Origin of the sequence: Streptomyces sp. NPDC101227 (genome assembly GCF_044767545.1) — a bacterium.
In the GTDB taxonomy this organism is placed as follows: domain Bacteria; phylum Actinomycetota; class Actinomycetes; order Streptomycetales; family Streptomycetaceae; genus Streptomyces.
Window position 1 is genome coordinate 1 of sequence record NZ_JBIWOD010000024.1, and the last position, 56,739, is coordinate 56,739.

At 72.8% G+C, this 56,739-nt stretch carries 48 protein-coding genes and 1 pseudogene (1 of these 49 only partly in view); 20 read left to right on the plus strand and 29 right to left on the minus strand.

The window, feature by feature from the left end; genetic code table 11:
- From ACIRPT_RS36260 to ACIRPT_RS36280, 5 genes are all read right to left on the minus strand, one after another.
- Positions 1-5,600 (minus strand): amino acid adenylation domain-containing protein (locus tag ACIRPT_RS36260; protein ID WP_403835281.1); only part of this gene is annotated, 5,600 nt, incomplete at its 3' end.
- A 58-nt stretch (positions 5,601-5,658) separates the two neighbouring features.
- Complete coding sequence (locus ACIRPT_RS36265; RefSeq protein ID WP_403835284.1) at positions 5,659-6,999, minus strand: serine hydrolase domain-containing protein; 1,341 nt, start codon at positions 6,997-6,999, stop codon at positions 5,659-5,661.
- Between the two features lie 213 nt (positions 7,000-7,212).
- The gene (locus tag ACIRPT_RS36270) at positions 7,213-7,626 is read right to left on the minus strand and encodes a hypothetical protein (protein ID WP_403835286.1); all 414 of its coding nucleotides are present in this window, start codon (positions 7,624-7,626) and stop codon (positions 7,213-7,215) included.
- A gap of 38 nt (positions 7,627-7,664) precedes the next feature.
- Entirely contained in the window at positions 7,665-10,412 is a 2,748-nt protein-coding gene (locus ACIRPT_RS36275; RefSeq protein ID WP_403835510.1) for an FtsX-like permease family protein, read from the minus strand.
- A 5-nt stretch (positions 10,413-10,417) separates the two neighbouring features.
- Positions 10,418-11,227, minus strand: a complete 810-nt coding sequence (locus ACIRPT_RS36280; RefSeq protein ID WP_403835289.1) for an ABC transporter ATP-binding protein — start codon at positions 11,225-11,227, stop codon at positions 10,418-10,420.
- Between the two features lie 273 nt (positions 11,228-11,500).
- Here ACIRPT_RS36280 and ACIRPT_RS36285 point away from each other — a divergent pair, with 273 nt between their 5' ends.
- Both ACIRPT_RS36285 and ACIRPT_RS36290 read left to right on the plus strand, forming a co-directional pair.
- Positions 11,501-12,712: a sensor histidine kinase gene (locus ACIRPT_RS36285; protein ID WP_403835292.1), complete on the plus strand. Its 1,212-nt coding sequence runs from the start codon at positions 11,501-11,503 to the stop codon at positions 12,710-12,712.
- Positions 12,700-13,371 carry a response regulator transcription factor gene (locus ACIRPT_RS36290; protein ID WP_403497338.1) on the plus strand — a complete coding sequence of 224 codons (672 nt, stop codon included), beginning with the start codon at positions 12,700-12,702 and terminating at the stop codon, positions 13,369-13,371. Before ACIRPT_RS36285 ends, ACIRPT_RS36290 begins: the two co-directional genes overlap by 13 nt.
- 302 nt (positions 13,372-13,673) lie before the next feature.
- Here ACIRPT_RS36290 and ACIRPT_RS36295 read toward each other — a convergent pair whose 3' ends face one another.
- Together ACIRPT_RS36295 and ACIRPT_RS36300 are read right to left on the minus strand one after the other, a co-directional pair.
- Complete coding sequence (locus ACIRPT_RS36295; protein WP_403497336.1) at positions 13,674-14,105, minus strand: hypothetical protein; 432 nt, start codon at positions 14,103-14,105, stop codon at positions 13,674-13,676.
- 84 nt (positions 14,106-14,189) lie between these two features.
- A complete protein-coding gene (locus tag ACIRPT_RS36300; RefSeq protein ID WP_403497334.1) occupies positions 14,190-14,393 on the minus strand; it encodes a hypothetical protein in 204 nt (67 codons plus the stop codon).
- A 238-nt stretch (positions 14,394-14,631) separates the two neighbouring features.
- Between ACIRPT_RS36300 and ACIRPT_RS36305 the strand changes: the two genes are divergently transcribed.
- Together ACIRPT_RS36305 and ACIRPT_RS36310 are read left to right on the plus strand one after the other, a co-directional pair.
- Positions 14,632-15,927 (plus strand): MFS transporter, encoded by a 1,296-nt coding sequence (locus ACIRPT_RS36305; protein ID WP_403835295.1) that lies wholly within the window; start codon positions 14,632-14,634, stop codon positions 15,925-15,927.
- A 3-nt stretch (positions 15,928-15,930) separates the two neighbouring features.
- Entirely contained in the window at positions 15,931-16,692 is a 762-nt protein-coding gene (locus ACIRPT_RS36310; protein WP_403835298.1) for a thioesterase II family protein, read from the plus strand.
- 45 nt (positions 16,693-16,737) lie between these two features.
- Here ACIRPT_RS36310 and ACIRPT_RS36315 read toward each other — a convergent pair whose 3' ends face one another.
- On the minus strand, positions 16,738-17,292 hold the full coding sequence (locus ACIRPT_RS36315; RefSeq protein ID WP_403835300.1) for an ATP-binding cassette domain-containing protein: 555 nt from the start codon (positions 17,290-17,292) through the stop codon (positions 16,738-16,740).
- 862 nt (positions 17,293-18,154) lie between these two features.
- Between ACIRPT_RS36315 and ACIRPT_RS36320 the strand changes: the two genes are divergently transcribed.
- Positions 18,155-18,775 carry an L-threonylcarbamoyladenylate synthase gene (locus tag ACIRPT_RS36320; protein ID WP_403497327.1) on the plus strand — a complete coding sequence of 207 codons (621 nt, stop codon included), beginning with the start codon at positions 18,155-18,157 and terminating at the stop codon, positions 18,773-18,775.
- 100 nt (positions 18,776-18,875) lie between these two features.
- On the opposite strand, the gene ACIRPT_RS36325 is transcribed toward ACIRPT_RS36320, so the two are convergent.
- Positions 18,876-19,295 (minus strand): DUF5997 family protein, encoded by a 420-nt coding sequence (locus ACIRPT_RS36325; RefSeq protein ID WP_403497325.1) that lies wholly within the window; start codon positions 19,293-19,295, stop codon positions 18,876-18,878.
- A 58-nt stretch (positions 19,296-19,353) separates the two neighbouring features.
- On the opposite strand from ACIRPT_RS36325, the gene ACIRPT_RS36330 reads away from it, so the two are divergent.
- Entirely contained in the window at positions 19,354-20,121 is a 768-nt protein-coding gene (locus ACIRPT_RS36330) for a LysR family transcriptional regulator substrate-binding protein (RefSeq protein WP_403835304.1), read from the plus strand.
- Positions 20,122-20,175: 54 nt separating this feature from the next.
- Here ACIRPT_RS36330 and ACIRPT_RS36335 read toward each other — a convergent pair whose 3' ends face one another.
- The 8 genes from ACIRPT_RS36335 to ACIRPT_RS36370 all read right to left on the minus strand — a co-directional run bounded on the left by ACIRPT_RS36335 (position 20,176) and on the right by ACIRPT_RS36370 (position 28,790).
- Positions 20,176-20,814 carry a hypothetical protein gene (locus tag ACIRPT_RS36335; protein ID WP_403835307.1) on the minus strand — a complete coding sequence of 213 codons (639 nt, stop codon included), beginning with the start codon at positions 20,812-20,814 and terminating at the stop codon, positions 20,176-20,178.
- A gap of 14 nt (positions 20,815-20,828) precedes the next feature.
- Entirely contained in the window at positions 20,829-22,904 is a 2,076-nt protein-coding gene (locus ACIRPT_RS36340) for a caspase family protein (protein WP_403835309.1), read from the minus strand.
- Positions 22,904-23,359, minus strand: a complete 456-nt coding sequence (locus tag ACIRPT_RS36345) for a hypothetical protein (RefSeq protein WP_403835312.1) — start codon at positions 23,357-23,359, stop codon at positions 22,904-22,906. The genes ACIRPT_RS36340 and ACIRPT_RS36345 overlap by 1 nt, the downstream gene beginning before the upstream one ends.
- Before the next feature lie 169 nt (positions 23,360-23,528).
- Positions 23,529-23,699 (minus strand): hypothetical protein, encoded by a 171-nt coding sequence (locus ACIRPT_RS36350; protein ID WP_403497315.1) that lies wholly within the window; start codon positions 23,697-23,699, stop codon positions 23,529-23,531.
- 172 nt (positions 23,700-23,871) lie between these two features.
- Positions 23,872-24,390 carry an O-acetyl-ADP-ribose deacetylase gene (locus ACIRPT_RS36355; protein ID WP_403835314.1) on the minus strand — a complete coding sequence of 173 codons (519 nt, stop codon included), beginning with the start codon at positions 24,388-24,390 and terminating at the stop codon, positions 23,872-23,874.
- A gap of 47 nt (positions 24,391-24,437) precedes the next feature.
- Positions 24,438-25,859, minus strand: coding sequence for a phytoene desaturase family protein (locus tag ACIRPT_RS36360; RefSeq protein WP_403835317.1), 1,422 nt, complete (start codon positions 25,857-25,859; stop codon positions 24,438-24,440).
- 40 nt (positions 25,860-25,899) lie between these two features.
- A complete protein-coding gene (locus tag ACIRPT_RS36365) occupies positions 25,900-26,835 on the minus strand; it encodes an inositol monophosphatase family protein (protein WP_403835320.1) in 936 nt (311 codons plus the stop codon).
- Between the two features lie 80 nt (positions 26,836-26,915).
- Complete coding sequence (locus ACIRPT_RS36370; protein ID WP_403835322.1) at positions 26,916-28,790, minus strand: gamma-glutamyltransferase family protein; 1,875 nt, start codon at positions 28,788-28,790, stop codon at positions 26,916-26,918.
- Between the two features lie 56 nt (positions 28,791-28,846).
- On the opposite strand from ACIRPT_RS36370, the gene ACIRPT_RS36375 reads away from it, so the two are divergent.
- Both ACIRPT_RS36375 and ACIRPT_RS36380 read left to right on the plus strand, forming a co-directional pair.
- Positions 28,847-29,806 (plus strand): hypothetical protein, encoded by a 960-nt coding sequence (locus tag ACIRPT_RS36375; protein WP_403835325.1) that lies wholly within the window; start codon positions 28,847-28,849, stop codon positions 29,804-29,806.
- A 37-nt stretch (positions 29,807-29,843) separates the two neighbouring features.
- Positions 29,844-30,605, plus strand: coding sequence for an SIR2 family NAD-dependent protein deacylase (locus tag ACIRPT_RS36380; protein ID WP_403835327.1), 762 nt, complete (start codon positions 29,844-29,846; stop codon positions 30,603-30,605).
- 89 nt (positions 30,606-30,694) lie between these two features.
- On the opposite strand, the gene ACIRPT_RS36385 is transcribed toward ACIRPT_RS36380, so the two are convergent.
- Positions 30,695-30,931, minus strand: a complete 237-nt coding sequence (locus tag ACIRPT_RS36385) for a chaplin (RefSeq protein ID WP_403835329.1) — start codon at positions 30,929-30,931, stop codon at positions 30,695-30,697.
- 404 nt (positions 30,932-31,335) lie between these two features.
- Here ACIRPT_RS36385 and ACIRPT_RS36390 point away from each other — a divergent pair, with 404 nt between their 5' ends.
- Positions 31,336-32,400 (plus strand): biotin/lipoate A/B protein ligase family protein, encoded by a 1,065-nt coding sequence (locus tag ACIRPT_RS36390; protein WP_403835332.1) that lies wholly within the window; start codon positions 31,336-31,338, stop codon positions 32,398-32,400.
- A 368-nt stretch (positions 32,401-32,768) separates the two neighbouring features.
- Here the strand turns inward: ACIRPT_RS36390 and ACIRPT_RS36395 are convergent, their stop codons facing one another.
- Together ACIRPT_RS36395 and hydA are read right to left on the minus strand one after the other, a co-directional pair.
- On the minus strand, positions 32,769-33,770 hold the full coding sequence (locus ACIRPT_RS36395) for a TIGR03842 family LLM class F420-dependent oxidoreductase (RefSeq protein ID WP_403835335.1): 1,002 nt from the start codon (positions 33,768-33,770) through the stop codon (positions 32,769-32,771).
- Between the two features lie 11 nt (positions 33,771-33,781).
- A complete protein-coding gene (gene hydA / locus ACIRPT_RS36400; RefSeq protein ID WP_403835338.1) occupies positions 33,782-35,188 on the minus strand; it encodes a dihydropyrimidinase in 1,407 nt (468 codons plus the stop codon).
- Between the two features lie 490 nt (positions 35,189-35,678).
- Between hydA and ACIRPT_RS36405 the strand changes: the two genes are divergently transcribed.
- Positions 35,679-36,563 carry an ABC transporter substrate-binding protein gene (locus ACIRPT_RS36405; RefSeq protein ID WP_403835341.1) on the plus strand — a complete coding sequence of 295 codons (885 nt, stop codon included), beginning with the start codon at positions 35,679-35,681 and terminating at the stop codon, positions 36,561-36,563.
- Positions 36,564-36,631: 68 nt separating this feature from the next.
- Here the strand turns inward: ACIRPT_RS36405 and ACIRPT_RS36410 are convergent, their stop codons facing one another.
- Positions 36,632-37,192, minus strand: a complete 561-nt coding sequence (locus ACIRPT_RS36410) for a TetR/AcrR family transcriptional regulator (RefSeq protein ID WP_403835343.1) — start codon at positions 37,190-37,192, stop codon at positions 36,632-36,634.
- Positions 37,193-37,287: 95 nt separating this feature from the next.
- On the opposite strand from ACIRPT_RS36410, the gene ACIRPT_RS36415 reads away from it, so the two are divergent.
- Positions 37,288-37,890, plus strand: a complete 603-nt coding sequence (locus ACIRPT_RS36415; protein ID WP_403835345.1) for a DUF2867 domain-containing protein — start codon at positions 37,288-37,290, stop codon at positions 37,888-37,890.
- A gap of 55 nt (positions 37,891-37,945) precedes the next feature.
- Here ACIRPT_RS36415 and ACIRPT_RS36420 read toward each other — a convergent pair whose 3' ends face one another.
- The 3 genes from ACIRPT_RS36420 to ACIRPT_RS36430 all read right to left on the minus strand — a co-directional run bounded on the left by ACIRPT_RS36420 (position 37,946) and on the right by ACIRPT_RS36430 (position 41,601).
- A complete protein-coding gene (locus ACIRPT_RS36420; protein ID WP_403835348.1) occupies positions 37,946-39,259 on the minus strand; it encodes an aspartate aminotransferase family protein in 1,314 nt (437 codons plus the stop codon).
- Positions 39,256-40,098, minus strand: coding sequence for a nitrilase-related carbon-nitrogen hydrolase (locus tag ACIRPT_RS36425; RefSeq protein ID WP_403835350.1), 843 nt, complete (start codon positions 40,096-40,098; stop codon positions 39,256-39,258). The genes ACIRPT_RS36420 and ACIRPT_RS36425 overlap by 4 nt, the downstream gene beginning before the upstream one ends.
- Before the next feature lie 162 nt (positions 40,099-40,260).
- Positions 40,261-41,601, minus strand: coding sequence for a hypothetical protein (locus ACIRPT_RS36430; RefSeq protein ID WP_403835352.1), 1,341 nt, complete (start codon positions 41,599-41,601; stop codon positions 40,261-40,263).
- Between the two features lie 205 nt (positions 41,602-41,806).
- Between ACIRPT_RS36430 and ACIRPT_RS36435 the strand changes: the two genes are divergently transcribed.
- The 3 genes from ACIRPT_RS36435 to ACIRPT_RS36445 all read left to right on the plus strand — a co-directional run bounded on the left by ACIRPT_RS36435 (position 41,807) and on the right by ACIRPT_RS36445 (position 44,319).
- Positions 41,807-42,238 (plus strand): MarR family winged helix-turn-helix transcriptional regulator, encoded by a 432-nt coding sequence (locus ACIRPT_RS36435; RefSeq protein WP_403835354.1) that lies wholly within the window; start codon positions 41,807-41,809, stop codon positions 42,236-42,238.
- A gap of 107 nt (positions 42,239-42,345) precedes the next feature.
- Positions 42,346-43,683, plus strand: coding sequence for an MFS transporter (locus ACIRPT_RS36440; RefSeq protein ID WP_403835356.1), 1,338 nt, complete (start codon positions 42,346-42,348; stop codon positions 43,681-43,683).
- A gap of 81 nt (positions 43,684-43,764) precedes the next feature.
- Positions 43,765-44,319: an isochorismatase family protein gene (locus tag ACIRPT_RS36445; RefSeq protein ID WP_403835358.1), complete on the plus strand. Its 555-nt coding sequence runs from the start codon at positions 43,765-43,767 to the stop codon at positions 44,317-44,319.
- Between the two features lie 104 nt (positions 44,320-44,423).
- Here the strand turns inward: ACIRPT_RS36445 and ACIRPT_RS36450 are convergent, their stop codons facing one another.
- Both ACIRPT_RS36450 and ACIRPT_RS36455 read right to left on the minus strand, forming a co-directional pair.
- On the minus strand, positions 44,424-45,905 hold the full coding sequence (locus tag ACIRPT_RS36450) for an amidase (RefSeq protein ID WP_403835360.1): 1,482 nt from the start codon (positions 45,903-45,905) through the stop codon (positions 44,424-44,426).
- A gap of 210 nt (positions 45,906-46,115) precedes the next feature.
- Positions 46,116-46,338 (minus strand): annotated as a pseudogene (locus tag ACIRPT_RS36455) (gamma-glutamyltransferase); the annotation flags it as partial.
- A 173-nt stretch (positions 46,339-46,511) separates the two neighbouring features.
- Between ACIRPT_RS36455 and ACIRPT_RS36460 the strand changes: the two are divergent.
- The 4 genes from ACIRPT_RS36460 (at position 46,512) to ACIRPT_RS36475 (ending at position 51,402) form a co-directional block, all read left to right on the plus strand.
- Positions 46,512-47,255, plus strand: a complete 744-nt coding sequence (locus tag ACIRPT_RS36460; RefSeq protein WP_403497221.1) for a hypothetical protein — start codon at positions 46,512-46,514, stop codon at positions 47,253-47,255.
- A gap of 100 nt (positions 47,256-47,355) precedes the next feature.
- Positions 47,356-48,456: a calcium:proton antiporter gene (locus tag ACIRPT_RS36465; protein WP_403835363.1), complete on the plus strand. Its 1,101-nt coding sequence runs from the start codon at positions 47,356-47,358 to the stop codon at positions 48,454-48,456.
- Between the two features lie 1,051 nt (positions 48,457-49,507).
- Positions 49,508-50,665 (plus strand): bifunctional glutamate N-acetyltransferase/amino-acid acetyltransferase ArgJ, encoded by a 1,158-nt coding sequence (argJ, locus tag ACIRPT_RS36470; protein ID WP_403835365.1) that lies wholly within the window; start codon positions 49,508-49,510, stop codon positions 50,663-50,665.
- Positions 50,662-51,402, plus strand: a complete 741-nt coding sequence (locus tag ACIRPT_RS36475; RefSeq protein ID WP_403835367.1) for an arginase family protein — start codon at positions 50,662-50,664, stop codon at positions 51,400-51,402. Before argJ ends, ACIRPT_RS36475 begins: the two co-directional genes overlap by 4 nt.
- A 271-nt stretch (positions 51,403-51,673) precedes the next feature.
- Here ACIRPT_RS36475 and ACIRPT_RS36480 read toward each other — a convergent pair whose 3' ends face one another.
- Both ACIRPT_RS36480 and ACIRPT_RS36485 read right to left on the minus strand, forming a co-directional pair.
- On the minus strand, positions 51,674-52,411 hold the full coding sequence (locus tag ACIRPT_RS36480; protein ID WP_403835369.1) for an SDR family NAD(P)-dependent oxidoreductase: 738 nt from the start codon (positions 52,409-52,411) through the stop codon (positions 51,674-51,676).
- A gap of 109 nt (positions 52,412-52,520) precedes the next feature.
- Positions 52,521-52,865 (minus strand): ArsR/SmtB family transcription factor, encoded by a 345-nt coding sequence (locus ACIRPT_RS36485; RefSeq protein ID WP_403835372.1) that lies wholly within the window; start codon positions 52,863-52,865, stop codon positions 52,521-52,523.
- Between the two features lie 112 nt (positions 52,866-52,977).
- Between ACIRPT_RS36485 and ACIRPT_RS36490 the strand changes: the two genes are divergently transcribed.
- Positions 52,978-53,307, plus strand: coding sequence for a putative quinol monooxygenase (locus ACIRPT_RS36490; protein ID WP_403835375.1), 330 nt, complete (start codon positions 52,978-52,980; stop codon positions 53,305-53,307).
- A 24-nt stretch (positions 53,308-53,331) separates the two neighbouring features.
- The gene (locus ACIRPT_RS36495; protein WP_403835377.1) at positions 53,332-53,982 is read left to right on the plus strand and encodes an alpha-ketoglutarate-dependent dioxygenase AlkB; all 651 of its coding nucleotides are present in this window, start codon (positions 53,332-53,334) and stop codon (positions 53,980-53,982) included.
- A 44-nt stretch (positions 53,983-54,026) separates the two neighbouring features.
- On the opposite strand, the gene ACIRPT_RS36500 is transcribed toward ACIRPT_RS36495, so the two are convergent.
- Positions 54,027-56,739 carry the 3' portion of a hypothetical protein gene (locus tag ACIRPT_RS36500; protein ID WP_403835379.1) on the minus strand. Its footprint extends 320 nt past the window's final position, so 2,713 of the gene's 3,033 nt are visible here — the last part of the coding sequence; its start codon lies off the right edge, out of view; its stop codon occupies positions 54,027-54,029.

A 56,739-nucleotide genomic window follows, 5' to 3' on the forward strand; every position in this document is an offset into this window, starting at 1 on the left:
AGCGCGGTCGGGACGTCCTCGCCCACCGCCGACCAGTACGCCAGCTCCTCGTCGAAGCCACCCTCCTCGACATGCGACCGCAGCCGCGACGCCCACTCCTGGAACGACGTCGTCTTGGGACCCAGATCCACCGCCGCACCCGACGCCAGCTGCCCGTACGCCACCGCCAGGTCCTCCAGCAGCACCCGCCACGACACCCCGTCCATCACCAAGTGATGGGCGACCACCACCAACTGGGCGTTGCCCGCGGCGAGTTCGAAGAGGGCGAAGCGGATCAGCGGGCCCGCGGAGAGATCGAAGCCCGTCTGGAGGGCGTCGGTGATCTCCGTCATGGCGGTCTCGTGGGCCTCGGCCGGGAGGGCGGAGAGGTCGTGCCGGTCGAGGGTGGCCGTCTTGTCCTCGGCGAGGTTGCGCTGCCGCCAGCCCGCGCCGGTGCGCTCGTAGCGCAGCCGCAGCGCGTCGTGGTGCGCGACCACCGCGGCCACCGCGCCCGCGAGGGCCTCGGGGTCGGTGCCGGGCGTCAGCTCGAGGTGGAGCGCCTGGTTGAAGTGGTGCGGCGCCTTGCGGTGGGTGCGGAAGAACCAGCGCTGGATGGGGGTCAGTACCACGGGGCCCTCCACGGGGGGCTCGTCGAGACCGTCGGTGTCGTCGGCCGCGCTCTGCAGCCCGGCGGCGAGTTCGGCGACGGTCTGCCGTACGAAGATGTCCTGCGAGGCGAGCACCAGGCCGGCCCGGCGGGCGCGGGAGATGACCTGGATGCTGAGGATGGAGTCGCCGCCCAGGTCGAAGAAGTTGTCCTCGACGCCGACCGCCTCCACGCCCAGCACCTCCGCCCAGATGGCGGCGAGGGTCTCCTCCACCGGCGTGCGCGGCGCGAGCCGCGCCGAGCCGTCACCCGCGGCCTCGGGCGCGGGCAGCGCGCGGCGGTCCACCTTGCCGTTCGGCGTGAGCGGCAGCGCGTCCAGGACCGCATAGCGGGCCGGGACCATGTGGTCGGGCAGGGTGGCGGACAGATGGGCGCGCAGCGCGGCGGCGTCCAGGGTGGCGCCGGGCCGCGGTACGGCGTACCCGGCCAGCTGCTTGGCGCCGTTGCGGCCCGCGGTGGCCACGACCACGGCGCGCGCCACGTCCGGGTGGGCGGCCAGCGCCGCCTCGATCTCGCCCGGCTCGATGCGGAAGCCGCGCACCTTGACCTGGTCGTCGCCGCGACCGAGGAACTCCAGCATCCCGGCGGCGGTCCAGCGCACCAGGTCTCCGGTGCGGTACATCCGCGTGCCCGGGGCGCCGAAGGGGTCGGCGACGAATCGTTCCGCGCTCAGGCCGGGCCGGCCCGCGTAGCCCTGGGCCAGGCCCTCGCCGGCGATGTGGAGCTCGCCGACGATGCCCTGGCCGACGGGGCGCAGCCGGTCGTCGAGCACATAGAGCCGGGTGTCCCCGATGGGCCGGCCGATGGGCACGGCGTCGTGGGTGAGGTGTTCGGGCAGCAGGCGTCCGGCGGCGGCGAAGGTGGTGGTCTCGGTGGGGCCGTAGCCGTTGATCAGGGCGATACCGGGCAGGCGCTCCAGTACGGCCTTGCAGTGGCGGGCGGAGAGGGCGTCGCCGCCGGCCAGCAGGTGCCGCAGTCCGGCCAGTACCTCGATGTCCGCGTCGACGACCTCGTGGAACAGCCCTGCGGTCAGCCACAGCGTGGTCACGCCGTGCGAGGAGAGGAACGCGCCCAGCTCGGGGGCGGCGAGGACGCCGGGCGGGGCGATGGCCAGGGTGGCGCCGTTGAGCAGCGCGCCCCAGATCTCGAAGGTGGCGGCGTCGAAGGACACCGAGGCCAGCTGGGCGACGACATCGCCCTCGGTGAGGGTGATGTAGGGCGTGTGGCGCACCACGCGGTCGATGGCCCGGTGGGGGGTGAGGGTGCCCTTGGGGGTGCCGGTGGAGCCGGAGGTGTAGATGACGTAGGCGCCGCTGTCGGGGGTGATACGGGCGGCGAGGGGCCGCCGCGGTTCGGCGTCGATGGCCGCGCGGTCGTCGTCGACGAGGACCTGCTCCAGGCCGCTCGAATCCCGGTGCGCCCGGTCGGTGACCAGCAGCGCCACGCCCGCGTCCGCGGTCATGAACTTCCGTCGTGCGGCCGGGTACTTCGGGTCCAGCGGCACATACGCCGCACCGGCCTTGAGGATGCCGAGCAGGGCGGCGATCAGCTCGGGCCCGCGCTCCAGGCAGACGGCCACGCGGTCGCCGGGCCGTACGCCGCGGGCGGCGAGGTGGTGGGCGAACCCGTCGGTACGGGCGTCGAGTTCCGCGTAGGTCAGGCGGGTGTCGCCGTGCAGCAGGGCGACGGCGTCGGGTGTGCGGGCGGCCTGGGCGGCGAAGAGCGCGGGGAGGGTGGCGGGGGCGATCCCGCGCTCGGTGGCGTTCCAGTCCTCCAGTACGCGCCGGGTCTCGGCCGCGCCGAGCATCCGTGCCTGCGCCATGGGGCGGTCGGGGGTCTCGGCGAGCTCGCCGAGCAGGGTGCGCAGATGGCGGGCGAACCGTTCGATGGTGGCGGCGTCGAAGAGGTCGGTGCTGTACTCGACGGAGCCGCGCAGGCTGCCGTCGGGCCGCTGCCAGAACTCCATGGTGACGTCGAAGAGCGCCGCCTCGCGGGGCAGTTCGAGTTCGGCGGCGTCGATGCCGGGCAGTTCCGGGAGGCCCACGGGCGCGTTCTGCAGGACGAGGACGGCCTGGATGAGCGGCGGGCGGCTAGGGTCGCGCTCGGGGAGCACGGCGTCGACGACGCGGTCGAACGGCACGGCGGCGTGCTCGAGCGCCTCCCGTACGGTCTCGCGGGTGCGCGCGATGAACCGCTTGAACGTCAGCGATTCATCGACGTCGGCGCGGAGCACCAGGGTGTTGACGAAGAAGCCGACGAGATCGGCGAGTTCGGCGCGGTCGCGGCCGGTGTCGACGGTGCCCAGCGCGATGTCCCGCTGTCCGGACCAGCGGGCGAGCAGCAGCTGCGCGGCCGCGGCGAGCGGGGCGAAGAGGGTGCAGCCCTGTTCGTGGCCGAGCGCGGTGAGCGCCTGGACGGTGCCGGCGGGGAGGTCGAAGAGGTGGCGGGCCCCGGCGGAGGTGCGGACCGCCGGGCGGGGCCGGTCGGTGGGCAGCTCCAGGGGCGCCACGTCCGCCAGCGTCCGCTGCCAGTAGGCGAGTTGTCCGTCCAGGTCCGGCGCGTCGAGGCGGTCGTTGTGCCAGGCGGCGAAGTCGGCGTACTGGACCGGCAGCGGCGGCAGGCCGGTCCGGGCGAGGAGGCCCTCGGGGCCGGCGTCCGGGGCGGTCAGCGCGGTGGCGTAGAGCGCGCCCAGCTCGCGGGCCATGACGTCCATCGACCAGGCGTCGGCGGCGATGTGGTGCGCGGTGAGCAGCAGCAGCTGCTCGGTGGGTGCGGTGCGCAGCAGCAGGGCGCGCAGGACGGGGCCGGTGCGCAGGTCGAAGGGGGCCGAGACCTCGGCGCGCAGCGCCTGGTCCAGGCGGCGGGCGCGGTCGGCGGCGGGCGCGTCGGTCAGGTCGGTGACGGGCAGCGCGACCTCGGTGGGCTCCCCGATGATCTGGAGGACCCGGCCGTCCGCCTCGGCGAAGGTGGTGCGCAGCGGCTCGTGCCGGGCGACCAGCGCGGTGAGCGCGGCGGCGAGCGCGGGGTGGTCCAGTTCGCCGGTGAGGCGCAGGCCGGTGGCGCAGTTGTAGGCGGCGGCTCCGGGCTCGTAGGTGTCCAGGAACCACAGCCGCCGCTGGGCGGAGGAGGCCGCCAGCGCGGCGTGCCGGTTGACGGGCACGAGCGGCGTGGCGGTGTCCGCGCGCCCGGCGGTGGCGAGATGGGCCGCGAACCCGGCGATCGTGGGGTGGTCCATCAGCGCGGTGGTGGCGGGCGTCAGCCCGAGCCGGCGGGCCACTTGGAAGGCCATCCGCAGTACGGAGATGGAGTCGCCGCCGGCCAGGAAGAAGTCGTCCTCGATGCCGATGTGGTTGACGCCGAGCACCTCGGCCCAGATCTCCGCGAGCGCGGTTTCCAGGTCGGTGCGCGGGGCGACGTAGGCGGCCCGCTCGCCGGGGGCGGGCGCGGGCAGTGCCTTGCGGTCCACCTTGCCGTTGGGGGTGAGCGGCAGCCGTTCCATGGCGACGAAGGCGGCGGGGACCATATGGGCGGGCAGCCGCCCGGAGAGGTGGGCCCGCAGGCCGGCGGCGGTGGGGGACGTCGCGGGGCGCAGCGGGACGTAGTGCGCGACCAGCTGCGGGGTGCCGGTCGTGGTGGTGAGGGTGACGACGGACTGCAGCACCTGCTCGTGCTCGGTGAGCGCGGTCTCGATCTCGCCGAGCTCCACCCGCAGGCCGCGGATCTTGACCTGGTGGTCGGCCCGGCCGAGGAACTCGTAGTTCTCGCCCGGCAGCCGCCGTACCAGGTCGCCGGTGCGGTACATCCGGGATCCGGCGGGGCCGTGGGGGTCGGCGACGAAGCGTTCGGCGGTGAGTGCGGCGCGGCCCTGGTAGCCGCGGGCCAGGCCGTCCCCGGCGATGCACAGTTCGCCGACGCCGCCTTCGGGGACGGGCCGCAGCCGCTCGTCCAGGGCGGTGACCCGTACCCCTTCGACGGCCCGGCCGATGTGCGGCGATCCGTCCACGTCGGTGGGCAGCGGCCCGTGCAGGGTGGCGGTGACGGTGGCCTCGGTCGGCCCGTACGCGTTGAACATCCGGCGGCCGCGGGCCCAGCGGGCGACCAGCTCGGGCGGGCACGGCTCGCCGCCGGTGGCCAGGCCCCGCAGCAGCGGCAGCTCGGCCGGGGGGACGGTCGCCAGCACCGACGGCGGGATCATGGCGTGGGTGACGGCCGCGCCGGTGAGCAGATCGGCCATCGCCTCGCCGACGGCCTGCGCGGGTCCTGCGGGCAGCACCAGCGTCGCGCCCGCGTACCACGTCTGCACCATGTCGGCGATGGACACATCGAAGTTGGGCGAGGCGAACTGGAGCACCCGGCTGTCCTCGTCGATGTCCAGGGCGGCGGCGTGCGCGGCGCCCAGCACCTCGATGCCCCGGTGGGTGACGGCCACGCCCTTGGGGGTGCCGGTGGAGCCGGAGGTGAACAGGACGTAGGCGGTGTGGTCGAGCAGGACGCCGGGCGCGGGCGGGGTGTCCGGCGTGTGCTCCTGATGCGGGGCGTCGAGGAGCAGGGTGGCGGGCGCGTTGTGCGGGCGGGCGTCGATGTCCGACGTGCTGATCACCAGGGCGATGCCGGCGTCGTCGACCATGAACGCCAGCCGCTCGGCGGGGTAGTGGGGGTCCAGCGGTACATAGGCGCCGCCGGCCTTGAGGACGGCCAGCAGGGCGACGATCAGCTCGGGGCCGCGTCGCACGCAGACGCCCACCCGGGTCTCGGGCCCCACGCCCCGGGCGGCGAGGCGGTGCGCGAGCCGGTTGGCGCGCCGGTCCACCTCTCCGTAGCCGAGCCGGACGGGCCCGCATTCGACGGCCGGGTGGGCGGGCCGGCGGGCGGCCTGGGCCTCGAAGAGTCCGTGCAGGGTCGTGCCGCCCGCCGCGGGGCGGCCGTGGGTGAGGGAGCGGTTGTCAGAGTTCATGCCGAGACCCCATAGAGCGCCGTTGGTGTGGGTGAGGTGTGCTGACCGCCGTCGGGGGTCAGTGCGACCGTGCGCGGCGGAACTCTCCCGCTTCCCGCAGGAGGGTGCGTCCGCTGTACTGGAGGGCGTGGACGGCGTCGGAGCGCGCGTCGGTGACGAAGCGCCCGAGGAAGGCGCCGGCCCCCCGCGAGGAGAAGGTTCTGCGGGCGAGCGGCATCGCCAACTCCCGCCCTCCGCCAGGGAGTTCGAGTACAAGGTGGGGGCCGTCGACGCCGACGGTCACCGCGAGATCGCCGTTGCGGTAGGTGCCCGCACAGTCCGCGAAGGCCGCCGCGCCGGTGGCCCGCGGGGGCACCGGGCGGTGTACGCCGACGGCGATGCCCGCGTCCCGCAGTGCGCCGACCACGGCGTCCCACAGGGCCTGCCCGGTCGGGGAGTTGGTGGTCAGCGCGACGACGGTGCCGCGCCGGGGGTGGATGCGCAGATGGCAGGTGGCACCGTCGAGCGTGCCGTCGTGGCCGAGCCAGCGGTTGTCCGCGGGGCCGAACTGGCCCAGGCCCGGTCCCCAGGCGTCCGCCAGGCCGAAGGGGTGGGCGCCGGCGGTCGGCCGGGTCATCTCCCGCAGCGCGTCCGGGTCGGCGAGGCCGCCCCGGGCCGTGCCGTCGAGGTCGTCCGGCTCCTCCAGATGCAGCCGGCCCAGCCGTACCAGGTCGGCGGCGCTGCCCGCGAGACCGCCCGCGGGCAGCGAGCCGGCTTCGGCGGGCAGCACGGTGATGGCGGTGCCCAGCGGCCGCAGCAGGAAGTCCCGTACCGCCTCGGACCAGGTCAGTCCGGTGACGGACTCCACGACGCGGCCCGCGATGCCGTAGCCGACGTTGGAGTAGGAGAAGGAGCCGGGCGCGGGCCAGGAGCCGGCCGGCGCCGCCAGGAAACCGGCCAGCCAGCGGCGCAGCGAGGAGGCGTCCTCGTCGTCGTGGTCGGACGGGAGTCCGGCGGTGTGGCTGAGGAGCTGACGGAGGGTGGCGGCGAGGGCCGGGGGGCCGTCGCCCGCCCACGTATCGGTCGCGAACCCGCTCGCGGCGTCGGCCTCGGCCTCGGGGAGCAGTTCCCGTACGGGACGGTCCAGGTCCAGGTCCCCGTCGCCGGCCAGTTGCAGAACGGCGGTGGCGGTGAACGCCTTGGTCACCGACCCGTACGGGAACGACGACCCGGCGTGCACCGGACGCCCGCCGCCGGGCTCCTCCTCGCCGAACTCCCAGGTGGTCAGGGTGCCTTGGTGATGGATTGCCAGCTGCCCGCCGACGACGCCGCAGTCACGGGCGAGACGGTCCAGGTCGAGGCTGATGGGAGCGCCGTCGCCGGCGCCGCAACCCGCTGGATCCGCATAGTCCCCGTGCACCGCGTCGACCTTCCTCTCCCCTGACCGCGATCCGGCCGCGGGATGCGGCCGGCGCGGCGGCCGGCCGCATCACCCGCATGTGGCCGGCCGCTCAAGAGGAAGTCTTCAGGAGGGCGAATGGTTCGAACAGGGCTTTAAGTGCAGTGGTAAAGATGCAGCTCAGAAGGGCGAAAAGGGGGAACTGGAGGGGCCGGTGCCGACCCGGTGCCGCGGTCAGCGCTCTCTGGCGGGCAGTACCGCGACGGCGATCAGCAGGACCAGTACGCCCCCGCCGGCGTTGCGCAGACCGGGCTCGATCGCGGTCCAGTCGAAGGCGATCGGCGCGATGTCCCGGATCTGCTGGACCAGCCACAGCACACAGGTGGCCAGGCCCACCAGCGCCGCCAGCGCCATCACCACCTTGGAACGGGCCGCCAGTGCGATCAGCGCCAGCAGGCCGGCCGCCGCCAGCGGCAGCAGCATCGAGGTGGCGGTCGTCGCACCGCCTTCGCCGGTCAGCCCCGTGAACAGGTCCGCTACGGGCACAGATCGGGGATCGCGCCCCTGGTACCAGGGCTGGAAGGCGCTCAGGACGAGCGCCGCCGCCCCGATGAGCGCCAGTAAGACCGCCGTCATCAGTCGGGCCATGGATTTCTCCTCGTCTCTCGTGTGCGGCGGGGGCGGGCTCAGCCGCGGCCCAGGCCGGCCGGATGCCGCGTGCGCAGCGCCGACCGGGCGGGCAGCAAGTACCCGGCCGCGGCCGTCACCACCACCGTCAGGACGATCAATCCTGCCTGGGCGGGCGGAATATAGGGCAACGAACCGGTCAACGAGAAACTGAACGCCGCCAGCGGGATCGCCGCGGCCAGCCCGCCGACCACCACGCCGACCGTGACGACGATGGCCGCCTCGGTGCGCAGCATCCACCGCAGCTGCCGGCGACTCGCGCCGACCAGGCGCAGCAGGACCAGTTCGTTGCGGCGGCCGACCATGATCAGGGTCAGCGTGCTGAGCACGGCGATGGCCGTGAAGCCGCCGATCACGCTCACCGCGACCACGGTGATCACCTGGCCGATGCCCCGGTCCTCGGCCTGCAGATGCTCGGCCTCGGGCCGGTCCACGACCTTGGTGTCGAGGGCGGCGGACGCCAGCGGACCGGCCAGCGCCCGGCGTACGGCGGCGGGGTCGGCGCCCGGCTTCAGGCTCAGCAGGATGCGGGAGTTGAGCGGGGCGGCCAGATGCGGGGCCAGCTCCTGGGAGGCGAAGAGGAAGTCGCCGAGGGCCAGGGAGTTGTCGTAGATCGCGGCCACCTTCAGCGGCACCGCTGCGCCGTCGCCGTAGCGGATGGTGACCTTCGAGCCGATCTCCAGGTCCAGCGAGCGGGCCCGGCTCTGCCCGACCGCGACCGTGCCCCTGCCCAGGTTCTTCAGCGTGCCGGCGGTGACGGAGGGGTCGAGGGTGGCGGGCAGCGCCGCGGGGGTGACGCCCATGACCGGCAGCCGGTCCAGCTTCGGTTCGCCGGTCTCGCGGCGGGCCAGGACGACGGTGCTGTGCAGGACGCCGGTGGCCGCGGCGACGCCGTCCACCCTCGCGACGCGGCGCACCGCCTCGTCCGGGATGCCGGGCCCGTTCGTGGTGACACCGAGCCGGGCGTGCAGGGACTTGTCCGCCTGGGTGCCGCCCTGCTGGTCGAGGGTCGCGCCGGCCGAGAGCTGTACGCCGACGAAGGCCACCACCAGCACGATGGGGGTGATCGCGGCGCCGAGGCGGCGGTACTGGGAGCGGGAGGCGGCGGCCGCGAGATAGCCGCCCGGCCCGCCCAGCCGCCGCGCCGGTACGGCCAGCAGCCGCATCGAGCCGCGGGCGATCCAGGGGCCGAGCAGCGCACAGGCGATGACGAGCGCCAGCGCCGCCGTACTGGCGGCCGCCGCGGCCAGCTCCCCGTACTGGAGCGCCGCCGTGCCGGCCGAGCTCATGCCGAGGAAGAGCACCACCAGTCCGGTGACGGTGCGCCCGCGCCCCGGCTGCGCCGGCTCGCGCTGCGCCTCGCCCATGGCCTGCGCCGGGCGGACCTTGGCGATCCGGCCGCAGGCGAGCGCGGCGGACATCCGGGCCACCCCGAGGGTCAGCCCGGCGGTGAGCACCGGAACCGCGAACATCCATACCGGCGTGGGCAGTTCGAGCCCCATCGGCACCGCCCGGCGCTCCTGGAGCAGCGAGATCAGCCGCAGGAACACCGGCACCGCACCGATCGCGCCGAGGAGCGCCGCGGTCACCGCCACGACATTGATCTCGCGGCCCACGGTGACCCGCAGCTGCCGGGGCGTGGCGCCGACCGCGCGCAGCAGCGCCATCTCGCGGGAGCGCTGGTGGACGGCCTGGGCAACGGTGCTGGAGACCACCAGTACGGCGATCATGATGACGGTGGCACAGACCGTCGCGAGCAGCATCAACAGGCCCATCCGGCTGGGCGCCGACTCCAGGAACTCCGGCTCTCCCCGGCCGCTGCCGGTCAGCACCCGCAGCGCCCCGGAGTCCTCCTTGTAGCGGCTGCCGGCCGAGGCGTCCCGGGCGGGGTGCGCGCCGTCGAGCGCCTGGCGCAGCCGGGGGTAGAGCTGATGGACGTTCACCCCGGGGTCGGCGAGGACGCCGATGGCGTCGGTGGTGCCCGGGTGCCCGGCCAGCCGCTGGGCGGCCCGGTCGCCGAAGAAGACGGCGCCCTGGTGGGCGAGCCCGGTGGCGTCGCCCTGCGCCTTGGGGGCGGCGGTGCCCGCGACCTCGTACGAGGCGGGCGCGCCCAACGTCTGGAGCATGATGCGGTCGCCCGTGCGGACCCCGGCGCGGGCGGCCAGGTCGCCGTCCAGGACCACCTGTCGGTGGCTCTGGGGGGCGTGTCCGGAGCGGAGCGTGAAGGGGGCGAGCGCGGCGGCGGACCAGGGGTGCCCGAAGACGGGGGCGTTCCCGGAGTCGCTGCTCGGGCCGGGCACCGCCGCGCCGTTGTGCCCGGCGACGGCGACGGGGATGACGTCGTCCCCGACGGCCGCCTTGACCCCGGGGACCGTGGAGATCCGCGACAGCACCGCGCGCGGCACCCGTACCCGCTCGGTGAGGGACTGGCGCTCCGTCATGGGCGGGTCGCCCCAGGGCTTGGCGGTGTAGCGGGTGGTCTGGTCGCCGGCGACGACCGCGGTGGTGGCGGCGTAGCGCTCCACCCGGGCGTGGCCGATGAACGCCGACAGGGTCGCCAGCGCGAAGCTGCCCAGCAGCAACGAGGTCAGGACCAGGGCGGCGAACACCGCGGCCCAGGCCTTGCGGTGCCGCCGCAGCGAACGGTTGGCGAGGAAACGGGCGGTGCGCAGGGTGCGGGCCGGGGAGTCGGGGCGCACGGTGGGGGCGTCGGCGGGGCCGGGGCGCGATCCGGTGGCGAGGGACATGGTGTTCACCGCTCCCCGAGTCCGGCCAGCGTCCGCGCCACCGCGTCCGGTTCGGGGCGCTCCATCCGGCTGACGATCCGTCCGGCCTCGATGAACAGCGCCTCGTCCGTCCAGGACGCGGCCACCGGGTCGTGGGTGACCATCACCACGGTGTGTCCCTCGCGGTCCACCGCGTCGCGCAGCAGCGTCAGCACATCGCGGGCGGTGACCGGGTCGAGGGCGCCGGTCGGCTCGTCCGCGAAGATCACGGCGGGGTCGGTGACCAGTGCGCGGGCGATCGCCACCCGCTGCTGCTGGCCGCCGGAGAGCGTCAGCGGCGAGTCGTCGGCCCGGTCGGCCAGCCCCACCGCGGCCAGGACACCCAGCGCCCGCTCCCGTACGGCCGGGTCCTCGGGCCGGTCGCCGCCCAGCAGCAGCGGCAGCGCGGTGTTCTCCGCGACGGACAGCGACGGCACCAGATTCAGCGCCTGGAAGACGAAGCCGACCCGGTCCCGGCGCAGCCGCGTTAGGCCCGCCTCGCTGAGCTTCGACAGATCGGTCTCGCCGATCCGTACCGTGCCCGACGTGGGCCGGTCGAGTCCGGCGGCGCACTGCAGAAACGTGGTCTTGCCGGAGCCGGAGCGGCCCATGACCGCCAGGAACCGGCCGCGCCGCAGGGTGAGGCTGACGTCGTCCAGTGCATTGACCGAGCGGCCGCCGCGGCGATAGCGACGGGTGACCGACTCCAGGGTCAGCGCGGCCGCCGGGCCGGGAGGCGCGGCCGCGTGTCCGCCGGCCGCCGTCGTGGCACGTTTCGCCGTGCGAAGCCTGACCATGTGTGCCCTCCGGGCCTTGTCCGACCGGGCAGCCCGGTCTCGTCCGCGCCATCCGGCCGCTGCCGTTCACGATGGCTTTTCCACCTGCCATGAACGGTATGGATCACGGCCCGCGGACACGATGGAGCGCACACCCGTCCCGGGGTTCAGCCTGCTCCACCATCGCCCGGGGTGACCGGCACACCGCGCTTTCCGCCCCGCGCCATTAGCGTGATCCGTATCCTCACCTTGCGCCGGGACCGGCTGTGCGTCCCGCCCCGGAGGGAGCCCTCGATGGACGACTTCACCACCCAGTTACGCAACTCCTGGCACGCCGGCTACTACCTCTACTTCGGCATTCCGATCGCCTGGCTGTGCTTTCTGACCGCCTTCCTGGTGCCGATCGGCCTGCTGTTCACGCTGTTTCTGATCGGCGCCCCGGCGATGCCGGAGATCGTCCGGCTGCTGCGCAGACTGGCCGGATATGAGCGGGTGCGCGCCGGAAGCTGGCTGGGCACCCCGGTCCCCGAGGAGTACCTCCCGCTCGACGGCGCCACCGTCGACCGGCTGCGTCTGGCGCTGACCGACCCCGGCACCTGGCGCGACGCCCTGTGGCTGCCGATGGCCACCTTGACCCATATCGTCTTCAGCGTGCTGACCGTGCCGTTGTGGCTGGTCGGACTGCTGGTGGACGGCCTGGGGATGGGCGTGGGCGGCCTGCTCGCCCGGCGCCGCGAGGCCGCGTACGGCGTGCCCGCGGCCCCGCGCCGGTCGCTGCTGCTGCGCCATATCGTCACCCTGGCCGACACCCAGGCCCGGTGGACCGCGGCGCTGCTGCGCCCCTCGGCCTCGGCGCGGATGGCCGAGAGGGTCGCCGAGCTGTCGGAGAGCCGGGCCGGCGCGGTGGAGGCACACAGTGCCGAACTGCGCCGCATCGAACGGGACTTGCACGACGGCGTGCAGGCGCAGCTGGTCGCGCTCTCGGTCCGTATCGGCCTGGCCAAGCAGCAGGTGCGCAGCGACCCGGATGCCACGCTGGCCCGCCTCGACGAGGCCCAGGCGGGCGTCGAGGGCGCCCTGGCCGATCTGCGGCATGTGGTCCGTACGGTCCATCCGCCGGTCCTGACCGACCGGGGGCTGGCCGGCGCGGTGCGGGCCCTGGCGGCCTCGTCCGACATCCCGGTGGAAATGAGCCTGAATACGGTGGAGAACGGCCGCCGGCTGCCCGCATCGGTCGAGGCCGCGGCGTATTTCGTGGTGGCCGAGGGGCTGACCAATATTCGCAAACACTCCCAGGCCACCCAGGCGTCGGTACGATTCACCCGGGGCAACGGACTGTTGAAGGTGACCGTGACCGATGACGGTCGCGGCGGCGCCGATGAATACGGCGGCAGCGGCCTGGTCGGCATCCGCCGGCGGGTCGCCGCACTCGATGGCACGACCAGCCTCACCAGCCCCAAGGGCGGGCCGACCAAGCTGAAAGTGGAGCTGCCGTGCGGATCGTGATCGCGGAGGACAATGCGCTGCTACGGGAGGGCATGGTCCTGCTGCTGACCAGCAACGGCCATGAGGTGGTGGCCACCTGCGCGGCCGGTCCCGAGGTGATGCCGGCGCTGCGCGAACACCGCCCCGACGCCGCGGTCCTGGACGTACGGCTGCCGCCGAGCTTTCGCGACGAGGGCCTGCGCGCCGCCGTACAGGCCCGGCAGGAACTGCCCGACCTGCCGATTCTGGTGCTGTCCCAGTACGTCGAACAGGCCTATGCCGCCGAGCTGCTGGCGCAGGGCGCCCGCGGGATCGGCTATCTCCTCAAGGACCGGGTCGGCCGCGTCGAGCAGTTCCTGGAGGCGCTGGAGCGCATCACCAGCGGCGGCACCGCGCTCGACCCCGAGGTCGTCACCGAAATCGTCAGCCAGAAGGCCGCCGCCCGGCCGCTGCAGGGCCTGACCCCGCGCGAGCACGAGGTGCTGGAAATGATGGCGCAGGGCCTGGCCAATGCCGCCATCGCGGAGAAACTCGTCATCACCGAGCGCGCGGTGAGCAAGCACATCCGCGGCGTCTTCGACAAACTCGGGCTGCCTCCGGAAGGCGGCAGCGTGCACCGCCGGGTGCTGGCCGTACTGGCGTATCTGGGCAACAGCGCGCCGGAGAGCCCGGCGGTCTGAGAAAGCCCGCGGGCGAGAAGCGGAAGCCGCGGGGGAAGCCGAAACGCCCTCGCGAAGCGCAGGGCCGCAGCGTAAGCCAAGGCGCAAGCCGCAGCGGAAATCGATGCGAAGGCGAACGCCACCACGAAGGCGAACGCGAACGCGATAACGCACCGGAAAAGCAGCGGAACCCGGGCAGGAAAAACCCGGGTGTCCGGAGACGGGGGACTCCGAACACCCGGGTGCGGGATTCCCGCGCGGCCCCGACAGGGGGACAGCCGGCCGCGCGGGAAAGCCCGGTTCGTGGGGCGATTGCCTACCGGTTACAGGTAGTCGCCGACGGACGTGCAGGTGCTGCGCAGCCTCTTCAGCCGCTTGTTCTGGTCCGCCACATAGTCGGCGACGGAACTGGGCGTCCGCTCCTCGGGAGTGGTGCGGCGCAGCTCCTTCGCGGTGTCCTGCGCGGCCTTGCGGATCTTCTCGTCGTCCGTCTTCTTCGCCAGCGCGTCCAGCTTGTCGGCGCGGTCCTTGACGTCCTTTTCCGCGGCCGCCGCGTCCTTGGGATGAGGATCGAAGAGTGCCACGTCCAGGATCTTCAGACAGACGTCCCCTCGGTCGAGGGCCTTTTGCGGGGAATTCTCACAGGCGACCATGCCGAATGCCGCCGGAACCATGATGAGGGCCGCGATCGCCGTCCTGGTGGCGGTCTTCCGCTTTCCGCGCAGGGGGCCTTTGCGGGCCATGGACGCATTCATGCTGCTGTTCTCCTCGGAAGGTCTGTCCGGAAGTCTGTGGGGCGGCCCGGTGCGATGCCGCGGTGCCGCCTCGGTGCGAGCGGCTCAGTCATCGGCGCTGCCGGCCCGTTGCCAGCGCAGCACTCCCCAGAGCAGTGCAATGGCATCCAGGGTGAAGCCCGCGATCATCACGGCGGTGTGCGTGCCGCCGGTGACCGCGTGGGAAATCACCGACGTCAGCATGGCGCCCGCGAAGAAGACGAACAGCGGGGGAACGATCCAGCCGCTCTTGCGGTTCGTGCGTGCCATGAGAAGTCTCCAGTCGTACCGTCGTCTCGCACGGCCCGGGGGCCGCGCTGTCTGCCATCCATGGTGTCCGAGCGGCCGGCGCCGGTCAGTACACCGCACCCCCGAACCGGGGTGGAGCCTGCACCACCATCCCGGGTTCAGCGAGCCCGGCACGGCCACAATCACCCTCCCCACCAGGGCAGTTGCGCTCAGCCTTAAACACCTGCCGCGGCCGGGAGGCCGATGACAGCATGCGCCCATGACCGTCCCGCTGCGCCGCAACACCCACTACCACCTGCTGTGGGGCAGCCAGGCGCTCTCCGAACTCGGCGCGCAGATCTCGGTGTTCGCGCTGCCGCTGCTGATCCTCATGCTCACCGACTCGGCCGTCAACGCGGGCGCGGCCGGCGCCGTCAGCGCCCTCACCCGGCTGGTGGTCCTCATTCCGGCCGGTGCGCTGATCGACCGCTGGCACCGCAAGCGCATCATGCTGCTGTGCGAGCTGGCCCGGGTCCCGATGATGGTTGGTCTGGCGCTGGCGCTGCTCGGCGACGGGGTGTCGTTCCCGTACATCGTGGCGGTCGCGGTGGTGGACGGTGCGGCCGCCGCGATGTTCGCCCCCGCCGAGGAGGCCGCCCTCCCCCAGGTCGTCACCAGGGAGCAGCTGCCGACGGCCGTCTCGGTCAGCGCGGCCCGCAGCTATATCGCCACCCTGGCGGGCCCCGGCATCGGCGGTTTCCTCTTCACCGCCCACAAGGCCCTGCCGTTCCTGGTCAACGCGGTCACCTACGCGGGCTCGTTCGTGATGCTGCTCTTCCTGCGGCTCAAGGGACCGGACGCGGCGGACACCGACGGCGGTCGCAGCGGCGAACCGAGCTCCCTGGGCAGCGAGATCCGCGAGGGCATCGGCTGGATCTGGCACCGTCCCGTCATCCGGGCGAGCATGCTGGTCGCGATCGGCGTGAGCGTCTGCTTCAACGCGCTCTACCTCATCGTTCTCACGGTCGCTGAGCGCGCGGACATCGCCGCCGCCGAGATCGGCGCCATCGGCGTGCTGGTCGGCGCCGGCGGCCTGGCCGGCGCGCTGCTGGCGCCCCGTATGCACCGGCTCCTCACGCCCCGCGCCGCGATCATCCTGCTGGGTTGGCTGGGCGCCGCCCTGACGCCGCTCCTCCTGGTGCGGACCAACGGCTACCTCTTCGGCGCCGTCCTCGCCGCCATCGCCTTCCTGGCGCCCACCGTGCAGACCGCCGTGGTGACGTACCAGATGTCGCGCACGCCCGACCGGCTGCGCGGCCGGGTCAGCGCGGCGCTGGGGCTGGCCGGCGGGGCCGCGGGCGCCGCGGGGCCGCTGCTCGGCGGTCTCCTGGTGGACACCGGCGGCCGGACGACGGCCGTCCTGGCCTGTAGCGGCGTTCTGCTGCTGGCCGCGCTCGCCGCGGGCCTGAGCCCCGCGCTGCGCGGGTTCACCTCCGTCAGCGGCGAACCTGCGGCGGCGGAGGGCGCGTTGCTCCCCGTATCCACCTCGGAAACCGAGGAACTCTCGGAAAGGTGACCCATGCCCGTCAACCCACGCTCCGCCTCGCCCCGCTGGGCGGTCGCCCGCCCGGCGCGGCCCGCGGCCGCCGTCCGGCTGTTCTGCTTCCCCTACGCCGGCGGCGGCTCCAGCCTCTTCACTTCATGGAGCCGCTTTCTGCCGGAGACCATCGAGGTCTGCCCCGTACTGCTGCCGGGCCGCGAGGAACGCTTCGGCGAACCGCCCCGGACCCGTGTCGAGGACCTCGTACCGCAGCTCGCGGAGAACCTGGCGGGCTGGTTCGACAAGCCCTTCGCCTTCTTCGGCCACAGCATGGGCGGCGAAATCGCCTTCTCCCTCGCCCAGCACCTGTGCGAGGGCGGCGCCGCCCTGCCCGTGCATGTCTTCGTCTCCGGCTGCGTTCCGCACCCCAGCCCGGTTCTGCGGCACACCCTGCCCGACGGTGAACTGCTGGCGGAGATACGGAAGATGAACGGCGCCCCGCCCGAGTTCCTGGAGAATCCCGAGCTGATCGAGCTGCTGCTGCCCATGCTGCGCGCCGACTTCGCGCTCGCGGAGAACTGCGTGCCGGCCCCGGAGGCCGTGATCCCCGTGGACGTGACCGCGTTCGCCGGGTCCGCCGACCCGGAGGCCACCCACCGGCAGGTCCAGGACTGGGCCGAGCACGTCAGCGGCCGCTTCACCTCCCACGAGCTGACCGGCGATCACTTCTTCCTGCGGGAGGCCGCCCCGCTGCTGGAGATCGTCGGCCGGACGCTCGGCCGGACGGTCACCGGCCGATAGCCCACGGGCGGACGGCCCGCCGGCCGGTGGTTCACGGCCGCCGGCTCACGCGCCGAAGCCGCCGGCCCGCTCCAGACACTCCCTGATCGTCTGCGGGCCGGCGTCGGCGACCATGTCGACCACCGCCCCGTCGTTCAGGAACACGACGGCATCGGCCCGCGCCGCCGCGGCCGGTGCCGTCGTCGCCATGACCACCGCAACGCCCCGGTCCTCCACCGCGCGCCGCAGCGCCGCGCCGCACTCCTCCGACGCCTCATCGGCGAGCAGCAGCTCGGGACGCCGGGCGAGCGCGGCCTCCAGCGACGAGGCGTCCCCCGGCGCCGCCGGCCAGGACACCATGACCCCGCCCTGTGCCCCGGCACGGCGGCTCAGGGACCCGGACGACGGCTGTATCTCCCCGGAAAGACACTTCAGCAGAGTCGTCTTTCCGGACTTCCCCTTGCCCATTACCGCAAGGAACACCCCCGCCCTTACCGTGAGGCTCACACCGCGCAGCGCATACACCGCGCTCGGGACCGAGTCATAGATTTTCGTTACGTTATCGAGCGTGACGACGTCGGGCGCGCGGTCGATAAATTCACTCGACTTCACGTGGCTCATCGATGCCTTCTCCTATACCGCGGCGAAATCATCCGCCGCCGCGCCCCGCCTGACGTATCAGATGCGCCCAACATACCTATTCCGAGCAACACCGAACAGGGGGTTCACAAGTGGGTCACTGGTACAGGTAGCTCACCCAAGGCCGTAGTGCGAGCACCCTCTCCCACCTCGGCGCGTCGGGACTCGGCAGCGCGAAAACCGTCGGACCTGGCACCGTATCAAACCAGCGGCACGGCATCGCCCCCTCCGCTGTTACTCCCGTTTACCCAGCACACGGGCCTCTTGTCTCGGCTGCACCCGTTGCCCGGGACTGTCTGTTTAACGCCACATCACCCCCTTACGGATTCCGGGCCGGGGCCGCCCGGAGAAGTCCGCGAGGCGGCATGATGCAATTTCGGCCGCAGCATGGCGAGAAAGGGGCCGGAATATGCGGGCGACACCCGTACACCGCTTCACAAATCCCTCACATATCGCCGCATGCTTCCCTGGTTATCGCCGCCGTATCGCCCCGTCTATCTACTCGCGTATCGGCCGATTTTCCGGCGCACCCACCGGCGGCACGCCGATCGATATACGTCTCACCGGTGATATTCGGACGTAACTCAACACGCCACGCCGACAACGCCCACAATGCGAGACGCGGCGCGGATTTCGGCCGTCAAGGCCGGATCCGATCGCGCCGGGTGTCAGCACCAAAACGGCGTTCGGTCCTCGCTTCGCAACACCGGAGATCCGGAGTCCGCCACGGCGACGACGTACCCGGAGCGATGCGGCCCCACGGGTCCACTCGCCGGAGGTCCGGGCGCCGCGGCGCCGCCGTGCCCGCCCGAGCGCGGCGGCCGGGACGACCTAGACTCTGCGGATGGCGAAGTATTTCGACGTGCACCCAGAGAATCCTCAGCGGCGCACCATCAGCAATGTGGCTGACAGCATCCGCTCCGGCGCGCTCGTCGTGTACCCGACGGACTCCTGTTTCGCGCTGGGGTGTCAGCTGGGCAGCCGCGACGGCATCGACCGGATCCGGTCGATCCGCGACCTCGACGATCGTCACCACTTCACCCTCGTCTGCCAGAACTTCGCGCAGCTGGGTCAGTTCGTGCACGTCGATAATGACGTGTTCCGCACGATCAAGGCGGCGACGCCCGGCAGTTACACCTTCATCCTCCCGGCGACCAAGGAGGTGCCACGCCAGCTGCTGCACCCGAAGAAGAAGACGGTCGGAGTCCGGATCCCGGACCATGTCGTCGCCCAGGCCCTGCTCGCCGAGCTCGGTGAGCCGCTGCTCTCCAGCACCCTGCTGCTGCCCGACGACGACGAGCCGATGACACAGGGCTGGGAGATCAAGGACCGGCTCGACCATGTGGTGGACGCCGTGATCGACTCGGGCGACTGCGGCACCGAGCCCACCACGGTCATCGACTTCTCCGGCGGCGAACTCGAGATCGTTCGCCGAGGGGGAGGCGACACCGCGCGGTTCGAGTAGCCGCGTCGGCGTCGTCAGGGAGGGACAAGGGAGGCACAGCGGTCAAGAACGCGGCCGGCGGGGTGGACCGCCTCGCGCCGCGGTCTTGTCCGCGGTCTTCTCAGCGCCCGTTTTCCGCGCCCTTTTCGGCGCCCTTTTCGGCGTTCTTCTCCTTCTGCTTCTCCTTGATCCGCACCGCTTCCTTCCGGACCTCGGCCTGGGTGGCGCGTTCCTTCTGCAACCACTCGGGAGCGTCCTGCTTCAGCGCATCGATCTGCTCGGTGGTGAGGGCTTCCGTGATACCGCCCCGCGCGAGACCCGAGATGGAGATGCCCAGCTTCGCCGCGACCACCGGGCGGGGGTGCGGGCCGTTGCGCCGCAGCTCCACCAGCCACTCGGGCGGATTGGCCTGCAGCGCATTGAGCTCGCTGCGCGAGACAACACCCTCCTGGAACTCGGCGGGGGTGGCCTCGAGGTACACACCCAGCTTCTTTGCCGCTGTTGCGGGCTTCATCGTCTGGGTGGTCTGGTGCGACGTCATGCTGTCAAGAGTAGCGAGCGTGTGCGATGCCTCCGAACACGACCGGTAACCTGGCGGAGTGACAGGCTCCGACGCATCCCCTTCGTTCCGGCTCGCGTATGTCCCAGGCGTGACCCCGGCCAAATGGGTGCGTATCTGGAACGAGCGGCTGCCCGATACCCCCCTGGCCCTCGTCGCGGTGTCCGCCGCCGAGGCCTCCGACGTCCTGCGGGACGGCGGCGCCGATGCTGGTTTTGTGCGCCTGCCGGTCGACCGGACGTACTTCAGCGCGATCCCCCTCTACACCGAGACGACCGTGGTCGTGGTCCCCAAGGACCACATTGTGGCGGCGGTCGAGGAGGTGTCCGCCGAGGACCTGGCCGACGAGATCGTGCTGCATCCCCTCGACGACACCCTCGAGTGGGAGCCCCGGCCGGGACGGCCCGCGTACGAGCGCCCGGCCACGACCGCGGACGCCATCGAACTGGTCGCGGCGGGGGTGGGGCTCCTCTTCGTCCCGCAGTCGCTCGCCCGGCTGCACCACCGCAAGGACCTCACCTACCGGCCGGTCACGGACGCCCCCCAGTCGAGCGTCGCGCTGTCGTGGCCGGAGGATGCCACCACCGACATGGTGGAGGACTTCATCGGGATCGTCCGGGGCCGGACGGTCAACAGCACCCGGGGCCGCGCCGCCGCCCCGGCAGAGCCGAAGCGCCCCCAGGCGGGCGGCGCACCGCGCAAGCCCGCGGCCCGCAAATCGACCGGCAAGGCGACGGGCAAGAACCCACGGGGCGGTTCCGGCGGCCCGAAGGGCGGCAAGCGCGGCAAGCCTCGCCGTCGCTCGTAGCCCCCTCCGCTCCCCCGACGCCGAAGAAACGGACCGGGCGCCGACGCGAGTGCGTCAATCCGGTCCCTTGCGGATCCGGGGGCTGTCCCAGACCAGGTGGAACGAGGGGCACTCGTCGTCGCCACCGTCCCAGCGGGCGGAGACGGTGACCGTGCCGGGCGTGTGGTCCAGGGTGTAGTCGGTGGCCAGCTCGTATTTCCGCAGCCACTTCAGGGTGCCCTGGGCGGTGCGCTCGCCGTCGACGGTGATCACCCACCGGACGGCCCTGTCGATGCATCCGTCGGGCACCGACACCGTCAGACGCCCCCGCAGCCGGGCGTCGCCGATGCCCAGGACATGGCCATCGCGACGGAAGGTGCTCGCCATCCCTTCGGTCACGTCCCAGGTGTGGAACCGGTGCGGGTCCTCCTCCGTACTGACCTTCACCTCTTCGCTGACGGGCGGCGCACCGCCGGATGGCACCAGGTCGACCGGTTCCATCAGGGAGGCGAAGATCAGCAGGCCCGGGAACATGGCGCAGATCAGAGCACAGGCGAACTTCTCCCCGCGCGTCATGGGGGTGCGCTCGGCCTTCTCCGTGCTCTCGGCGTTGTTGTCGGTGTTCCCGTCGCTGTTCTCGTCGCTGTTCTCGTCGCTGTTCCGCTCGCCGTTCTTCTCACCGTTGTGCCCCGGCTTCGCTTCGGCGTCGTCCATGGCCCCCGCCGTCTCTAGAACGGGAACAGCAGGTCGAAGCGGCCGGACAGTTCCGGTGTGTGCCAGACCAGGCCGAAGGCGGAGCAGGAGCCGCTGCCGCCGTCCCAGTCGGCGAAGACCGTGACCTTGCTCGGAGTGTGGTCCACGGCGTACTGCGCGGGCACGTCGTAACTCCGCTTTCCCCGGAGCGTCCCGCGTCCGGCCGCGTGTCCGTCGACGGTGACCTGCCAGTGGAGCGTGCGGTCCGTACAGGCGGCGGGGACCGAGAGGCTGAGGCTGCCCCGCAGCCCGTCGGCGGAGCGGGCGCTCCCGGGCCGGAAGGTGCTGACGACGCTGTGCCGCACATCCCAGACATAGTTACGCGCCCCGGCCGTCGCGGCGGCCGGCTCCCTTCCGTCGCCGTACTCCAGAGGGATGCTGACGACGCTGAGGATCCCGGCGACCAGCGTGTAGAGGACGGCGAGCACGACGAGCGCGATGCACAGTCCGCGCAGCGTGCGCCCGGGTGCTGCCGGGGTGCCGCCATCGGTGCTCTCCGCCGTTCCCGGGGCATGCCGCGGTCCGGACGGCGGACCGCTCCCGGGCGGCGGGTCGGCCCCCTCCCCGGCCGTGGCGTCCGCCACGGCCCGCGCCACGCCGACGAGCATGTCCGGCCCGGAGTCCGAGGCGTCGGTGGCCGCCCGCTCGCCGAGCAGCGTCCGGACCTGCCCGTGCAGCACGGTGACTTCCCTTTGCAGCAGCCGGACCCGGTCCTTCTGCGCGGTCAGATCGTTCTCGAGGCCGCGGGTGTAGTCGCGGGCGTACGCCAGCTGGCGGCGCTGGCGGTCCCCGGCGGCGTGCGACGCGTCGCACTCGCGCTCGGCCTCTTCGCGGTGCAGCAGCAGAGCGTCACGTTCGCGTTCGGCCTCCTCCGCGCGGGCGACGGCGGCGTCGAGTTCCCACCCGAGGGCCGCCAACTTCCCTTCGAGGTCGGCCAGTTGGCCGCGCGCCCGGTCGTGCTGGGCCGCGCGCTCGTGCGCGGCCGCGTCGAGGTCCGCCTTGAGCCGCTCGGTCTCCTCCTGCCAGTACTCCAGCCGGATCTCGGCGTCCGGGTCCGCCTGTTGTGCCCGGCGGCGCAGGAGATCGAGCCGGTCCAGGTCCTCGGGCGGCGGCGCCAGGCGGTGCTCGACGGACAGGGCCCTGAGCCTTTCCAGGAAGTCCCGGGGCGCGAGGCGTCCTCCCTGTAAGTACCGGTGGAGCGCGGAAGCGGAGAGTCCGGCCGAGTCGGCGAGCAGCCGCGGGGGCAGCCCCCGGTCTTCGGCGGACCGGCACGCCTCGCGCAGCGCCTGCCCGTACGCGAGGGCCTCCGGGCTGCGCGCTCCCGACCAGCGGTTGCGGACGAGGGTGATGCTGTGGCCGGCATTGCGGGCGCGCTGCTGCGGCACCGGCCGGTTTTTGGCGATCAGCTCCCTTCGTACGTGCCAGAAGACCGCATCCATGTCCAGCAGGTCGGGCCCGGCGGGTACCCCCTCGCTCAGCGTCTTGATCAGCTCGCCGGTGAATGCCGTGTAGTCCTCGCCCGGCGGCGCCAGGGCCGTCTTGGTCTCCGCGCACGCCGTCATCAGGTAGGTCCCGTCGACCCTGGTGTGATCGGCGAAGTCGACCGGCGTACCCAGGCGTCCTGCCAGGGCACGCGCGCTGTAGCAGCAGTCCAGGACCACCACCCGGCTACGGGCCGTACACACATTGACCAGCACATCGCGGAGCCGGTTGTACTCCACCGCGTGGTGCAGCCGTTCGGCATGCGAGTCCGGCAGCGCAAGGTACAGATCGGCTTCCGGCGACAGCAGCCCGTGTCCCGCGAAATAGACCACGAAGGCGTCCCGTGCCTCGGCCGCGGCGGCATGCACGGCATCGATGACGTCCACGGGAGAACGGGGATCGGACAGGACGACGCAATGCTCTTCGGGGAGGCCCCAGACATCGGCGTGGGTCAGCAACTCCGAGAGCCGGGCGACGTTGTTGGCGACGGACGGCAGGCCGGGCAGCGATTCGTAGGCCCCGACACCGATGATCAACGCACGGGAGGTGGCGGGGTCCGGCAAGCCCATCACGCGCTCCCCGGCGCGGCTTCCGGCTCACCCTCCGGCTCGCTCCCGGGCCGCCGCGGCCCCGCCGCGTCCGGCGAGGGGGCCACCTCGGTCGAGGCGGGATGCAAGGCCGCCACGATCCGCTGCAGCGTTGCGTCGTCGCAGTTCCCCCGCACCGTGATCGATGTCCCGTTGGCGGTGAGGGTGATCGCGGGGGCGGCCGGGCGTGCGGCGCGCCAGGCGGCACAGGCGAGCGCGAGATTGACCGCGGCGAATCCCTGGCCGAGCACCAGGTCGATGATCTCGACCGCTCCCATCGTGCCGTCGCCGGCGCGCGGCGGTACGAGGCTCAGCTCGGCGTGATCGCGGACGTCGGGGTCCTGCCGCAGCCACCGGTACAGATCGAGGATCGCGAGGTCCGCGTCATCCGCCGCCACGCCGATCTCGACGCGCAGGCCGTCCATCCGCTCTTCCATGGTGGTCCACGATAGACACAACGGCCTTGTCCGGAACGGCTGTTGCGCGCCATCACCCACTATGTGCGCCCGGCCGAGTGCCGGTCCCGGAACGCACCACCCCCTCGGCGGTGGCACCTACATGCCGGTTGCCACCGCTACGCACTCGGCCGCGGCCGGCCTCCGAAGATCAGTTGTGGCCGAACTTCCGCAGCTGCTTCTGGGCGACGTGCTTCGAGAGCGGGGGCTCTGCCTCATGCGGGGCCGTCGCCTTCGTCTGCCCCTTCGCCTCCGTGGCGGCGCTGCGCTCATGCCCACCGGTACGGGCGCCACGGTTCTGCCGGGTCTGTTTCTTGCCCACGATCGTGCCTCCTGTGGCGGATCTCGGACTATGGGCCGCTACCAGACTTGCATGCAGGCGCGAAGAGTGCATTTCGGGCGGATGGCGAGGGGAGACAGCGGGAAAACCGGCACTGCTGCCGTCGTCCGGGAGGTCCCCCCGTGCCGGGTCCGAGGGGACCGTGCCGCCGCGGTCAGCTCACGTATGCGGCGAACGCCGCGAAGGACCGCTCGTCGAAGAGAACGAACCGCACCTCTTCCACCGCCGTCTCCGTCTCCCGCACCGTCTCCACCGCGATGCGCGCGGCGTCGTCCATCGGCCAGCCGTAGGCGCCGGTGGAGATGGCCGGGAACGCGACGGTCCGCGCGCCCAGCTCATCGGCGATCCGGAGGGACTCCCGGTAGCAGGAGGCGAGGAGCGAAGCGTCGCCGCCGGAGGCCTGAAACACCGGGCCGACGGTGTGGATGACCCAGCGGGCGGGCAGCCGGCCCGCGGTGGTGGCGACCGCCGCGCCGGTGGGCAGTCCCCGGCCGTAGCGGGAGGCGCGCAGGTCGCGGCACTCGTCGAGGATCTCCGGGCCGCCGCGGCGGTGGATCGCGCCGTCCACTCCGCCGCCGCCCAGGAGGGAGGAGTTGGCGGCATTGACGACGGCGTCCACGGCCTGTTCGGTGATGTCGCCCTGGACGAGGGTGAGGGAGGTGGAGGCGCTCATGAGGCCCGAGCGTAAGCAGCGGCGCGCGGGGTGGCGAGCCTTTTTGATCAGCGGCGGTTCGCGCGCAGCCGGCGCCAGACCGTCTTGGCGGCGTAGTGGCCGGACATGCCGTGGACGCCGGGGCCGGGCGGGGTGGACTGGGAGCAGAGGAAGATGGCGGGGTGCGCCGTCTCGTAGGGGACCCGGGCGAGCTTGGGGCGGATGAGCAGCCGCAGCCCGGCGGCGGAGCCGCTGGCGGTGTCGCCGCCGACGTAGTTGGCGTTGCGGGCGGCGATCTCGGGCGGTCCGGCGACCGCGCGGGCCAGGACGAGGTCGCGGAAGCCGGGCGCGAAGCGCTCGATCTGCCGCTCGACGACGTCGGTGGCGTCGCCCTCCCAGCCGTTGGGGACATGGCCGTACGCCCAGAAGGTGTGCTTGCCCTCGGGGGCGCGGCTGTCGTCGATCAGGCTGGGCTGGGCGGTGATCAGGAAGGGGACGGAGGGGTCCCGGCCGGTCACGGCGGCGTCCAGCGCGGCGCCGATCTCGCCGCTCGTGGGGCCGATGTGGACGGTGCCGGCCCGGCGGGCCTCCTTGGCGGTCCAGGGCACCGGCTCCGCCATCGCGTAATCGATCTTGAAGACGCTGGGGCCGTACTTCACGTCCCGGTAGGCGTTGCCCAGGCCCGCGATCCGGGCGAGCGCGGTCGGTGAGGTGTCGAAGATGTACGAGCGGGCCGGCGGCAGGTCGTCCAGCCGCTTGACCTCGAAGTCGGTGTGCACCGCGCCGCCGTGGGCGCGGAGCAGCCCGGCGAGCGCGTCGGAGATGGCCTGGGAGCCGCCGCGCGGCACCGGCCAGCCGCCCGCGTGCGCGGCGAGCGCGAACATCAGGGCCAGGCCGCTGGTGCCGAAGGAGCCGAGCGGCGCGATGGCGTGCGCCGCGAGACCGGCCATCAGGGCGCGGGCCTTCTCGTCCTGGAAGCGGCGGTTGAGGAGGGGGACCGGCTGCATCGCCACCAGGCCGAACCGCGCGTAGGTCACCGGGTCCTTGGGCAGGCCCAGCCACTGGGTGCGCAGAAAGTCATGGGCCAGGCTGTCCCACTTGCCGACGAACGGCGCGACCAGCCTGCGGTACGTGCCGGCGTCGCGCGGGCCGAAGGACATCGCGGTCTGGCCGACGGAATGGGCCAGCACGGCGGCCGTGCCGTCCGGGAAGGGATGCGCCATCGGGAGATCCGGGTGCAGCCATTCCAGGCCGTACCGCTCCAGGGGCATGGCGCCGAAGGCGGGCGAGCCCACGCCGAGGGGGTGCACCGCCGAGCAGGGGTCGTGGCGGAAGCCCGGGAGGGTCAGCTCCTCCGTGCGGGCTCCGCCGCCGATGGTGTCGCGGGCCTCGAAGACCTCGACGGACATTCCGCGGCGGGCCAGTTCGACCGCCGCCGTCAGGCCGTTGGGTCCCGCCCCGATCACGACGGCATCGAGCATCCTCGGCACCTGCGCCACTCCCCTCAAGTCCGACCCTCGTCGGTGAGGATCAGTTGGCGGCTGCCAGCAGTCCGAGGATACGCCGGGCCGTTTCGGCGTCCCGTGCCGCGGTGAACGGCAGCGCATTGCCGCCTTCTATGCGGAACGGCTGCCCGGCGACCGTACCGCTGGCGCCGCCCGCTTCGTGGACCAGCAGCAGTCCGGCGGCGTGGTCCCAGGCGTTTTCCCAGCTGAAGGCCGTGGCGTCGAGGTCGCCGCGGGCTACGGCGAGATACTCCAGGCCCGCCGAGCCGCACGGGCGCGGCGCGATACCGCCGGTGTCCAGGGTGGCGAGCACCCGCTTCTGGTCGTCGTCGGTGAAGTCGAAGTGCGAGGTGGCGACGTCGAGGACGGCGCCGGGGTCCGGGGATCCGGCCCCCAGCGGGACGCCGTTCAGCTCGGCGCCGGCGCCACGGCGGGCGATGGCCATCAGGCCGAGCGCGGGGGCGTACGTCCAGGAGGCGAGCACCTCGCCGCGGTGGGCGAGCGCGACGAGCGTGCAGAAGCCGGGGTCGCCGTGCACGAACTGGCGGGTGCCGTCGACCGGGTCGACTATCCAGACGGGGGCGTCGCCGCGCAGCGCGTCCAGCACGGAGGGGTCGGCGTGCACCGCCTCCTCACCGACCACCCGGGATCCGGGCAGCAGGGCCGTGAGCGCGGCGGTGAGGTGTTCCTCGGCGAGCCGGTCGGCGACCGTGACGAGGTCGTGCGGGCCGTTCTTCTCGACGATGTCCTCGGCGGCGAGCTGCCGGAAGCGCGGCATGATCTCATCGGCCGCGGCCTGGCGGACGGCGGCCTCGACGGCGGCCAGGTCCGCCGCGGAGAGGTCCGGCGCGGACAGGTCGGGGGCGGCGAGGCCGGGGGCGAAGTCCGTGGCCGGGAGGGCCGCGGCAGGGGTGATGTTCGTGGTATCTCCCGAATCGTGGGTACGAAGTGCTTCGATCATGCGTCCATGGAAACACGCGGCACTGACACAGCGACCGGACCCCAGGTGAACTCCAGGTGCCGCCCGGGCCACGGGACGGTTCAGCGCCCCACCGCGTATCCCTGCATCCCCCGCGGATTCGCCGCCGACGACAGCACCCCGGTCTCCGGATCCCGCGCCACCGCGCACAGCCGCCCCTCCGACCAGGCGCCGCCCACCGTGACCAGATGGCCGCGCCGCCGCAGCTCCCCGATCGCCGCCGTACCGATCCTGGACTCCACCGTCACGCTGCCCGGCCGCATCCCACGGGGGAAGAAGGAACCCGGGAAGGAATCGTTGTGCCAGTTCGGGGCGTCGATGGCGCCTTGCAGGTCGAGGCCGCCGCGGACCGGCGGGCGCAGCGCTGCGGCGAGGAAGAAGTGCAGCTGCCACTGGTCCTGCTGGTCGCCGCCGGGCGTGCCGAAGGCCATCACCGGGACGCCGTCGCGCAGCGCGAGGGAGGGCGTGAGGGTGGTCCGGGGGCGGCGCCCGGGGGTGAGGGTGTTGGGCAGGCCCTCCTCCAGCCAGGCCATCTGGAGCCGGGTGCCGAGCGGGAAGCCGAGGTCCGGGATGACGGGGTTGGACTGGAGCCAGCCACCGGAGGGCGTGGCCGAGACCAGGTTGCCCCAGCGGTCGGCGACGTCGATATGGCAGGTGTCGCCCCGGGTGGCGCCGTTCCGGTCGGTCTCGGGCGCGACGGCCGCGGCATCCGACGCCGCGCCGTGCCCGACCGTCGGCTCGCCCGCCCCGTCCCCGGAGACGCCCATGGCGAAGGAGCCCGCGTCCCCGGAGGCGACCGCCGCGGCGTGCTTGCTCAGCCGCGGGGTGCGGCCGTCCGGGCTGCCGGGCCGCAGTTCGTACGAGGCGTGCTCGCCGATCAGCGCCCGGCGGGCGGCGTTGTAGTCCGCGCCGAGCAGCGTGGCGAGCGGCGCCTCACCCTCGCCGGAGCGGGCGTCCCCGTACCAGGCGTCCCCGTACCAGGCCTCGCGGTCGGCCATCGCCAGCTTGCAGCCCTCGATGAGCAGATGCACGTACTCCGGGCTGCCGTACGCGGGCAACTCCCCCGGCAGCAGGGCGAGTTGCTGAAGGAACGCCGGGCCCTGCGACCAGCCGCCCGCCTTGGCGACCGTCCAGCCCTGCCAGTCGTGGGTGACCGGGTCCTCGTACGTGGCGGAGAAGGCGGCCAGGTCGTCACCGGTGAGCGTGCCCGCATGGCGCTCGCCGGAGGTGTCCATGGCCGGGCGGGCCGCGAAGTCGGCGAGCGCCTCCCCGATGAAGCCCTCGCGCCACACCCTGCGGGCGGCGTCGATCCTCGCCTCGCGGCCGGTCGCGGCGGCCTCCGCCTCCGCGATCAGCCGCCGCCAAGTGGCCGCCAGCGGGCGGTTCCTGAGCAGCCCGCCCGGGGCGACGGACTTGCCGCCGGGCAGGTAGACCTCGCCGGAGGTGGTCCACTCCGTCTCGAACAGCTCGCGGACCGTCTCCACCGTCTCGCCGATCCGGTCCACGGCCGGGTGCCCGTCCTCCGCATATCCGATGGCGTAGCGCAGCACCTCGGCGAGGGACTTGGTGCCGTGGTCGCGCAGCAGCAGCATCCAGGCGTCGAAGGCGCCCGGTACGGCGGCGGCGAGCGGCCCGGTGCCGGGCACCAGGTCGAGGCCGAGCGCGGTGTAGTGCGCCACGCTCGCGCCGCGGGGCGCCGGGCCCTGCCCGCACAGCACCCGCACCGGGCCGCCGGCCGGGGCCAGCAGGATCGGCACCTCGCCCGCCGGGCCGTTCAGATGCGGCTCCACCACATGCAGCACGAACCCGGCGGCGACGGCCGCGTCAAAGGCGTTGCCACCGTCCTCCAGGACGGCCATCGCGGACTGCGACGCCAGCCAGTGCGTGGTGGAGGCCATGCCGAAGGTGCCTTGGAGGGTGGGGCGGGTGGTGAACACGGAGCTCCTTGTCCATGACGCGGAAGGGACGGTCACCGGGTACGTACCCTTTCCGCATGTCCATGCAGCGCACCAATCTCCCCCGTTCGGCCGCCGGCGTCCCCTGGGAGGGCCTGGCGCTGAGCGTGGACGGTCCGGTGCGACCGCCGCTGCGCTTCGAAGTCGCGGACGGGCGGCGGATGGTACTGCTCCAGGGCGGGCAGGTCGTGCTGCTGGCCCGGCAGCGCGTCACGCACTTCGGGGTGCATTACGCCCGCACCGGGCGGTACGCGTCCCCGCTGCCGCCACTGCGCGCGGGCCTCGCCCGCGCGTATCGGGAAGCCTGCCCCGACGATGACGGCGCCTGGTTCGCGAGGTGGGCCCGCCATTTCACCGAAGCGCTGCGGGGCAGTCCCAACGGGCCGCTGCACGAAGGGGGTTGGCAGCTACGCCCCGGCATGTCCTCGTACGCGGTCGACGCCTTCTGGGATTCGCTCCGGCACGACCCGGAGCGCGGCCATATCGCCTGGTTCTCCGGAAGTCCCCCGGAGGACAGCCGCGACGTCCTCCCGCTGCGTCCGCTGTCCGACCCGGACGCGGCGCGGGTGAAGGCCTATCGCCGCCAGTACCGCGAGGGCGTGCTGCCTCCCGTGCTGCTCTGGGGCAACAGCGCGCTCGACGCCTGCGTGGTGCTGGACGGCCACGACCGGCTCCTGGCCGCGCTCGCCGAGGGCGGCCGCCCGCCCGTGCTGCGCCTGAACCGCGAGTACCAGGGCGAGACTCCCGGGGCCTACGCCCAGCCGCTCATCCGGGAGTACGAGGAACGCATCGCCCACCTTCAGCGGCAGCGGTCCGCCGGCGACCCGCTCGCATCCTCCCGCATCGCGAACGAGAGCCGGCGCCTGGCGGACGAGCTGCGCAAGCTGTTCTCCGTCGCCCACCTCACCCGCTCCTGGCCGCTGCCCGGCGGAGCGGCGACCTGGGACGCGCTCGCCGCCGAGCACGCCCCCGGCTGGCACCCCGACACGGAAAACTGAGACGACGCCGGCCGAGCGCCCTGCGTACGCTCGCCCCATGACCAGCACCGACCACGACCCGGCCGCCGGCCAGCCGGCCCGCCGCCCCCTCGTTGCGATCCTGAGCGGCGCCGGGATCTCCACCGATTCCGGGATCCCCGACTACCGCGGTCCGAACGGGCTGTGGCGGCGCGACCCGGAGGCCGAGAAGCTGGTCACCTACGACTCGTACATGGCCGATCCGGAGATCCGGCGTCGGTCGTGGCGGATGCGGCTGGAGAGCCCGGCGTTCCGGGCCCGGCCGAATGCCGCGCACGAGGCGGTGGCTCGGCTGGAGCGGTCCGGGACCCCGGTGCGGGTGATCACCCAGAACGTCGACGGGCTGCACCAGCTCGCCGGAATGCCCGCACGCAAGGTCCTCGAACTGCACGGCACGGCGCGCGCCGTCACCTGCACCCGCTGCCATGCCCGGTCGTCCATGGAGGAGGCACTGGAGCGCGTGACGGCGGGCGATCCGGACCCCGCGTGCCTGGTGTGCGGCGGCATCCTGAAATCGGCGACGGTGATGTTCGGGCAGCGGCTGGATCCGGAGGTACTCGGTACGGCGCTGGGCGTGGCCAAGGCCGCCGAGATCTTCCTCGCCGTGGGCACCACGCTCCAGGTCCAGCCCGCCGCCTCGCTCGCCGGGGTCGCCGCCGACCACGGTGCCCGCCTGATCATCGTCAACGCCGAGCCGACGCCGTACGACGACCGCGCCGACGAGGTGATCCGCGAACCGATCGGCAGCGCGCTGCCCCGGCTGCTGGAAGGCCTGGGCTGACGGCCCTGACCTGGGCCGACGGCCGTGACGCGGCCTGTGCGGCCCCGGTCCGAAGGCGCCGCGGCGGGACCTTCGGGCCGGTCCCCGCGTCAGGCGTTGACGCAGGTGTTGCCGGATGCCGCGTTCAACAGGGCGATGATGTCGATGCTGTTGCCGCAGAGGTTGATCGGGACGTGGACCGGGACCTGGACGACGTTGCCGGAGACGACGCCGGGCGAGCCCACCGCCGCGCCGGAAGCATCCGCATCGGCGGAGGCGGCTCCCGCGCCGCCGAGGACGGCGGCTGCGGCCAGGGCGGTGGCGGCGAGGGCGGTACGGATACGCATGTTCGCTCCCATGGGACGGTGGATCCGGAACTGCGGTGCTCCTGGGCAGGACGGCCGGGGAGCGCCGGACCAGGGGAGGTTCTCCGGCACGATCTCGGACAAAACGGCGGATGTCCCGAATTCCATCGAACCGGTGACACCTCCAACCCATGCCGAATCAGGGCCAGTTGAATCGCCGGGCGGGCTGTCGCTGGACACGCCTTGAGGCCGGCAGGACGGGAGTTACCGTTGCCAGCCCCCCTCATCCTCCTCACCCCCCTCACCTCCCTCATCGCACCCGACTCTCTGTGCTCACCCCCCTTCGGCGCCGTCGCGACCACGGAATTCCCGGCATCCGATTACCGTTGGAGGGGTGAAGGACATCGTCTAGGGCGGGCGCGCCCGGTAGGCACGGAGGGCGCAGCATGCACGGCGAGTACAAGGTCCCCGGCGGCAAGCTGGTGGTGGTCGACTTCGCCGTGGAGAACGGACTTCTGCGGAACGTCCGGGTCTCCGGGGATTTCTTCCTGGAGCCCGACGAGGCCCTCGCGCTGATCGACGCGGCCCTGGAGGGCGCCCCCGCCGATACGGACACCGCCGGGCTGACGGGCCGTATCGACGCCGCGCTGCCCGAGTCGGCCGTCCTGTTCGGTCTCAGCACCGAGAGCGTGGCCGTCGCGGTGCGCCGCGCGCTGGCCCAGGCCACCGACTGGCGCGACTTCGACTGGCAGCTCATTCACGAACCGCCCCAGCCCCCGGCCCTCCACATGGCGCTCGACGAGGTCATCACCGCGCAGGTGGCGGCCGGCCACCGCCCGCCGACGCTGCGGGTGTGGGAGTGGGACTCCCCCGCCGTCATCATCGGCAGCTTCCAGTCGCTGCGCAATGAAGTCGACCTCGACGGGGCCGCCCGCCACGGCGTCACGGTGGTCCGCCGGATCTCCGGTGGCGGGGCGATGTTCGCGGAGCCGCAGAGCACCATCACCTACTCCCTCGCCGTCCCCGAGTCCCTCGTCTCCGGCCTGTCCTTCGCCGACAGCTACGCCTACCTCGACGACTGGGTCCTCATCGCCCTCGGCGACATGGGCATCAAGGCGTGGTACCAGCCGCTCAACGACATCGCCACCGAAGTCGGCAAGGTCGCCGGCGCCGCGCAGAAGCGCGTGGTGGCACCGGGCGGCGGCCCCGGTGCGGTCCTGCACCACGTGACCATGTCGTACGACATCGACGCCGACAAGATGCTCGACGTCCTGCGCATCGGCAAGGAGAAGCTCTCCGACAAGGGCACCCGGAGCGCCAAGAAGCGGGTCGACCCGCTGCGGCGGCAGACGGGCCTGCCGCGCGCCACGGTCATCGACCGGATGATCTCCTCCTTCCGCGGCCGCTACGGACTCGCCGAAGGCGCCGTCACGGACGAGGAGATGGCCCGCGCCCGGGACCTCGTGCGGACCAAGTTCGAGAACGACGAGTGGACCGCGCGCGTCCCCTGACCGGCCGCGGACCGCATTCCGTGTCAGGTCCGCCCCCGGCCGTCGCCGATCTCGCGGCGCGGGCGGCCCGGCTCGACTCCGCACTCGCCCGACCGGACGGGCACACCGGCCACCGCGCGGGCGGCGCTGCCGGGCGGCGGTCGCCCCGCACGCCTTCCCATCGCCCCGCAGGCCCTCGCATCACTATCGGCTGATGCGAGCGCCGCGGCCGGCGAGTGCGCCGGTGATGCCCATCGGCACGGATACGACGATCAGCGCGAGCGGGCCCGCCGTCCAGCCGCCGGTGAGGTCGCGGGCGGCGCCCCGCTCAACGACGCACCGGCCTGAGCGAGACGCGCGGCGGGGCAGGGCGGCCGCTCAGGCGCCGGTCAGGCGTTCACCGCGGGAATGACGTCTTGCGCATACGCGTCGATCACCGCTTCCTTCGCGTCGTGCATCGCGTACAGCGCGAACTGGTCGACGCCCAACTCCCTCAGCCTGCACAGCTTTTCGACATGTGCGGAGGCCGGGCCGAGCAGGCAGAAGCGGTCGACGATGGCGTCCGGTACGAAGGCGGTGTCGGGGTTGTCGGCGCGGCCGTGGTGGGAGTAGTCGTAGCCTTCGCGGGCCTTGATGTAGTCGGTGAGCTCGTCGGGCACCAGGCCGGAGTGTTCGCCGTAGCGGGCGACAAGGTCGGCGACGTGGTTGCCGACCATGCCGCCGAACCAGCGGCACTGTTCGCGGGCGTGGCCGAGGTCGTCGCCCACGTACGCGGGCGCGGCGACGCAGATGGTGACGTCGGACGGGTCGCGCCCGGCGGCCACGGCGGCATTGCGTACGGCCTTGATCATCCACTCGGTGAGGAACGGGTCGGCGAGCTGGAGGATGAAGCCGTCCGCCAGCCGCCCCGCCATGTCCAGGGCCTTGGGGCCGTAAGCGGCCATCCACACCGGCAGCTTGCCGTCCCTGATCCAGGGGATCTTCACCCGGTGCCCCCCCACCTCCGCCTCCCGCCCCTCGGCCAGATCCCGGATGACGCCGATCGCCTCGCCCAGCCGGGCCAGGGTGTTGGGCGGCCGGCCGGCCACCCGCATCGCCGAGTCGCCGCGCCCGATGCCGCAGACGGTGCGGTTGCCGTACATCTCGTTGAGGGTGGCGAAGGTGGAGGCGGTGACCTCCGGGGTGCGGGTGGAGGGGTTGGTGACCATCGGGCCGACGATCAGGCGATCGGTGTGCTCCAGGATCCGGCTGTAGATGACGAACGGTTCCTGCCACAGCACGGCCGAGTCGAAGGTCCAGCCGTAGCGGAAGCCGTTGCGCTCGGCGCGGCGCATCAGGGACACGACGGCGGATGCGGGCGGGTCGGCCTGCAGGACGAGTCCGAAGTCCACGGCGGCGCTCCTTAGATGAGGTACTGGCAGGTGCCACGCGGGATGTACTGGCCGTGGCCCGCGTGCCCGGTGAACTCTCGCTGGTCGATGACGAGTTCACCGCGGGAGAAGACCGTCTCGACCCGTCCGGTGAGGCGTTTGCCCTCGTACGCGGAGTAGTCGACGTTCATGTGGTGGGTCTCGGCGGAGACGGTCTGTTCGGCGGTGGGGTCGTAGATGACGATGTCGGCGTCGGCACCGGGGGCGATGGTGCCCTTCTTCGGGTAGAGGCCGAACATCCGGGCCGGGGTGGCGCAGGCGATCTCGATCCAGCGGCGGCGGCTGATCCGGCCCTCCACGACGCCCTGGTGGAGGAGGTCCATCCGGTTCTCCACCCCCGGCATACCGTTGGGAATCTTGGAGAAGTCGCCGCGGCCGAGCTCCTTCTGCCCCTGGAAGCAGAACGGGCAGTGGTCGGTGGAGACCACCTGGAGGTCGTTGGTCCGCAGCCCGCGCCACAGCGCCGCCTGGTGCTCGCGCGGCCGCAGCGGCGTGGAACACACGTACTTGGCGCCCTCGAAGTCCGGCTCGGCGAGGTTGTCGGTGGACAGGAACAGATACTGCGGGCAGGTCTCGCCGAAGACGTTCAGTCCCATGCGGCGGGCCTGGGAGATCTCGGCGACGGCCTCCTCGGCGGAGACATGGACGACGTACAGGGGCGCGCCGGCGACCCGTGCCAGCTGGATGGTGCGGTGGGTGGCCTCGGCTTCGAGGAGGACGTGGCGGACCTCGCCGTGGTAGCGGGGGTCGGTCCGGCCCTCGGCCAGTGCCTGCTCGACGAGGACGTCGATGGCGATGCCGTTCTCGGCGTGCATCATGATCAACCCGCCGTTGCCCGCGGCCCGTTGCATCGCCCGCAGGATCTGGCCGTCGTCGCTGTAGAACACGCCCGGATAGGCGGTGAACAGCTTGAACGAGGTGACGCCCTCGGCCACCAGGAGGTCCATCTCCTTGAGGGTGCCCTCGTTCACGTCCGAGAGGATCATGTGGAACGCGTAGTCGATGGCGCACTGGGCGTCGGACTTGGCATACCAGGTGTCCAGGCCGTGGCGCAGCGCGTAGCCGCGGCTCTGGACGGCGAAGTCGACGATGGTGGTGGTGCCGCCCCAGGCCGCGGCGCGGGTGCCGGTCTCGAAGGTGTCGGAGGAGGCGGTCCCGCCGAACGGGAAGTCCATGTGGGTGTGTGCGTCGACGCCGCCCGGGATGACGTATTTGCCGGTGGCGTCGATGGTGCGGTCCGCGGATTGGCTCCAGCTCTCGGCGTGCGGACTGCCGTGCGCGGCCAGGGCGGCGATCCGGCCTTCCTCCACCAGGACATCGGTGTGCATCTCGTCGGCGGCGGTGATGACAAGTCCGCCCCGGATGACCGTACGGCTCACAATCCCTGCTCCCTCCACACCAGCAACCTCGGCGGCACCGGAGGCGGAGCGCGACGTGCGCCGTCTCCTCGGCATGCCTGCTCCGCTGACGCCATGCCACAACCGGTCTACACCCGTAGATTCCGGTCGAGAAGGAGACCGTAGAAGCATGTCACCCACGGTGGCAATACCGTGACCGTTAATCAGCGGGGACGTTCGTGTTGCGCCGACGATCGGCTGGACGGTGGAACGCCGGGCGGGATCGGAGCCCGTCCCACCGCTTGTGGGAGAGCGGCCCCGGAGGGGTGCGGGGGCGCCGCGGCGGGCAGAACGAGGACGCCGGAACGGGCCGCGCAGGGACGGCCGGGGACAGGGACAGGCCGGGAGAGGGACAAGCCGGGACGCGAACGGGCAGGAAACCGGACTCAGGACGCAGACGACACCGGACGCCACCACACACCACACACCCCCTCAGGACACCGGACACCGGACGTCAGAAAGGCGGCACGTCATGGAGCAGAGCACGCCGTGGGAGTTTTCCGACGACCGCGGGCGCCTGGCGGTGGCCGGGGACCGACCCACGCGGATCGTCTCCTACATACAGGCGGGAGCCACGCTGTGGGACCACGGCATCCGCCCCGTGGGGCTGTTCGGCTCCCAGCATGACGGCTCCGCCCCCGACGCGGCCAAGGCCGGCGAGCTGCCGCTGGCGGAGATCCGGTACCTCGGTTCGGGCCGTGCCCTGCACCCGGACGCCCTGCTGGAGGCGGAGCCGGATCTCGTCGTGGCCGTCACCTACGACGGCGAGCAGGTCTACGGGCTCGAGCCGAAGATCGCGCTGGAACTGGAGGCGCATGTCCCGGTGGCGGCCATCGCGGTGGGGCCGGGGCGGGGGCTCGCCGAGGTGCGGGAACGGTTCGCGGCGCTGGCCGGATCGCTGGGCAAGGGCGAACCTCTAGGTGCGGCACGGGAGTTGGACGCGGCGGAGGATGTACTGCGGCAGGCGGCCGGGGGGCCGGTGCGGCCCCGGGTGCTCGCGCTGTCGCCCGGCGACCGCGAGCGGGTCCATCTGGCCCGGCCCGGCGCCTGGCCGGATCTGCGGGCGCTGGCCGAGCACGGCGTCGACCTGCTGGAGCCGGCCGCCGGGTCCGGCGCGAACTGGTCCACGGTCGGCTGGGCGGAGGCCGCCGGGATGCGCCCGGACATCGTGCTGTCGGACGAACGGGTCAACGCCGCCCGGCCTTCGCAGCTGCGCGCCGACGAACACTGGCGCGCCCTGGAGGCCGGCGCACGGCTGCTGCCGTGGAACCCGGAGGCTCCGTGCAGCCGCCGCGCGCACACCCGCTTCTTCACCCTGGTGGCCGACACCGTGCGCGAGGTGGCGGCGGGCGGCTAGGCACTGGCGGTCGGCGGCGCCTCGGCCGGGGGCGAGGCACGCGCGGTGACGAGGGCGGCGGGGCGCGGCTACTCCAGCAGCCGTTGCCTGATCAGCTCCATCACTTCCGCGCGGCTGCGCTTGCCGTTGTCGGCCGCATTGAGGTGGTTGCCGATGCGCACCGAGACGGCGAGCAGGCAGCGGACCTCGACCTCGTCCTCGTCGGGACAGAACGCGGAGAACAGGGAACGCAGGTAGTCCATACGGCGGTTGTCGACGCGGCGCAGCCGCTCGGCGACGGCCGCGTCCCGGCGGGCCCAGTCGCGGATCGCCATATCGGCGGTGGTGCCCCGCACCGGCCCGTCGGTGGTGGCGGCGACGAGGGCGAACAGCCGCTCCAGCCTGGCCCTGGCGTCTCCCCCACCGCTTTCCACCTGCTCGATCACGCTCTCGGTGACCTCGTACTCCCAGGTGTCGAGCATTTCGGCGAGCAGCGCGCCCCGGTTGCGGAAGTACCCGTAGAAGCCACCCTTGCTGACGCCGAGCGCCTGCGCCAGCACCTCGATCCGGACGGCTTCGGGGCCGCCCGCGACCAGCGCCCGCAGGCCTTCCTCGATCCACTTGCCGCGTGGTGTGCGGGTTGTGCCCATGGTGTGTGGCTCCTCACGTCCCCGCCAAGTATACGGAGCCGTATAGATAGGTCTACGCTCGTTCTATACGCCACCGTATAGACAGGGGTCTGCTCATGCGACTTCCCCGGACCGCCCATACCGACCGCGCCTGGCGGATCCACGAGATCGCCCACGACTTCACGGTCGAGGACGTGTGGGCGCTGCCCACCCCCGGCGGACCCGCCGACCTCGTGTGGCTGGTGCGCCAGATCGCCGAAGGAATGAGCGGCGGGGTGACCGGAGAAGGCCTCGTCTCCCGCGCGCTCTTCGCCATCCGCTGGAAGCTCGGAGCGCTGCTCGGCTGGGACAAGTCCGGTACCGGCATCGGCAGCCGGCTGCCCACCCTGCGCGACCGGTTGCCGGCGGACCTTCGCGAGGGCCCCCGAGGCCCCGACCTCGGCTCGTCCCCGTTCACCGCCCTCTATCAGCGGGACGACGAATGGGCCGCCGAGATGGGCAACAAGACCGTGCACGCGGTGATGCACATCGGCTGGGTCCCGGACGGATCCGGCGGCTACCGCGGCCAGATGGCCGTTCTGGTGAAGCCGAACGGATTCTTCGGCGCCCTCTACATGGCCGCGATCAAACCCTTCCGCTACATCGGGGTGTACCCGGCGCTGATGCGCGCCATCGGCCGCGAGTGGCGGGCGAACGCCGCCGTACGGAGCGCGCGCTGACAGCGACGGCGGGCGGGGCAACTGCCGTCGCGCCGCCCGCCGTCGGTGTGCGCGACTACGTCCCGGCCAGTCCGCCCTGCGCCGCACTCAGCGCCTCCGCGAGGAGTTCCGCCCCCTCCTCCGCCTCGGCCACGGTCAGCGTCATCGGGGGTGCGATACGCAGCGAGGCGCCGCCCTGACCGCCCTTGCCGATCAGGAGGCCCCTCTCCCGGGCGGCCTCCACCACCAGCGACGCGGCCTGCGGCGAGCGCTCGTCGGTGCCGGGGCGCACCAGCTCGACGCCGATCATCAGGCCGCGGCCGCGCACCTCCCGTACGACATCGAGCCCCGCCGCGACCGCCCGCAGCCGCTCGATGAGCAGGCCGCCGACGCGCCGGGCGTTGCCCTGGAGGTCGTGTTCGAGGAGGTAGGTGAGGTTGGCGAGGCCGGCGGCCATGGTGACGGGGCTGCCGCCGAAGGTGGAGATGGAGTTCGCGGTGAGCGAGTTCATCACCTCGGCGCGGGCCACCACACCACCGATGGACATGCCGTTGCCGATGCCCTTGGCGAAGGTGATCATGTCCGGCGGGCCGTTCTCCGCATGGGCCTGCCAGCCCCAGAAGTGGTCTCCCGTCCGGCCCCAGCCGGTCTGCACCTCGTCGCTGATCCACAGGATGCCGTGCCGCGCGAGCACCTCGCGGAACGCCGCGTACAGACCGTCCGGCGGCGAGGTGAAGCCGCCGACCCCCTGCACCGGTTCGGCGATCAGCGCGGCGACGCCGCCCGCGGTCTGCTGGAGCATGTCCTCGAGGTCGGCGACGCAGGCCTGGATGTACGCGGCGTCGCTCAGCTGCGCGTACGGGCCGCGGCCGCGCACGCCGCCGTGTACGTACAGCGTCTGGAGGGGCGAGAGGCTGGTCGGCGACCAGCTCTGGTTGCCGGTGATGCCGACGGCGGAGAAGGACCGGCCGTGGTAGCTGTTGCGCATTGCCAGGATCTGGTTGGAGCGGCGGTACGACGTGGCCAGGAGGAGGGCGGTGTCGTTGGCCTCCGTGCCGGAGGTGGTGAAGAAGACCCGGGCGTCGGGGATGCCGGAGAGCGCGACGATCCGCTCGGCCAGCTCGACCATGGGCCGGGAGAGATAGAGCGTCGAGGTGTGGATGATGCGGCCGGCCTGCTCGCTGATCGCCTTGGTCACCTCGGGCAGGGCGTGCGCCGTCATGGTCGTGAGGATGCCGCCGAAGAAGTCGAGGTAGCGGTTGCCCTCGGCGTCCCAGACGTAGCGGCCCTCGCCGTGGGTGATCTCGAGCGGCCGTTCGTAGTAGAGGCTCAGCCAGGACGGCAGGACGGACCGGTGGCGCGCGTGCAGTTCCGCGGGGTCGTGGGTCACGGCTGCACCAGCCCGTCGTAGGCGTCGGGGCGGCGGTCGCGGTAGAACGCCCACTGCTGCCGGACCTCGTCGATCAGCCCGAAGTCGAGGTCGCGGATGAGGAGTTCTTCCTTCGAGTCGCTGGCGACCTCGCCGACGAACTGACCGCGCGGGTCGACGAAGTAGCTGGTCCCGTAGAAGTCGTTGTCGCCGTACTCCTCCACGCCGACCCGGTTGATCGCGGCGATGAAGTACTCGTTGGCGACGGCCGCCGCGGGCTGCTCCAGCTGCCAGAGGTAGGCGGACAGTCCGCGGGAGGTGGCGGAGGGGTTGTAGACCAGCTGGGCGCCGTTGAGACCCAACTGCCGCCAGCCTTCGGGGAAGTGGCGGTCGTAGCAGATGTAGACGCCGACCTTTCCGACGGCCGTGTCGAAGACCGGCCAGCCCGCGTTCCCCGGCTTGAAGTAGTACTTCTCCCAGAAGCCCTTGACCTGGGGGATGTGGTGCTTGCGGTAGCTGCCCAGGACCGTGCCGTCGGCGTCGATGACGGCCGCGGTGTTGTAGTAGAAGCCGGACTGCTCGACCTCGAAGACCGGTACGACGATGACCATGCCGGTCTCGCGCGCGAGCGCCTGCATGCGGCGCACGGTCGGGCCGTCGGGCACGGGCTCGGCCCAGCGGTAGTGCTCCGGCTCCTGGACCTGGCAGAAGTACGGGGCGTTGAAGACCTCTTGAAAGCCGATGATCTTGGCGCCCTGCGCGGCCGCCGCTCTGGCATGTTCCTCATGCTTCGCGATCATCGATTCGGTGTCGCCGGTCCAGTTCGCCTGGACCAGTGCGGCACGCACAACATCGGCCATGAGCTGCTCCTTTGTCGATGCGTCAGCCTGCAGCCCACGCGGGATCGCCGGCGGGATCTACGCGTGTGGAGGTGACCGTAAGCCTCGTTACGCACCGTGGCAAGACCATCTCTCAGCGCGGCGCGCCCCTGCGGGGTCACAGACGGGCGGCGCGGGGCAGGGTCACAGACGGGCGGCGCGCAGGGCGTGGGCGATGTCGCTGTGCCGGTGCGGCGAGACGCTCTCGGCCGCCTCCAGCAGCAGCGGCCCGAGCGCGCCCGGCGCCGGCGCGGCCGCCGCGGCCGCGTCCTGCGGGGCACGGGCCCGTACGAGCGCGGCCAGCAGCTCCAGCGCCAGCCCGGCCCGGCCCCGCTCCAGCAGCGCCAGCGCGGCCCGCCCCACCTCCTCGACCGGGCGGGCCACGGCCTGCCGCAGCAGGCGGCCGCCGTCCGCGCCGCGCCCGGCGGAGGCCAGCGCGTCGGCGGCCGCGGCGAGCCCGGCGGGCGGCAGACAGGCCGCCTCCCACAGCAGGGTGGGGACGTCGGAGGCGAGGCCGGCGCTTTCCAACTCCTCGATGAGTAAAGGGAGTTCCGATGCGGGGCGGTTTGCGGCGGCGCAGAGTTCGGCGTGTGCGAGGCCGCCGTTGGCGGTGGCACGGAGGTGGGCCAGGCGGGAGACGGCGGTGGCGGCGGCGTGGCGGGCCTCGGCGGTGGCCGGGGGTGTCACGGGGCGGGCGCGGCCGTCTCCCGCCCGGCCGTCGCCGCCCCCCGGTTCCTGGCCGTAGGCTCCGGCGAAGCGGGCGCCGCGCGGGGCGGCTTCGGGGGCGGGGTCACTCGCATACTCCGCTCCTGCCTCCCCTCCCTCGTCCGCCTCCGCCTGCGTCTCCGCCTCCGCGACCGCGCCCTCCTCCGGCACCTCCAGCCCGGCGAAACGCGCCCCGCGCGGGCGAACGGGGCGCTTGACCTTGGCCTTCACCCTGGCCCGCCGCTTGGCCTCGGCCTCCCCCAGCGCCTCCAGCCGGGCCCGTAGCTCGCCGACCCGGGCACCGGCGCGGGCATGGTCGTTCTGCGCCCAGGCCAGCTCCTCGGTCAGCCGCTCCGCCTCCCCGGGGCCCGCCGCCTGTCCGGCCGTCCGTACGGCCGCCTCCAGCGCCGCCTCCAGGTCGCGGACGCGCAACGCCGTATGCCGCTCCTCGCGCTCCATCGCCGCCAGCCGCCGCTGCAATGCGGAGCGGCCGCCCGGCCGGGCGTCGTGGCCGGCCACCGCCTGCGCATGCAGCCGTCGGGCCCGCGCGCCGACGGTGCTCACCGCGTGATCGCCCGGCAGCCCCGCGAGGTCGTACAGCAGCGACTCCACCACATCCCACGGCGGCACGTCCCGCCCCTCCAGGCAGGCCCGCAGGCCGTCGGGATCGCGCCGGGCGAAGACGCCGTACCACCCGGCCGAGGGATCGAGCCGCCGCGCGAGACCGGCCAGAAAGCGTGCGAACTCCCCGACCGCATCGTGGGGTTGTGTTCCCGACATGGACTGAGCAGCTCCCTTTCGGCCGGGCTTCCCCCCTTTGGCCGCATGGCACACCCCCGATGTTTCGACGGCGGTGACGGCGCGCTACGCGCGCGTTACAGACCGCGCACACGGCCCGCACACGCCCGTCCGCCCCGGAAAACAAGACAGGAAAACAAGACAGGCAAACTTGCAAGTTTCCCTGTTGATCAATTACGCTTGCCCCATGCCTGACGAGAACCAGGAACGCCTCGCGACGGATCTGGGCGCGGCCGTGAGTCTGCTGATGCGGCACCTCCGCGCCGCGTCCCCGCAGGGTGAGCTCAGCCCCACCCAGCGCGCCGTGATCGGCCGGATCGACACCGACGGACCGGCCACCACCGCGGCGCTGGCCCGCGCCGAGCTGGTCCGGCCGCAGTCCATGCGGATGACGCTGAGCGCGCTGGAGGAGCGGGGCGTCCTCGCCCGCAGCCCGCATCCGACCGATGGGCGGCAGGTCGTCTTCTCCCTCACCGACGAGGGGCGCCGGATGCTCACCTCCGTACGGCAGGCCAAACAGAACTGGCTCGCCGTGGCCATCGCGGAGCGGCTGAGCCCGCAGGAACAGCGCACCCTCGAGACGGCGACCGCGCTGATACGGCGGCTTACGCAGGAATGAGCGCGCCGCGGAGTTCCCCCGAGCCCGTCGGCCTCGACGGTGCGCCCCCCACGGCTCCCGATCGCGCGACCGACGACGCCCCTCACCGGCCCTTCGGCGCGCGCCTGATGACGCCGCTGCTCCTCGGCTCGCTGCTCAACCCCATCAACTCCACGATGATCGCCACCGCCCTGGTTGCCATCGGCCGGGACTTCCACGTCGGGCCCGCCGACACCGTCTGGCTCATCTCCGCGATGTATCTCTCCAGCGCGGTGGGCCAGCCCTCGATGGGACGGCTCGCCGACCGGGTCGGCCCGCGCCGGGTGTTCGTCGCCGGTGCGGTGACGGTCTGCGCGGCGGGCCTCCTCGGGGCGCTGGCGCCCACCTTCACCCTGCTGATCGTCTCCCGGGTCGTGCTCGGCGTCGGTACGGCGGCCGCCTATCCCGCCGCGATGGCAATGCTGCGCGCCGAGTCGCGGCGCGTGGGGCGGCCCACGCCCCGCGCCGTACTGGGCCGGCTCTCGCTCGCCGCACTGGGCAGCGCCGCCATCGGCCCCACGCTCGGCGGGCTGCTCGCCGCGACGGCGGGCTGGCGCGCGGTCTTCGCCGTCAACATCCCGCTGGCGCTACTGGCCCTGCTGTCCGCGCTCGCGTGGCTCCCCCGCGACGAGAAGTCGCCCCGCGCCGCCGGCTCCCCCGCCGCCCTCGACCCCCTGGGCATCGCCCTCTTCGCCGCCACGCTCACCACCACGATGTTCTTCCTGCTGAAGCTCGCGGACCCCCGGTGGCTGCTGCTCGCCCCCGCCGCTGTCCTGGCGGCCGCCCTGGTCTGGTGGCAGCTGCGCCACCCGGCCCCGTTCATCGACCTCCGGATGCTCGCCCGCAACGGCGGCCTGGTGCGCACCTACCTCCGCCACGGACTCACGTACCTCGTCATCTACTGCGTGCTCTACGGCTTCAGCCAGTGGCTCGAAGAGGCGCACGGCTACTCGTCCTTCCACGCCGGCCTGATCATGCTGCCGATGTCCGGCGCGGCCGCCGTCTGCTCGCTCGCCGGCGCCCGTACGAAGGGGATCCGCGCCCCGCTGACCCTTGCCGCGGTCTGTCTCGCGGCCGGCAGCGCGGTCATGCTCGTGGTGCACGGCGCCAGCCCGCTCCTCGCGCTGCTGTGTGCCGGGGCCCTGGTCGGCATCCCGCAGGGGCTGGCCGCCACCGGAAATCAGGCCGCCGTCTACGCCCAGGCCCCGGCCGACGGCGTCGGCGCGGCCGCCGGACTCCAGCGCACCGCCCAGTACCTCGGCGCGATCACCGCCGCGAGCCTCATCGGCCTGCTGTACGGCCGGCACGCCACCGACCCGGCCCTGCACCGGATCGCCCTGATCGGCATCGCCCTGGGCGCACTCCTCCTCGTCCTCACGCTGACCGACCGCAGCCTGCGGGCCGGCGGGAGAACAACCACCAACTGACCACCCGGCCAAGCCCCTTCACCCCGTCACCCACTCCCTGCCCACCTCCTGACCACCCCCATCCGCCAAGGAGCCCGCCTCATGACCGCCACCGCCCTCGACCCCACCACCGCTCTGGTCCTGATCGACCTCCAGAAGGGGATCGCCGGTCTGCCCGGCACCCCCCACCCCTCCGCCGACGTCATCGCGCGCGGCGCCCGCCTGGCCGCCGAGTTCCGTGCGCGCGCGCTGCCCGTCGTCCTGGTGAACGTCACCGGCGGCGCCCCGGGCCGTACGGAATCCGCCGCGCGCGGCGCCACCCCGCCCGCCGACTGGGCCGAGCTGGTTCCCGAACTCGACCGGCAGCCCGCCGACATCATCGTCACCAAGCAGCAGTGGGGCGCCTTCCACGGCACGAACCTGGATCTCGAACTCCGCCGCCGCGGCGTCACCCAGATCGTCCTCGCCGGCATCGCCACCAGCATCGGCGTCGAATCCACCGCCCGGGCCGCGCACGAACACGGCTACCACGTCGCCATCGCCACCGACGCGGTCACCGACCTGGACGAGGCGGCGCACCGCAACAGCCTGGAGAAGATCTTCCCGCGCCTCGGCGAGACCGACACGACGGAGGCCATCGTCAAGCTGCTGGGCTGAGAGCGGCCGCCGGATCACTCGCGTGTGCCCTGCCGGGGATTCCGGCAGGGCACACGCGACAGCATGGACAGGGGAAGAACGCGCGCCCTGCGGGCCCGTACCCGTCAGGCCGCGGTGGCCGGCCGCCTCTCGTGCCACCGCAGATCGTCCTGCAGCTGGGCCGCCAGCGAGATCAGCCGGGGCTCGCCGTGGGCGGGGCCGAGGAGTTGGGCGCCCAGGGGGAGGCCGTCGGCGCTGAAGCCGGCGGGGATGCTGACGCCGGGCCAGCCCAGCACGTTCCAGGGCCAGGCGTAGGGGCAGGCGGCGATCATGGCCTGATCGGTGCGCCAGCCGTTCAGTTTGGCGAGGGTGCCGATGCGGGGTGGCGGGGTGGCGGTGGTGGGGGTCAGGAGGACGTCGTAGGGGCCGAAGAGGGCGCCGATGCGGCGTTGTTGGCGCTCTTCGGCGGCGCGGGCGCGGCGCAGGACGGGGCCGCCGAGGATGCGCCCCATGCGCACGGAGCCGCGGGTGCGGGGGTCGAGGAGGGTGCGGTCGGGGACGCGGGCGGCCCATTCGCCGACGCCGGCGGTGGCGCGGGGGAGGAAGGCGAGGCCGACCAGGCCGTAGTCCGGTTCGGCCTCCTCGACGAAGTGGCCGAGGCGGGCGAGGGTGCGGGCCGTTTCGGTGACGGCGGCGCGGACTTCGGGGTGCAGTGGTTTGCGGGTGAAGGTGATGGCCGGTTTCCAGGAGAGGGCGATGCGCAGGCGTCCTGGGTCGCGGCCGGCGGCGTCGCCGGCGGCGATGGTGGGGGGACGGTGCAGATCGCCCTCGTGGTTGCCGCTGGCGATGTCCAGGAGGAGCGCCGCGTCCTCGACGGTGCGGGCCAGCGGGCCGATGCCGGTGATGCCCTGGAAGGACTCGGCGTCCGGCCAGGTGGAGATGCGGCCGCGCTGCGGCTTGATGCCGACGAGGTGGGACCAGGCGGCGGGGATACGGACCGAGCCGGCGCCGTCGGTGCCGAGCGCGGCGGGGACCAGGCCCGCGGCGACCGCGGCGGCCGAACCTCCGGAGGAGCCGCCGGGGGTGTGGTCGAGGTTCCAGGGGTTGCGGGTGTCGCCGAAGGCCGGGCCCTCGGTGAACGGCCACTGGCCCAGTTCGCAGGCGTTGGTCTTGCCGACGATGATCGCGCCGGCCGCGCGCAGCCGCCGTACGACCTCGGCGTCGTGTTCCTTGGGCGGGAACTTTCCGGCGCAGCCGAACGCCGTCGGCTCGCCCGCCACATCGGTGTCGTCCTTGACGGCGACGGGCACGCCGAGGAGCGGCAGCCGTTCGCCGGCGGCCAGTCTCCGGTCGGCCTCCGCGGCCTCGGCCATGGCCGCCTCGGCCCGTACCCGCCGGAAGGCGTTGACGGTGCCCTGGGTGGCTCCGATGCGCTCCAGGGAACGCCGTACCAGCGCGGCGGAGGTCACCCGCCCCTCGGCCAGCGCCCGTGCCTGCTCGGCGAGGCCTTCCGGTGCTCCGGCGGTCGTACGGGTATGGCCCGACGGGCCGGATCCGTTTCCCGTTCCGGTGCCGGTTCCGGTGTCACGGGTCTCGTCAACGCTCACGGTGCGCGCCCTCCCTGGGACCGTTCTTGCGAACGGACCGCTCCTGCCAGTGAACGGTTCTTGCCGGTGCGTGGTTCTTGCCGGTGAACGGTCCAACAAACGGTCCCAGGAGGCTAGTCGTCACCACTGTGGCCAACAATGACGCCACACGTAGGCCACATGGACGTCACACGGACGGCACAGCGGGCAGTGGGCCGGGCGCGGGGGGCAGGGTCGGACCACCATCGCGGAGCCGCCACCAAGCCGTGCCTTTTCGGCCGCCGCCGGCCGGCGCCCGTCCGGCAGCAGACGGATGCCGGTCGCCGTGCCGATCTCCGGGTGGTGTGTGAAGGTGTGGCCGATCTCCTCGAGTTGGCCGCGGGGCGGGCCGTTCCACGGGGGCGGGCTGGAGCTCGGTGACCACCGCGTTCAGGGGAGCGGGCACGGCCGTCACACCTTCCGACTGCGCCTGTCGTCCACGGCCCGTGTCGCGCTCGAAGCCGCGTGGGACCGGTGCCGCTGGGTGTGGGAAGCCCGACGGCGGCAGGCGGCATAACGGGACAAGACGCCCCAGCCGCCCGCCCCGCCCTCGAACACGCACCCGGGCAGCCGCTACGCTCGCCCGCCATGGATGACACCCTGCTGCTCCTGACCGTGGCGGTCGCGGCCCTCGTCGTGGGCCTGGCTGCCGGCTGGGCCGTGCAATCGGCGGCGGCCCGCCGGAAGCTGACCCGCGAACAAGACTTCTTCGGGCTGCCGGAGGGGTCGGAGTGCGTTCTGGTCACGCATCGGGACAGCTCCTCGGCGCACTGGAGCATCCCGCGCCATGATGCGCTGGCGCTGCTCGGGCTGGCCGCGGTGATCGAGAACTGCGGAGCGCACCCGGAGGTCGCCCCGCACGACACCGGGCTCCAGGGTTTCGGAGCGCGCACCGAGTTCTGCGTCGGCGACCCGACCGCACACCGCCGGCTGGCGGCCCATCTGGCCAATCTGCTGCCGGGCGTCGCGGTGCACCCGGGCGACGACTCCGGCGCCGGCCGCGGCACCCTCACCATCGGCGGCACGGCGTACCGGATGGAGCCGGGCGCCGTCGAGTACGTCCTGCTGGCCCGTCTGACGGCGGGCGAGGGAGACCGGCCGGTTTTCCTGGCGGCCGGTCAGCGCCCCGTCACCCATCGGGCCGCGGTGCGCCATCTCGTCCGCAACCGGGCCCGGCTGGCCCGTAAGCACGGCGCCGGCGGCCAGTTCGCGCTGCTGCTGAAGGTGGTGAACTCGCAGGCGTACGGGCCCGATGTCGTCGAGGTCGTCGCGGACGTCACCAAGGCAGCGACCGCGCCCGCCGAGGCGAAGGGGCACCGGGCGGCGGCCTAGGTCGTGTCCGCCGGGGCAGGCGCGGGCCCCGTCATCACCGCTCGGACAGCCCCTGAGGCTCGGCGGGCGGGCGCCCGGGGGATCTGCGAAGCTCGGACGCATGATCGCCCGCCTGCGCCGCAATGTCCTGCGCTGGACCCGTGTGCTGCCGGTCCTGGCGGTGGTGTTGCTGGCGCTGGTCTGGGGGCGGTCGCTGCCGGTCGTCGTGGTCGTGCTGGTCTCGTGTTTTCTGGCAGGGTCGGTGCTGGCCGCGGTGCATCACGCCGAGGTGATCGCGCACCGGGTGGGCGAGCCGTTCGGGTCCCTCGTACTGGCGGTCGCGGTCACGATCATCGAGGTGGCGCTGATCGTCACCCTGATGGCCGACGGCGGCGACAAGAGCGCCTCGCTCGCGCGGGACACCGTCTTCGCGGCGGTGATGATCACCTGCAACGGCATCGTCGGCCTGTGCCTGCTGGTGGGCGCCCTCAAGAGCGGGGTGGCCCACTTCAACGCCGAGGGCACCGCCGCGGAGCTCGCGACCGTCGCCACGCTGGCCGGCCTCAGCCTGGTCCTGCCGACGTTCACCACCACCACGCCGGGCCCCTGGTTCTCCACCCCGCAGCTGATCTTCGCCGCGGTCGCCGCGCTGGTGCTCTACGGCATCTTCGTCACCACCCAGACGGTCCGGCACCGGGACTACTTCCTGCCGGTGACCGCGGCGGGCGAGGTGATCGACACGGAGGACCACCTTGACCCCCCGTCCCGGAAGGTGGCGCTGACCAGCCTCGGGCTGCTGGCGCTGGCCCTCATCGCGGTGGTCGGACTGGCCAAGGCCGTCTCGCCGACGATCGAGTCCGGCGTGGCCGCGGCCGGCCTGCCGGCGTCCGTCGTCGGCATCGTGATCGCCCTGCTGGTGCTGCTGCCGGAAACCATCGCCGCCGTACGGGCCGCCTACCGGGACCGCGTACAGACCAGCCTCAATCTCGGCCTCGGCTCCGCGATGGCCAGCATCGGCCTGACCATTCCCGCCGTCGCCGTCGCCTCGATCTGGCTGGCGGGCCCCCTCTACCTGGGCCTCGGCGCGACCCATATGGTGCTGCTCGCGCTCACCGTCGTAGCGGGCACCCTGACGGTGATCCCCGGCCGCGCCACCCCCTTGCAGGGCGGCGTCCATCTCACCCTGCTGGCCGCGTACATCGTGCTGTCGGTCAGCCCCTGACGCCCCCGGCCGCGGCTCGGCCGAACGGGGTGCGGAGGCCTTCGACCCCTGGTGCGGCTGCGACCGGGTGGGTGGCCGCATGAGAGCACGGGAGCGTGAGAGCCGATCGGTGCGTCCCTCACACGAACTCCCGGCGGCGGTTCCTTCGGGGCGGCCTCGCGGTCGGCCTGCTCGGCGTCGGCCGCCTGCTGACCTCGTCCGATACGCCGAAGCCACAGGCCGCCCTGTGGGACACGGCGGAACTGCCCAAACCGCACCCGCCGGCCGGCGCGCCCCCTCCGCGGATCCAGCGCGCGATCGCCGAGCACTACCGGCTGCGCCCGATGGCCTGGCGAGACCTCGCTGTCCGGCCCCGGCGCCTCGCCCGTGCACCCCGGCGTCGCGTTCCGGCTGCCCACCCAGGGCCGCGAGATCGCCCTGACCTTCGACGACGGGCCCGATCCCCGACACACCCCGGAGTGCGGCCCGGCCCGGCGCCACGCCGCCCGCCGGGCCTCGTCTTCCGCCGACGCACGCCCCCTCCCCGGGTCCCGCGGGGCCGCCGGACCCGGCCGGAATCCCGCCCCGTGGCCCCGGGTGACGACCGTCACCCGGGGCCGCGGAACTAGAACGCCAGTCAATGGTTTATCGTTCAATCGTGAGGCGCACGGAAACCACTTTCCGGATGCCGCCTCCCCCAGACCGCCCCCGCCGGAATCCCCCGTTCGGCAGGGGGCCGCCCCGGCCGGAATCCCCCGTTCGGCCGGGGCCCTTCTTTTTTCCCGCTGCGGCCGCCGCTGCGACCGCCACAGAAGACCCGGGTACACCCGGCTTCGGCGAGGGCGCGGATCTACCGGCCGAGCAATCACCCCTTGATCGAGACGCGGACACAGACGTAACCGGCGCACACACCGGCCCGTACGGCGAGACGAACCGACTCCAGGGCCGCAATCGAAAGTGGTGGACAGCCCACACCCCGAGTGCAAATATATGCCCCATGACGCATGATCATGCAGCGCTATCGGCATCGATACCGGCATCGACTCAAAACTCTGGCCCCGCCCCCGACCCCATGACCTGGCCGATCGGCTTCCAGGCTTACACAGGGCACGGCGGACTGCGCGAGCACGGCGACGACATCTCCATCGTCGCGTCGGACCGGCCGGCCACCAGTGCCGCGATGTTCACCAAGAGCCTCTTCGCGGGTCCGGCCATAGTCCTCAGTCGCGCCCATGCCGCGGGACGGAACCTGCGTGCCGTGACGACGCTGGCGCAGAACGCGAACGTCGCCACCGGGCGTCAGGGCGAGGAGAACGCCGCCGAGGTCGTCCGCCGGGTCGCCGGGATACTGGGCGTCCTGGAGGAGGAGGTACTCATCGGCTCCACCGGCGTCATCGGACGCCCACTGCCGATGGGCACCATCCGTGCGCACTTCGACGAGACCGCCGAGCGCGGCCGCGCGGCGTTCACGGCCGGACCGCTGGATGTGGCCCGCGCGATGATGACCACCGACACCCGCCCGAAGACCGCCGTACGGACCGTCGGGCAGGCCCGCATCGTGGGCATCGCCAAGGGTGTCGGCATGCTGGAGCCCAACATGGCCACGATGCTGGCCTACGTGTTCACCGACGCGGACCTGTCCCCGGCCGACCTGGACAGCGCACTGCGCGGAGCGGTGCATCGCACCTTCAATTGTCTGAGCGTCGACACCGACACCTCCACCTCTGACACCGTGGCGGTCATCGCCAACGGTGCCGCAGGACCGGTCGATCCGGCGCAGTTCTCCGCAGCCCTCGCCGACCTGTGCCTGGACCTCACCCAGCAGCTGGCCTGTGACGGCGAAGGCGCCACCAAGCTCCTGCGCGTCACCGTCGGCCGGGCCGGCGACTACGGACAGGCCAAACGCATCGCCAAGAGCGTGGTGAACTCCCCCCTGGTCAAGACCGCCGTCCACGGCGCCGACCCCAACTGGGGCCGAGTACTGATGGCCATCGGCAAGAACACCGACGACACCGACATCTCGCCGGGCAACGTCACCGTGAAATTCGGCGGCACCGAGGTGTACCCCGAAGAGCCCGAGGCCGACACCCTCGACCAACTCGTCGGCGTCATGCGCCGGGACGAGGTCGACATCGTCATCACGCTCGGCCTCGGGGAGGCCGAAGCCACGGTCTACGGCTGTGACCTGTCCGCCGGCTACATCCGCATCAACGCGGACTACACGACGTGACCGGACTCGACCGGGACAACGGGTCCCCTGCCGTGCTCGTGATTCCTCAGTGGCAAGGGTCGGCCGCACCCCGTCCGCAACGGCTGGCCGAGGGCGCGCACCGGCTGGCCGCACTGTTCCCCGCAGCGCGACGCACCGTCGTCGACATCGACCCCCGTCCCGGGCGGGACGGGGACGGCGTACGCCACCTCGATGTGCTGACCCGCTCGCTGGCGGCAACCAGGGCGGCGCTGAGCCGCAGCGGCGATGAGGCGCTGCTCGCCGTGGGGGGCGACTGCGGTATCGAGCTGGCGCCGATCGCCCGTGCCGTCGCTCGCCACGGCGACGGCCTGGCAGTCGTCTGGTTCGACGCCCACGCGGACCTCAACACCCCCGGCACCTCTCCCTCGGGGGGCTTCCACGGAATGGTGCTGCGCACCCTGCTCGGCCAGGGGCCGTCACAGCTGTTGCCCGGGCCGGAGGAGCGCCTTTCCGCCCGGGGGCTCGTGCTCGCGGGTGTTCGTGCCGTCGATCCCGCCGAGCTGGACTTCATCGAGTCCGAAGGAATCCGAGCCCTGTCCGTTCAGGCTCTTCGGGATCCGGGCCGACTGATGTCCGCGGTGGCCGACACAGGGGCCACGCACGTCTACATCCACCTGGACCTGGACGTACTGGACCCCGAGCACTTCGCCGGCCTGTCCTGCCCGGAACCCGGGGCCTGCATCCCGACCAACTGCGCGCCGCCCTGCACGCGCTGACCGAACGCTTCGCCTGCGCCGGCATGGGTGTCACGGAACATGCCCCCGCCGCCGACTCGGCCGGCAGCGACCATGTCCTCCACGGGATCCTCGACGGCGTGGCCTTCCGGTAGCGACGGCCGGCACCGGTTCAGCCGGCGCCTTCCTTCCTGCCGTACCCGCGACGAACATCTCCCGCTCGTCGCGGCGGTTCGAGGCGATCTCTCCGCCCTTGCCGTGATGCAGGGGCGGAGTGGGCGCCGGTGCGGGGCCGCCCGGCGTCATCGCCTCCTCAGCGCAGGTGGGACGCCCCGTTGACGTCCAGCACCGCGCCGGAGGACCAGACCGCGTCGGGCGAGGCGAGGTAGTGCACGGCCGCGGCCACTTCCTGCGGGGTGGCGACCCGGCCGAACGGGCTCTGCTCCCTGACTTCCTCGGTGAGCCGGTCCGCGACCCGCTCGGTGCCGACGAAACCGGGTGCTACCGAGGCGACGGCGATCCCGTACGGCGCCAGATGCACGGCCAGCGACTGGCCCATGGCGTGCAGCGCCGCCTTCGACGCCCCGTACGCCGGGTGATCGGGCTCGCCCCGGAACGCGCCCCGCGAGCCGATGTTGACGATCCGCCCCGCCACCTCCCGCTCGATCATGTTCCGCGCCGCGCAGTAGCTCATATGCGCCGCCCCGAGCAGATTGACGTCCGTGATCCCCCGCCAGGCGGCGGCCCACTCCTCGAACGACGTACGGTCCAGCGGGTGCGCCGTATTCGCCGCGGCATTGTTGACCAGCACATCGATCCCGCCGAGCGCGGCCACCGCCGCCTCGGCGATCCCGGCCGCCCCTTCCGGCGTCCGGACGTCCCCCTGCACCAGGACATGCCCGCTCCCCGCCAGCCCCGCAAAGGCTTCCTCGGCCGCCTCCCGGCGCGACGCGTAGTGCAGCGCCACCCGGTCCCCGTCGGCGGCGAACCGCTCCGCGACCGCCCGGCCGATGCCCCGCGAGGCACCCGTCACCAATACCGCCCGGCTCATCCGCGCTCCTCACCCGTTCTCGACAGCCAGCGAAATGATCGTAGGCGGGGGATGCCCCGGCACCGACGGCGGTGGCCAACAGGGCACCGGTTCTGATGCCCTCCGAGGGCTAATGACCGGTCCGTTGCTCCCCGGCGCCGTCCTCCGCCTCGGACGTCACGATGCCCAGGAGGCCGGGGAAGCGCCGCTCGATGTCGGCCCGGCGGAGACTGGCCATCCTGCTGTTGCCCCGGTCGACCTGCCGGATCACCCCGGCCTCGCGCAGCGCGCGGAAGTGGTGTGTGACGGTCGCCTTGGACACCGGCAGTCCGAACGAACTGCAGGTCCGCGCCGTACCGTCGGGCGCGAGCGCCAACTCGCGCACCACCCGGCGGCGCAGCGGGTCGGCCAGCGCGGCGAGCACCGGGCCGAGCTCGATCTCGTCGACGGCCGGGTGGCCTTCGTCGTCGGGCATCCGGGAGTCTCCCTCCTCGCAGCAACAAGGTACGGCTTGCATCATACCTTCGGGGTTCGCTAGCGTCCGTGCTTCAGGTACGAGATTCGTCGTACCTTTCGAGGGGAGATCCATGACTCAGCCGTTCACGCTCGTCGGCACCGCCCGCCCCAAGCCCGAACGGGCCGCAGATCTGAAGGAGTTGCTGCTGTCGTTCGTGGAGCCGACCCGACAGGAGGCCGGTTGCCTGGAGTACCACTTCCACGAAGACCGCAACGAGCCGGGCGTCTTCGTCTTCTACGAGGCATGGCGCTCTCAGGCCGATCTCGACGCCCACCTGACCCTCCCCCGGATGCGGGCCTTCTGGGAGCGGCGCATGGACTACCTGGAGTCCGACCTCGAGATTCGCTTTCTCACCATGCACAGCCCTTACCGGCCCGACGCCGCACCCCGTCCCGAGTAACGAGGCAGGCTTTAGGGTGCACGGATGTCTGCGGAATCGGAATTCGGGCAACTGTCTTTTTCTGGAGGGCCGGACGGACCGGACGAGCCCGACGCGCCCGCACTCGTCCCCGGCCTCCGCTATCTCGCCGACTGGCTCGCGCCGGACGCCTGCGCCGCACTGCTGGCCCGGATCGACGCCGGTACATGGTCGACGGAGCTGAAGCGGCGGGTGCAGCACTACGGACGGCGCTACGACTACGGACGGCGCAGCGTGGCGGCGGATGCGCGCGCCGCGGCCGCGCCGCCGGTTCCGGAGTGGCTACGGGAGCTCGCCGCGCGACTCACGGACGAGGGACTGATGGGCCGTCAGGCGGATCAGGTCATCGTCAATGAGTACCTGCCGGGGCAGGGCATCAGCGCGCACGTGGACTGCGTGCCGTGCTTCGGACCGGTCGTGGCGGCGGTGTCGCTGGGATCCCGGTGCGTCATGGACTTCAGCGATCCCGGGACCGGCACCAAGGTGGCGGTGCCGCTCGCGCCGGGCAGTCTGTGCGTGATGACGGGGCCCGCCCGGCTCACCTGGCGGCATGCCATCGCGGCGCGCAAGAGCGACCCGGGGCCGGCGGGCGGCCGGGTGCCGCGGGGGCGGCGGGTGTCGGTGACGTTCCGTACGCTGATCGCGCCCGGCCCGTAGCCGCCCGCCCCCGCGCCCTCACCGGTGAGCGGGCCCGCGGCCGGTCACCACGGCGGAGTGTTGAAGCCGGTGAGAGCGAGCCACAGGGCGCTGAACGCCATGGCCGGACGCCCATTGAACTCGTCGTCCAGCGGCACCAGCCTCAGCAGGTCCAGCACCGCGGAGAAGTGCCCGCACCCGGCGGCGCGCTCCGTCAACAGCCGGATGGGGTGCTGCCGTTGGGAGTGCGGTGTGCGCTGTAGTTCGGCGTAGCCCTCGCTGAGCTCCTTGATGTCCCGGTCGGTCGGCGTCAGGGGCCGGAGCGGCGGGGCACCGGCCTCCGCGGCCCGGTGGGCCTGTGCGACCAGCTCGTCCCCGACGGCCCAGTTGTGCTCTCCCCAGCCCTCCAGCAGGTCGGGCCGGCCCGCCTCGGCCAGCGCGGTCAGCGCCTCGTAGGGAACCTCCCAGCCGGGCAGCCGCTGGAACTCGCGGGCCAGGTCGATCCGGCCGCCGCGGATCAGGTACACCAGCCACTCCTGCTCCGAGTGGTAGCCGACCGGCGGGTGGCTGCTCCGGTCCGCCAGGAGCGCGCGGGCCAGGTCCTCCCGCCCGCACTCCAGCATCGCGTGAAGGACCGCCAGGTGGTCGTCCCACGGATTGGGTTCGACGGTGATGGCCGTCCGGGCGCGCCGGAACCACTCCTCGGCGCGGGCCGGGTCGCCCAGCGCATGGCAGGCGGCGGCGAACGAGGAGGCGGTGTCGGCGTTCAGCTGCTTGCCCGCGGCCTCGGTGACCAGGAACTCGGCGCGGTCGAACGCGGCGCGGGCCGGGTTCGTCAGCCCCGCGCGGGCGAGAAGAACGGCGACGTCGGAGGCCGCGGCGAGGCGGTCCGTCACCTCGGGTATGTCCTCGACCAGCACCATGGCGGTCTCCGGCTGTGCGCCGTGCCGGGCGCGCAGCCGGGCGGCGGCCCGCAGATACGGGCCCGTGGCGAATCCCCAGCGGTCCTGGTCGAGGGGGAGTACGGAACGGCGCGCCTCCTCGTACAGGTCGTCCAGGACCGCGGTGTTGGGCGGCGGCCACGGTCCTGGGGCGCCGGAGTCCGCCAGCTCCTCCAGTTCCGCGCGGTACTCGCGGAGTATCTCGGCGTCCTCGGAGTCCGGGAGATCGGCGGCGGCGAGGGCGTCGGGCAGCACGCGGAGCTCACCCCACCGCACCGGCCAGGCATGGCGGCACCCCACCGCCCAGGTGAGGACGGAGTCCAGCTCGTCCTCGCGGCCGGGCGGGGCGATGACGGCGTCGGGCTCCAGGGTCATCGCCCAGGCACGGTCGTCGAGGGCGAAGATCCCTGTCCCGAGCTCCTCGGCCGCCTCACCCTCCACGGGGCGCGGGCCCTCCGGGACGCGCAGGAACGGGAAGTTGCCGAGGACCTCGCCGGTGTCGGCCCGGACGAACCGGACGCAGCTGCTGTCGAGCAGCACCAGCGTGCCCTCCGCGCCCCAGTGCACCGCGTCGGCGCCCCCCGCCGGCACGGTCCGCAGCCGTCGGGCGCGGGCGGGATCGGCGAAGGACCAGACCTCGACGGTGCCCTCGGAGGTCAGGCAGGCGGCGCGTTCCCCGCCGGGGGCCCAGGCCCATGCGTTGCGGTCGCCCGCCCATTTCTCGTCGTCCGCCCACTCCGGGTGCGGGATCGAGACGCTGCCGACATGGCGGTCGTCGTCGAAGACATGGACCGCGGGCGGAGCCGTGTCCGAGCCGGGCGTCAGCACGGCCAGCCTGTTGGTGGCCCGCCCGGTGGCCCAGCGCAGCGAGCGGGGTTTGCCGAGGGCGAAGGGGCCGCAGCGTATCCGGCCGTCGGCCGCCTCACGGAGGAACAGACCGCGGTCGGTGACGGCGGCGACGAGGCGGCCGTCCGGGCTGAGCCGGGCGAGGGTGGCGGGCGCGTACCAGAGCACCCTGCGGCTCTTTGCGTCCACGCAGAGGGCGTTGGTGCCGTAGAGGCGGGTGCCGTCGGGCGACCAGACCGGGCCGTCGATCCACTGTCCGACCCGGAAACCGTCGTCGTCACTGCGGGACTCGATCCGGTCGAACTCCTTGCGTACCGGCTCGGGGAGCCGCCGCGCCATGGTGTACGGGTGCTCGGTCTCCACATGGCAGGGCAGCCAGCTCAATGTGCCGCGGTCCAGCGGGACGAGGCAGCCCTGCAGCCCGCCGTCGCCGTTCGTGCCGCAGTGGGAGTAGACGCTCCTGCCGTCGGGGGAGAGCGCGAACTCGGACGGACGGGAGTTGCCGTTCGAGACATCGATCGCGGCGATCGGGTCGATGCCGGCCTCGGTGGCGCGCCACACGCCGACCATGTTGGTGCGGTGGGCCATGGCCAGGCGGGTGGAGTCGGCGGACCACTGGAGCGTGCGCCCGTAGTCGGGCCAGCCGACGCCGCCGGCGATACCGGCCACGGTGTTGACGCACCGCCCGGTCGTGACCTCCCAGATCTGCAGGACGCCGCCCGCGTCGTAGTCGTCGCCGACCCAGCTGCCGGTGGCGAGGTACCGGCCGTCGGGGCTCAGCGCATGGCCCACGATCTCCACGTCGTGGCCGTACGGGTGCAGCAGCCGTGCCTCACCCGTCGCGCACAGCCGGCGGGTCGCCAGGCGGTGGGCGTCGGTCACGCCCTCGCTGCGCTCCAGGTCGCCGAGCCGGGCGCGCAGCGGCGGCAGGTCGCGGTCCGGGCGGAAGGCGGACCAGTCGGCGCCGTCCAGGAGGGCATGCAGCGCGGGG

Coding starts and splice junctions, on each gene's coding strand:
- ACIRPT_RS36270 (WP_403835286.1), bottom strand. CDS start 7,626: ATGGCCCGACTGATGACGGCGGTCTTACTGGCGCTCATCGGGGCGGCG.
- ACIRPT_RS36275 (WP_403835510.1), bottom strand. CDS start 10,412: ATGTCCCTCGCCACCGGATCGCGCCCCGGCCCCGCCGACGCCCCCACC.
- ACIRPT_RS36280 (WP_403835289.1), bottom strand. CDS start 11,227: ATGGTCAGGCTTCGCACGGCGAAACGTGCCACGACGGCGGCCGGCGGA.
- ACIRPT_RS36285 (WP_403835292.1), top strand. CDS start 11,501: ATGGACGACTTCACCACCCAGTTACGCAACTCCTGGCACGCCGGCTAC.
- ACIRPT_RS36295 (WP_403497336.1), bottom strand. CDS start 14,105: ATGAATGCGTCCATGGCCCGCAAAGGCCCCCTGCGCGGAAAGCGGAAG.
- ACIRPT_RS36300 (WP_403497334.1), bottom strand. CDS start 14,393: ATGGCACGCACGAACCGCAAGAGCGGCTGGATCGTTCCCCCGCTGTTC.
- ACIRPT_RS36305 (WP_403835295.1), top strand. CDS start 14,632: ATGACCGTCCCGCTGCGCCGCAACACCCACTACCACCTGCTGTGGGGC.
- ACIRPT_RS36310 (WP_403835298.1), top strand. CDS start 15,931: ATGCCCGTCAACCCACGCTCCGCCTCGCCCCGCTGGGCGGTCGCCCGC.
- ACIRPT_RS36315 (WP_403835300.1), bottom strand. CDS start 17,292: ATGAGCCACGTGAAGTCGAGTGAATTTATCGACCGCGCGCCCGACGTC.
- ACIRPT_RS36320 (WP_403497327.1), top strand. CDS start 18,155: ATGGCGAAGTATTTCGACGTGCACCCAGAGAATCCTCAGCGGCGCACC.
- ACIRPT_RS36325 (WP_403497325.1), bottom strand. CDS start 19,295: ATGACGTCGCACCAGACCACCCAGACGATGAAGCCCGCAACAGCGGCA.
- ACIRPT_RS36335 (WP_403835307.1), bottom strand. CDS start 20,814: ATGGACGACGCCGAAGCGAAGCCGGGGCACAACGGTGAGAAGAACGGC.
- ACIRPT_RS36340 (WP_403835309.1), bottom strand. CDS start 22,904: ATGGGCTTGCCGGACCCCGCCACCTCCCGTGCGTTGATCATCGGTGTC.
- ACIRPT_RS36345 (WP_403835312.1), bottom strand. CDS start 23,359: ATGGAAGAGCGGATGGACGGCCTGCGCGTCGAGATCGGCGTGGCGGCG.
- ACIRPT_RS36355 (WP_403835314.1), bottom strand. CDS start 24,390: ATGAGCGCCTCCACCTCCCTCACCCTCGTCCAGGGCGACATCACCGAA.
- ACIRPT_RS36365 (WP_403835320.1), bottom strand. CDS start 26,835: ATGATCGAAGCACTTCGTACCCACGATTCGGGAGATACCACGAACATC.
- ACIRPT_RS36375 (WP_403835325.1), top strand. CDS start 28,847: ATGTCCATGCAGCGCACCAATCTCCCCCGTTCGGCCGCCGGCGTCCCC.
- ACIRPT_RS36380 (WP_403835327.1), top strand. CDS start 29,844: ATGACCAGCACCGACCACGACCCGGCCGCCGGCCAGCCGGCCCGCCGC.
- ACIRPT_RS36385 (WP_403835329.1), bottom strand. CDS start 30,931: ATGCGTATCCGTACCGCCCTCGCCGCCACCGCCCTGGCCGCAGCCGCC.
- ACIRPT_RS36390 (WP_403835332.1), top strand. CDS start 31,336: ATGCACGGCGAGTACAAGGTCCCCGGCGGCAAGCTGGTGGTGGTCGAC.
- ACIRPT_RS36405 (WP_403835341.1), top strand. CDS start 35,679: ATGGAGCAGAGCACGCCGTGGGAGTTTTCCGACGACCGCGGGCGCCTG.
- ACIRPT_RS36410 (WP_403835343.1), bottom strand. CDS start 37,192: ATGGGCACAACCCGCACACCACGCGGCAAGTGGATCGAGGAAGGCCTG.
- ACIRPT_RS36415 (WP_403835345.1), top strand. CDS start 37,288: ATGCGACTTCCCCGGACCGCCCATACCGACCGCGCCTGGCGGATCCAC.
- ACIRPT_RS36425 (WP_403835350.1), bottom strand. CDS start 40,098: ATGGCCGATGTTGTGCGTGCCGCACTGGTCCAGGCGAACTGGACCGGC.
- ACIRPT_RS36430 (WP_403835352.1), bottom strand. CDS start 41,601: ATGTCGGGAACACAACCCCACGATGCGGTCGGGGAGTTCGCACGCTTT.
- ACIRPT_RS36435 (WP_403835354.1), top strand. CDS start 41,807: ATGCCTGACGAGAACCAGGAACGCCTCGCGACGGATCTGGGCGCGGCC.
- ACIRPT_RS36440 (WP_403835356.1), top strand. CDS start 42,346: ATGACGCCGCTGCTCCTCGGCTCGCTGCTCAACCCCATCAACTCCACG.
- ACIRPT_RS36445 (WP_403835358.1), top strand. CDS start 43,765: ATGACCGCCACCGCCCTCGACCCCACCACCGCTCTGGTCCTGATCGAC.
- ACIRPT_RS36460 (WP_403497221.1), top strand. CDS start 46,512: ATGGATGACACCCTGCTGCTCCTGACCGTGGCGGTCGCGGCCCTCGTC.
- ACIRPT_RS36465 (WP_403835363.1), top strand. CDS start 47,356: ATGATCGCCCGCCTGCGCCGCAATGTCCTGCGCTGGACCCGTGTGCTG.
- argJ (WP_403835365.1), top strand. CDS start 49,508: ATGACCTGGCCGATCGGCTTCCAGGCTTACACAGGGCACGGCGGACTG.
- ACIRPT_RS36480 (WP_403835369.1), bottom strand. CDS start 52,411: ATGAGCCGGGCGGTATTGGTGACGGGTGCCTCGCGGGGCATCGGCCGG.
- ACIRPT_RS36485 (WP_403835372.1), bottom strand. CDS start 52,865: ATGCCCGACGACGAAGGCCACCCGGCCGTCGACGAGATCGAGCTCGGC.
- ACIRPT_RS36490 (WP_403835375.1), top strand. CDS start 52,978: ATGACTCAGCCGTTCACGCTCGTCGGCACCGCCCGCCCCAAGCCCGAA.
- ACIRPT_RS36495 (WP_403835377.1), top strand. CDS start 53,332: ATGTCTGCGGAATCGGAATTCGGGCAACTGTCTTTTTCTGGAGGGCCG.